Source organism: Rheinheimera metallidurans (assembly GCF_036983985.1).
Classification (GTDB): domain Bacteria; phylum Pseudomonadota; class Gammaproteobacteria; order Enterobacterales; family Alteromonadaceae; genus Alishewanella; species Alishewanella metallidurans.
Window position 1 is genome coordinate 57,672 of sequence record NZ_JALAHQ010000003.1, and the last position, 57,671, is coordinate 115,342.

At 45.5% G+C, this 57,671-nt stretch carries 46 protein-coding genes (1 of these 46 only partly in view); 25 read left to right on the plus strand and 21 right to left on the minus strand.

Annotated elements, in window-relative coordinates; translation table 11 throughout:
* Nucleotides 1–924, plus strand: partial view of an acyltransferase family protein gene (locus MN199_RS09400; RefSeq protein ID WP_335739233.1) — the 3' portion only. It extends 270 nt beyond the left edge of the window; the window shows 924 of its 1,194 coding nt (coding positions 271–1,194); its start codon lies off the left edge, out of view; its stop codon occupies nucleotides 922–924.
* A gap of 29 nt (nucleotides 925–953) precedes the next feature.
* On the opposite strand, the gene MN199_RS09405 is transcribed toward MN199_RS09400, so the two are convergent.
* From MN199_RS09405 to MN199_RS09430, 6 genes are all read right to left on the minus strand, one after another.
* Nucleotides 954–2,051: a transporter substrate-binding domain-containing protein gene (locus MN199_RS09405; protein WP_335739234.1), complete on the minus strand. Its 1,098-nt coding sequence runs from the start codon at nucleotides 2,049–2,051 to the stop codon at nucleotides 954–956.
* Between the two features lie 99 nt (nucleotides 2,052–2,150).
* Nucleotides 2,151–3,017 carry a D-amino acid aminotransferase gene (locus tag MN199_RS09410; protein WP_335739235.1) on the minus strand — a complete coding sequence of 289 codons (867 nt, stop codon included), beginning with the start codon at nucleotides 3,015–3,017 and terminating at the stop codon, nucleotides 2,151–2,153.
* A 143-nt stretch (nucleotides 3,018–3,160) separates the two neighbouring features.
* The gene (locus tag MN199_RS09415; protein WP_335739236.1) at nucleotides 3,161–4,006 is read right to left on the minus strand and encodes a DUF4392 domain-containing protein; all 846 of its coding nucleotides are present in this window, start codon (nucleotides 4,004–4,006) and stop codon (nucleotides 3,161–3,163) included.
* Nucleotides 4,007–4,948: a 5-oxoprolinase subunit C family protein gene (locus MN199_RS09420; protein WP_335739237.1), complete on the minus strand. Its 942-nt coding sequence runs from the start codon at nucleotides 4,946–4,948 to the stop codon at nucleotides 4,007–4,009.
* Nucleotides 4,945–5,637, minus strand: coding sequence for a 5-oxoprolinase subunit B family protein (locus MN199_RS09425; protein ID WP_335739238.1), 693 nt, complete (start codon nucleotides 5,635–5,637; stop codon nucleotides 4,945–4,947). Before MN199_RS09425 ends, MN199_RS09420 begins: the two co-directional genes overlap by 4 nt.
* Nucleotides 5,634–6,359 (minus strand): 5-oxoprolinase subunit PxpA, encoded by a 726-nt coding sequence (locus tag MN199_RS09430; protein WP_335739239.1) that lies wholly within the window; start codon nucleotides 6,357–6,359, stop codon nucleotides 5,634–5,636. The genes MN199_RS09425 and MN199_RS09430 overlap by 4 nt, the downstream gene beginning before the upstream one ends.
* Before the next feature lie 255 nt (nucleotides 6,360–6,614).
* On the opposite strand from MN199_RS09430, the gene MN199_RS09435 reads away from it, so the two are divergent.
* Together MN199_RS09435 and MN199_RS09440 are read left to right on the plus strand one after the other, a co-directional pair.
* A complete protein-coding gene (locus tag MN199_RS09435) occupies nucleotides 6,615–7,622 on the plus strand; it encodes an isopenicillin N synthase family dioxygenase (protein ID WP_335739240.1) in 1,008 nt (335 codons plus the stop codon).
* Between the two features lie 12 nt (nucleotides 7,623–7,634).
* Complete coding sequence (locus tag MN199_RS09440; protein ID WP_132585719.1) at nucleotides 7,635–8,795, plus strand: trans-sulfuration enzyme family protein; 1,161 nt, start codon at nucleotides 7,635–7,637, stop codon at nucleotides 8,793–8,795.
* Between the two features lie 5 nt (nucleotides 8,796–8,800).
* Here the strand turns inward: MN199_RS09440 and MN199_RS09445 are convergent, their stop codons facing one another.
* The 8 genes from MN199_RS09445 to MN199_RS09480 form a co-directional block, all read right to left on the minus strand.
* The gene (locus MN199_RS09445) at nucleotides 8,801–9,586 is read right to left on the minus strand and encodes a putative hydro-lyase (protein ID WP_335739241.1); all 786 of its coding nucleotides are present in this window, start codon (nucleotides 9,584–9,586) and stop codon (nucleotides 8,801–8,803) included.
* A gap of 61 nt (nucleotides 9,587–9,647) precedes the next feature.
* On the minus strand, nucleotides 9,648–11,732 hold the full coding sequence (gene recG / locus MN199_RS09450) for an ATP-dependent DNA helicase RecG (RefSeq protein ID WP_335739242.1): 2,085 nt from the start codon (nucleotides 11,730–11,732) through the stop codon (nucleotides 9,648–9,650).
* Nucleotides 11,732–12,568, minus strand: a complete 837-nt coding sequence (locus tag MN199_RS09455; protein WP_335739243.1) for a substrate-binding periplasmic protein — start codon at nucleotides 12,566–12,568, stop codon at nucleotides 11,732–11,734. Before MN199_RS09455 ends, recG begins: the two co-directional genes overlap by 1 nt.
* Before the next feature lie 6 nt (nucleotides 12,569–12,574).
* The gene (locus tag MN199_RS09460) at nucleotides 12,575–12,967 is read right to left on the minus strand and encodes a RidA family protein (RefSeq protein ID WP_132585707.1); all 393 of its coding nucleotides are present in this window, start codon (nucleotides 12,965–12,967) and stop codon (nucleotides 12,575–12,577) included.
* A gap of 5 nt (nucleotides 12,968–12,972) precedes the next feature.
* Nucleotides 12,973–15,093, minus strand: a complete 2,121-nt coding sequence (gene spoT, locus MN199_RS09465) for a bifunctional GTP diphosphokinase/guanosine-3',5'-bis pyrophosphate 3'-pyrophosphohydrolase (RefSeq protein ID WP_132585704.1) — start codon at nucleotides 15,091–15,093, stop codon at nucleotides 12,973–12,975.
* Nucleotides 15,094–15,218: 125 nt separating this feature from the next.
* Nucleotides 15,219–15,494 (minus strand): DNA-directed RNA polymerase subunit omega, encoded by a 276-nt coding sequence (gene rpoZ, locus MN199_RS09470; protein WP_132585701.1) that lies wholly within the window; start codon nucleotides 15,492–15,494, stop codon nucleotides 15,219–15,221.
* A gap of 45 nt (nucleotides 15,495–15,539) precedes the next feature.
* Entirely contained in the window at nucleotides 15,540–16,172 is a 633-nt protein-coding gene (gene gmk, locus MN199_RS09475; RefSeq protein ID WP_335739244.1) for a guanylate kinase, read from the minus strand.
* A gap of 62 nt (nucleotides 16,173–16,234) precedes the next feature.
* Entirely contained in the window at nucleotides 16,235–16,723 is a 489-nt protein-coding gene (locus MN199_RS09480; RefSeq protein ID WP_132585695.1) for a DUF4442 domain-containing protein, read from the minus strand.
* A gap of 172 nt (nucleotides 16,724–16,895) precedes the next feature.
* Here MN199_RS09480 and MN199_RS09485 point away from each other — a divergent pair, with 172 nt between their 5' ends.
* The 5 genes from MN199_RS09485 to MN199_RS09505 all read left to right on the plus strand — a co-directional run bounded on the left by MN199_RS09485 (nucleotide 16,896) and on the right by MN199_RS09505 (nucleotide 24,632).
* Nucleotides 16,896–19,847: a diguanylate cyclase domain-containing protein gene (locus MN199_RS09485; RefSeq protein WP_335739245.1), complete on the plus strand. Its 2,952-nt coding sequence runs from the start codon at nucleotides 16,896–16,898 to the stop codon at nucleotides 19,845–19,847.
* Nucleotides 19,848–19,946: 99 nt separating this feature from the next.
* Nucleotides 19,947–21,407 carry an aminoacyl-histidine dipeptidase gene (locus tag MN199_RS09490; protein ID WP_335739246.1) on the plus strand — a complete coding sequence of 487 codons (1,461 nt, stop codon included), beginning with the start codon at nucleotides 19,947–19,949 and terminating at the stop codon, nucleotides 21,405–21,407.
* 73 nt (nucleotides 21,408–21,480) lie between these two features.
* On the plus strand, nucleotides 21,481–23,046 hold the full coding sequence (locus MN199_RS09495; RefSeq protein WP_335739247.1) for a serine hydrolase: 1,566 nt from the start codon (nucleotides 21,481–21,483) through the stop codon (nucleotides 23,044–23,046).
* Between the two features lie 86 nt (nucleotides 23,047–23,132).
* Nucleotides 23,133–23,849, plus strand: coding sequence for a helix-turn-helix transcriptional regulator (locus MN199_RS09500; RefSeq protein WP_335739248.1), 717 nt, complete (start codon nucleotides 23,133–23,135; stop codon nucleotides 23,847–23,849).
* A gap of 63 nt (nucleotides 23,850–23,912) precedes the next feature.
* A complete protein-coding gene (locus tag MN199_RS09505; RefSeq protein WP_132585675.1) occupies nucleotides 23,913–24,632 on the plus strand; it encodes a transglutaminase-like domain-containing protein in 720 nt (239 codons plus the stop codon).
* A gap of 72 nt (nucleotides 24,633–24,704) precedes the next feature.
* Here the strand turns inward: MN199_RS09505 and MN199_RS09510 are convergent, their stop codons facing one another.
* Together MN199_RS09510 and MN199_RS09515 are read right to left on the minus strand one after the other, a co-directional pair.
* Nucleotides 24,705–25,628, minus strand: coding sequence for a M14 family metallopeptidase (locus tag MN199_RS09510; protein ID WP_335739249.1), 924 nt, complete (start codon nucleotides 25,626–25,628; stop codon nucleotides 24,705–24,707).
* A gap of 86 nt (nucleotides 25,629–25,714) precedes the next feature.
* Nucleotides 25,715–26,620, minus strand: a complete 906-nt coding sequence (locus MN199_RS09515; protein WP_132585669.1) for a LysR substrate-binding domain-containing protein — start codon at nucleotides 26,618–26,620, stop codon at nucleotides 25,715–25,717.
* A 132-nt stretch (nucleotides 26,621–26,752) separates the two neighbouring features.
* Here MN199_RS09515 and MN199_RS09520 point away from each other — a divergent pair, with 132 nt between their 5' ends.
* The 3 genes from MN199_RS09520 to MN199_RS09530 are packed head-to-tail and all read left to right on the plus strand — an operon-like array spanning nucleotide 26,753 to nucleotide 31,834.
* Nucleotides 26,753–29,488, plus strand: coding sequence for a TonB-dependent receptor (locus MN199_RS09520; RefSeq protein ID WP_335739250.1), 2,736 nt, complete (start codon nucleotides 26,753–26,755; stop codon nucleotides 29,486–29,488).
* Nucleotides 29,489–29,537: 49 nt separating this feature from the next.
* On the plus strand, nucleotides 29,538–30,437 hold the full coding sequence (locus MN199_RS09525; protein ID WP_335739251.1) for an N-formylglutamate amidohydrolase: 900 nt from the start codon (nucleotides 29,538–29,540) through the stop codon (nucleotides 30,435–30,437).
* Entirely contained in the window at nucleotides 30,437–31,834 is a 1,398-nt protein-coding gene (locus MN199_RS09530) for a YfcC family protein (protein WP_335739252.1), read from the plus strand. The genes MN199_RS09525 and MN199_RS09530 overlap by 1 nt, the downstream gene beginning before the upstream one ends.
* Nucleotides 31,835–31,929: 95 nt before the next feature.
* Here MN199_RS09530 and MN199_RS09535 read toward each other — a convergent pair whose 3' ends face one another.
* A complete protein-coding gene (locus tag MN199_RS09535) occupies nucleotides 31,930–33,429 on the minus strand; it encodes a peptide MFS transporter (RefSeq protein WP_132585657.1) in 1,500 nt (499 codons plus the stop codon).
* A gap of 305 nt (nucleotides 33,430–33,734) precedes the next feature.
* Here MN199_RS09535 and recC point away from each other — a divergent pair, with 305 nt between their 5' ends.
* The 11 genes from recC (at nucleotide 33,735) to MN199_RS09590 (ending at nucleotide 53,107) form a co-directional block, all read left to right on the plus strand.
* The gene (recC, locus tag MN199_RS09540; RefSeq protein ID WP_335739253.1) at nucleotides 33,735–37,181 is read left to right on the plus strand and encodes an exodeoxyribonuclease V subunit gamma; all 3,447 of its coding nucleotides are present in this window, start codon (nucleotides 33,735–33,737) and stop codon (nucleotides 37,179–37,181) included.
* Nucleotides 37,178–40,876, plus strand: a complete 3,699-nt coding sequence (gene recB, locus MN199_RS09545) for an exodeoxyribonuclease V subunit beta (protein WP_335739254.1) — start codon at nucleotides 37,178–37,180, stop codon at nucleotides 40,874–40,876. The genes recC and recB overlap by 4 nt, the downstream gene beginning before the upstream one ends.
* The gene (gene recD / locus MN199_RS09550; protein ID WP_335739255.1) at nucleotides 40,866–42,806 is read left to right on the plus strand and encodes an exodeoxyribonuclease V subunit alpha; all 1,941 of its coding nucleotides are present in this window, start codon (nucleotides 40,866–40,868) and stop codon (nucleotides 42,804–42,806) included. Before recB ends, recD begins: the two co-directional genes overlap by 11 nt.
* Before the next feature lie 35 nt (nucleotides 42,807–42,841).
* On the plus strand, nucleotides 42,842–44,296 hold the full coding sequence (locus MN199_RS09555) for an NAD-dependent succinate-semialdehyde dehydrogenase (RefSeq protein WP_335739256.1): 1,455 nt from the start codon (nucleotides 42,842–42,844) through the stop codon (nucleotides 44,294–44,296).
* A gap of 403 nt (nucleotides 44,297–44,699) precedes the next feature.
* Entirely contained in the window at nucleotides 44,700–45,005 is a 306-nt protein-coding gene (locus tag MN199_RS09560) for a transcriptional regulator (RefSeq protein WP_335739257.1), read from the plus strand.
* The gene (locus tag MN199_RS09565; protein WP_335739258.1) at nucleotides 45,002–46,252 is read left to right on the plus strand and encodes a type II toxin-antitoxin system HipA family toxin; all 1,251 of its coding nucleotides are present in this window, start codon (nucleotides 45,002–45,004) and stop codon (nucleotides 46,250–46,252) included. Before MN199_RS09560 ends, MN199_RS09565 begins: the two co-directional genes overlap by 4 nt.
* A gap of 264 nt (nucleotides 46,253–46,516) precedes the next feature.
* On the plus strand, nucleotides 46,517–46,849 hold the full coding sequence (locus MN199_RS09570; protein ID WP_335739259.1) for an HVO_A0114 family putative DNA-binding protein: 333 nt from the start codon (nucleotides 46,517–46,519) through the stop codon (nucleotides 46,847–46,849).
* A gap of 10 nt (nucleotides 46,850–46,859) precedes the next feature.
* Nucleotides 46,860–50,000 (plus strand): DEAD/DEAH box helicase, encoded by a 3,141-nt coding sequence (locus MN199_RS09575; RefSeq protein ID WP_335739260.1) that lies wholly within the window; start codon nucleotides 46,860–46,862, stop codon nucleotides 49,998–50,000.
* Nucleotides 50,001–50,119: 119 nt separating this feature from the next.
* Nucleotides 50,120–51,076, plus strand: coding sequence for a nuclease domain-containing protein (locus MN199_RS09580; RefSeq protein ID WP_335739261.1), 957 nt, complete (start codon nucleotides 50,120–50,122; stop codon nucleotides 51,074–51,076).
* Nucleotides 51,077–51,129: 53 nt separating this feature from the next.
* Nucleotides 51,130–51,816 carry an amidohydrolase family protein gene (locus MN199_RS09585; RefSeq protein WP_335739262.1) on the plus strand — a complete coding sequence of 229 codons (687 nt, stop codon included), beginning with the start codon at nucleotides 51,130–51,132 and terminating at the stop codon, nucleotides 51,814–51,816.
* 139 nt (nucleotides 51,817–51,955) lie between these two features.
* Nucleotides 51,956–53,107, plus strand: a complete 1,152-nt coding sequence (locus MN199_RS09590; RefSeq protein ID WP_335739263.1) for a nuclease-related domain-containing protein — start codon at nucleotides 51,956–51,958, stop codon at nucleotides 53,105–53,107.
* Nucleotides 53,108–53,170: 63 nt separating this feature from the next.
* Here MN199_RS09590 and MN199_RS14790 read toward each other — a convergent pair whose 3' ends face one another.
* The 3 genes from MN199_RS14790 to MN199_RS09600 form a co-directional block, all read right to left on the minus strand.
* Nucleotides 53,171–53,533 carry a phage integrase central domain-containing protein gene (locus MN199_RS14790; RefSeq protein WP_418338086.1) on the minus strand — a complete coding sequence of 121 codons (363 nt, stop codon included), beginning with the start codon at nucleotides 53,531–53,533 and terminating at the stop codon, nucleotides 53,171–53,173.
* Nucleotides 53,475–53,702 carry an Arm DNA-binding domain-containing protein gene (locus MN199_RS09595; RefSeq protein WP_207903093.1) on the minus strand — a complete coding sequence of 76 codons (228 nt, stop codon included), beginning with the start codon at nucleotides 53,700–53,702 and terminating at the stop codon, nucleotides 53,475–53,477. Before MN199_RS09595 ends, MN199_RS14790 begins: the two co-directional genes overlap by 59 nt.
* Nucleotides 53,703–54,038: 336 nt before the next feature.
* Nucleotides 54,039–54,215 carry an acetyltransferase gene (locus tag MN199_RS09600; protein ID WP_335739264.1) on the minus strand — a complete coding sequence of 59 codons (177 nt, stop codon included), beginning with the start codon at nucleotides 54,213–54,215 and terminating at the stop codon, nucleotides 54,039–54,041.
* Between the two features lie 283 nt (nucleotides 54,216–54,498).
* Between MN199_RS09600 and MN199_RS09605 the strand changes: the two genes are divergently transcribed.
* From MN199_RS09605 to MN199_RS09615, 3 genes are all read left to right on the plus strand, one after another.
* The gene (locus tag MN199_RS09605; RefSeq protein ID WP_335739265.1) at nucleotides 54,499–54,786 is read left to right on the plus strand and encodes a hypothetical protein; all 288 of its coding nucleotides are present in this window, start codon (nucleotides 54,499–54,501) and stop codon (nucleotides 54,784–54,786) included.
* Nucleotides 54,787–54,788: 2 nt separating this feature from the next.
* Nucleotides 54,789–55,115 carry a hypothetical protein gene (locus MN199_RS09610; RefSeq protein WP_335739266.1) on the plus strand — a complete coding sequence of 109 codons (327 nt, stop codon included), beginning with the start codon at nucleotides 54,789–54,791 and terminating at the stop codon, nucleotides 55,113–55,115.
* Nucleotides 55,116–55,225: 110 nt separating this feature from the next.
* Nucleotides 55,226–56,344 (plus strand): Fic family protein, encoded by a 1,119-nt coding sequence (locus tag MN199_RS09615; protein ID WP_335739267.1) that lies wholly within the window; start codon nucleotides 55,226–55,228, stop codon nucleotides 56,342–56,344.
* 256 nt (nucleotides 56,345–56,600) lie between these two features.
* On the opposite strand, the gene MN199_RS09620 is transcribed toward MN199_RS09615, so the two are convergent.
* Nucleotides 56,601–57,551 (minus strand): hypothetical protein, encoded by a 951-nt coding sequence (locus MN199_RS09620; RefSeq protein WP_335739268.1) that lies wholly within the window; start codon nucleotides 57,549–57,551, stop codon nucleotides 56,601–56,603.
* Nucleotides 57,552–57,671 lie beyond the last annotated feature (120 nt).

The following is a 57,671-nucleotide window of genomic DNA, read 5'->3' on the forward strand; positions in this document are numbered from 1 at the left end:
GCCGCGATAAAGCAGGCGCTACTGCGCTCGGCAAAATTGTATTTGTTGGGGTTATTTTTAGTGCTGTTTTATTATAATTTTCGCGATGTTAATTACAGCTACATTGAGCAAAAGCTGACGGTGGTTAGGGCGCTTGGCGTATTGCAACGTATTGCGCTGGTTTACTTTTGCACCGTGCTTATTGCTTTATATTGCGCCACTCGTGGGCGTATCGCCGCTATTTTTGGTTTATGTGCAGTCTATCTTGGTGCTATGTATTGGTTGCCATATCAGGATGCACAAGGGCAGCAGTTTGTTGGCTTATTCGAATTTGGTAATAGCTTTGCTGCCTGGCTAGATAATGCCGTATTAGGTGCTAACCACGTTTATTATGCTAAAGCCACACCCTTTGCGTTTGATCCAGAAGGTTTATGGTCAACCTTGCCTGCTATCGCTAGCTGTATCAGCGGTTTGCTGATTGCCCAGTGGTTACAAGCAGATCGCTCGGTAGTGCAAAAACTACGAGGTCTGTTGCTGTTTGGTATTATTGCTGTATGGCTGGCTGAGTTGTGGCATTTTACCTTACCCATTAACAAAGCTTTATGGACGCCCAGCTTTGTATTGCTGAGTAGCGGCTATTGCGCGATCGCATTAGCGGCCTGTTTATATTTATGTGACGTAAAAAAGTATCGGCTATGGGCCGCGCCCTTTATTGTATTTGGCGCGAATGCCATTTTGTTTTATATGTTTTCCGGTATTGTTGCTAGGTTACTGGGTATGATTTCGGTAGGGTCAGTTTCACTACAAAGCTGGCTATTTAATACTATTTACCAACCAATGCTGGGCGATTTTAATGGTTCACTTGGCTTTGCACTGAGCTTTTTAGCCTTATCTTATCTAGTAATGTATGGCTGCTATAAGCGCGGCTATATTTTTAAGGTGTAAGTTAAAATATAGCCACAACTTAGGTTTATTTATTGCTCGCCATCAAAATAACTGGCTACGCGCTGCGGCCAGTTGGGTGCATTAATCCTATTTAATAAGCTGGCGTTAATTTTTTCTCGTAACGGGCTGTTGTTAGGTAACACAAACACATAATCTTGTCGGGCTAAGGTTAATGGCAGTACTTGCAGCTTGCCAGAAAACTGCTGATTAATCGTCCAACGTAATAGTGGCTCATCATAAATAACCGCATCTACCTTACCGTCTTTTAACTGCTCTAATGCTTGAGTTAAATCAGTCGCTTTGTTGTAACTTAGTTTACGGCTATCTAACCATAGCGAGCTGGTGCTGCCGCTAAGGCTGGCAATATGCATACCTTTTAACCCATCAGCATGGCTTAGTCGGTTGCTTAACTGGCCTACCGTTAACGCACTGGTGATTGATGCGGTAAAAAATGACACAATAATTAACGCGGTTAGCATCCAGACTAGCCCTAGCAAGCGGCCACCTACGGTTTTAGGTGCAATATCGCCATAACCAACGGTAGTCATAGTAACCATGGCCCACCAAAAGCCAGAAAATAGGCCTTGCGCGGTACTGCCGCCAAACTGCTCTTGGTTGCGTTTGTGCTCTAACAGCCAAACAATAAAGCCGACGATTAATAATACGATGATTAATAACGTGATAATTTTTAAAAATGCCTCTGAGGCTAATGCAGATAAAACTGCCATCCAGCCTGATGACCATTCGCTACGTACAGCTACTGATAAGCCAGAGCTGCTAACGGTATGCGTAAAATCCATCTTCGCTGCGCGTTCTGCTGTGGCGGTAATGGCACCTAAACCAACATCAATAGTGCCGTTAGTAGCGGCGTTTAATAAATCAGTTAAACCGTGGGGTTGGTATTTAAACTGCCAACCATGTTCATCAGCAATTTCTTGCCATAAATCTATAGATAAGCCGCTATAGGTTTCGCCATCGTACATTACAAAGGGTGGTGCTTCTTTAACGCCAATGCGTAATACTTTGTTCTCAGTAGCGCTAGTTTTATCTTGGCTATAGCTCGGCGCACTGGTAGTGAAAAGTATCAATATGAAGAAAAAAAACAGCGGAAATAGCTTAGATGACATGAATGTCCTTAGTAGATTTAGAGCGAGAATTGACAAAAGAATACAATATTTCGCCAAGCTACGCACCAACTTGGCGAAAACATCTGGTGGGGTGGGGGGTTAATAATCGAACTTGTATGCGCTAAATAGCTGTTGTGCCTGAAGCCAAATATCGCCAACTTGGCCATTACCAACCGGTTGGTCGTTAACCCGTAATACTGGGGCAATTTCTTTGCTAGAACTGGTTAGCCATATTTCATCGGCGGCTAATACTTCAGCTTCGCTAATATCACGCTGTTCTACTTTAAGCTTGCTGTGTTGTTCGAGTATTGCCAGTAGCACTTGCCGGGTAATGCCGGGTAATAACCTGCTACTTAACGGCGGGGTAGCAATAATGCCGTTTTTCACTACAAATACGTTAACGGCGGCGCCTTCGGTTAAATTACCATCTTTATCAAACAATAATATTTCTTGTGCGCCCTGAGTTTGGCTTTGCTGATAATGCAGCACGTTACCTAATAATGAAGTTGATTTAATATTACAACGCTGCCAACGTAGGTCTTGCCCAGTTACCACGGTGTAGGTGGTGGCTTTAGCTTTATCAGCAATAGGTTCAGGCGGAATAGCAAAGGCAAAACCAAATACGGTAGGGGCAACATTTGTTGGAAAAGCATGACCACGTTTGGTGTCGGTGCCACGGCTTACCTGAAAATACACACCTAGGTTACTACCTAGCTCGGCGCTGTTATCGGCAATAAGTTTATTGGCAATTTGCTGCCAAGCGTCATGGTTAAGTTTTATATCTATAGATAACTGGGCAAGGCCGCTGTGCATGCGATCAATATGTGGGGTAAAACCAACAAAACGGCCGCCGTAGCTTGGGATCACTTCATAAATGCCGTCACCGAATAAAAAACCACGGTCCATAGGCGATATTTTTGCCTGTTCGGCTGGTAGAAAATCACCATTTAAATACACTGTTGTCATAGCTGTTCTCGTATTAAAGCCGTTTAGTTGCTGTTTATGTTCGTCGAACTGATTTGCCCACGCCAACACGCCGTAAATACGTCCATGTAGGCTCGTTTCCGCCCGTCCAGGGCTACAACGGTCGGCTTAGGGCAAACCGGTTCTCAGTAAGTCAGAGCACGTAAATCGTTAATTAGGTTTAAGCCTTCGGTATGCGCCAAGCCATCTTCAGTTAAGGTATTTAGCCGGGTTACGCCATCAACACTGCCTTTGCTTGATAAGTACTGCAAAATAGCCAAGGGGTTCGCATGTTTCAACAAATCTTGACCACGCAGTGCGCTAAGCATTGCAGCAATACCCCAAGCAGCCCAGTTTGAAACATCGGCGACAATTAACTCGTCACACTCTGTAACCGCTGGTGTAATATTTAGCTGACTAACCGCTTGTTGCAAGTTGCCCATACCAATTTCGTTACCGCCATCGCCTATCGCAATAGTGGGGCAGGTGGCGAGATTTAAAAAATAGTCGAAACTGGCGCAGCGCGCAGAAATATCCTCACCACGCATATTAAAATAACGCTGCTGGGCATTAAAACCCGGCCGCTCAATACAAATAACCAACTGTGGCTGTAATTCAGCTAGCGCTTTTTCGGCAATGGCAGATAACGCATGATACTGGTTTACCGTAATTTGATGGCAACGATACTCTTGCTTTAGTGCGCTGTACAGTGGGTTGCCACAAACAATAATTGGTGTTGCGCCTAAAGCTTCTAGCATTTGATATAAGGCAATAGCACCAACTGGGCCGTCGGTTTCAAAGGTATCAAGCACCGGAAAGCCAGTACCAATTAGCACATTACCACGACACTGATTTATTAAACGCGCAGCACGCATAATGTAGCCTGGTCGTAATAGTGGTTGTAACGTAGCCATGCCACGCGGATTTTGTCTTACTAGTAAGCGTTCTATTTTCTGGCTAAGTGCCAGATAGTCGGTACATTGTGCTGACATTTACTGGCTCACTAGTTGGTTGGTTAGCGCAGAAAAACGTATTTTAGCTAAGTGCAGCGCATGCTGTGCATGCTCTGCACTAATTGGCGTAAAGTATACTTTAGTGCCGGCAGTAGCTTGTGCTAATAACGCACAATCTAATGATAATACTGAGCCTATTTTGGGATAACCGCCCAGTGTTTGCCGATCATTGAGTAGCACTATAGGTTGGCCATCGGGTGGAATTTGTACTGCGCCATAGCAGATCCCCTCTGACAGCAATTGGCTTTGTTGGCAAGCAATAGCGGCACCGGATAGCTTGTAGCCCATGCGATCAGCTTGTGGCGTTACCGTATAGCTATCTGAATAAAAGCGTTGGCGTTCAGCACTGGTAAAACTACTTACCTGATAGCCTTCAATTAGTCGTAGCGTAAGCACACTATTAATTTGCGGGCGCAGCGCTTGCGGTAAACTTAAGCGTGGCAAGTTGCTTACCATTGCTGCTGGCAATATATCGTTGGCTTGTAACTTATTACCATTTAAACCGCCAATGCTTTCGCGTAATACAGTAGAGCTACTATTAAACTGCAGCTTAATATTAAAACCACCGGCTACGGCGACATAGACTCTTAAACCTTTAGTAACCATGCCCAACTTGATAATGTCGCCTGACTTAACTTGGTGTACAGTCCATAATTGTAGCGGGCTATCATTAATACTCAGTGCTAGCTCGGCGCCAGTAACAACAATGTAGCTAGTGCAATTAGCCTGTAGCTGTAAACCACCAACACTGCATTCAATTAATGTGGCGTTTGTCGGATTACCGAGTAAATAATTAGCCCAAGCCGCGGATGTGGTATCCATTGAGCCACCGCTAGTTAAACCTAGCGCGCCTTGGCCAAAACGTCCTTGATCTTGCAGTAAGCTAAGTATGCCCGGCGCAATAACACTAAAACTACTCATAATTCACCGCCAAGGCGCAAAAATTCACTTTTATCAATGGCAACAAAGCGTACCTCATCGCCTACTGTAACTGGCATTATGGGGGTAGCGTCGGGGTTAAACATTCTCGTTGGGCACAAGCCAATTAAATTCCAACCACCCGGCGATGCTGCCGGATAGATGGCTGTTTGACGATCGGCAATAGCAACTGCACCGCGAGGTACCTTTGCGCGAGGCGTGGCTAGGCGTGGCATTTGTAATAGTGGGTCTACTTCGCCTAAATACGCAAAACCTGGGGCAAAACCTATGGCATATACGCGATAACTAATCGCCTGATGGCGCCGTATTACTTCGGCAATGCTGATGTTTTTACTGCTAGCAATAAGTGCTAAATCTGGCCCGCTTTCCGTGCTGTAATAAACCGGTAGTTCAACCAGTTTGCCGGTTTGCTGTTGCTGAGTAGACAGCTGTGTTAAGCATTGCTTTAGCTGAATTTTTACTTGGTTTAAATCAGTTTTAAACGGGTTAAATACAATAAGTACAGACGCATAAGATGGTAGTAAGTCGACTAATGATTCGCCAAGCTCCGCGCGTATTAGTGCACAGGCGTGCTGCACCGTGGCCGAAATAACCGGGTCGATACGCTGCGCAAAATACAGCATTAACGCATTTTCACCGGCTGGCGTTAGGCTGTATTGCAGTTGATTCATGCTAATAGCGTCCGAATTTTTTCTATCTGTGCGACAGCGATCTTATTATCGCCATGCACGCATAAGGTATCAGCGCTAAGCGCAAGTGTGTTGCCAGACTCTGTGGTTACTGTGCCGTGTTGTATCAATTGGCGAACCTGTGCCAGCATCTCTTCTTCGTGTAATACCGCACCGGCTTGGCTGCGGAGGGCTAGTGTGCCGGCATCGGTATAGCGGCGATCGGCAAAGGCTTCAAACAATAAAGTTACGCCTTTTGCTGCGGCCAGTTCGCGGTAATGTTGCTGCTGCGTAGTGGCTAATATCATTAGTTTAAGTGGCTGGTAGTAGCCAGTAACGGCGTCAAGCACTGCAGCAAATACTGCTGGTTTGCTCATCATATCGTTATATAACGCGCCATGGGGTTTAACATAACTTAAGCTTAAACCGTTGCTGCGTGCCATACCGTCTAAAGCGGCAATTTGGTAGTGTATACAGTTAACAATTTCTTGGTGAGACAACGCCATACTGCGGCGGCCAAAGCCCTGTAAATCTGGGTAAGATGGATGTGCACCAATGGCAACGCCATATTGCTTCGCCAAATTAAGCGTATGCGCCATTACATCGGCATCACCAGCATGAAAGCCGCAGGCGATATTGGCCATATCAATATGCGGCATTACCGCAACATCCAACCCCATTTGCCAGCTACCAAAGCTTTCGCCCAAATCACAATTGAGTTTCATGGTTTATCCCGAACCGTACCGCTGAGTGTTAACAGTGTGCGATAGCCTAGAAATGAAGTCTAGTCAGATGTGGCGCACCGTCATTGTATTTTATCGCAAAGCTTAGCAAGCTAACAATAACACCCAAATTAAAGATGTCTAGATATTAAGATGGCTTGTTATTTCCGTTTGGTATATCAAATGGTTATTTGGTCGTTTTCTAATATGTGTAACAGCCTAAAATAGCCGCAAATACGCTTTATTGTTAGGTGAATAATGACTTCGTTACAGCTTCCGGTGTTGGACATCAGCCTATTGCATGGCAATGCGGTGTCACGGCAACATTTTTTACAGCAGCTGGCAGTGGCTGCGCGCGATATTGGCTTTTTCTATTTGACTGGCCATGGTATTTCTACTGGGCAACAACAGCAAATTTTGCAATTGGCGCGCCAGTTTTTTGCCTTGCCAGAGCCTGAAAAGCAGGCCGTGAGCATGGTTAATTCTGCGCACTTTCGTGGTTACACTCAGGTGGGCGGCGAGCTAACGCAGGGGCGAGTTGATCAACGAGAACAGTTTGATATTATGCGTGAACAAACCGCGCTTGCACTAAACTCAGCTATGCCAGCATGGCAGGGCTTAGTTGGGCCAAACCAATGGCCCGCCGCGCTACCTTTAATGCAAACGGCTTTATTGCAGTGGCAGCAACAGCTTTCTGAGCTTAGCGTAACTTTACTCAGTGCTTTTGCTCAAGTGTTACAGCAACCAGCAACAGCGTTTGCTAACACACTTCAAGATGGCGCTTATACGCATATGAAGCTGATCCGTTACCCGGGGACTAGTGCGGTGGCGCAGCAAGGTGTTGGAGCGCATAAAGACCCAGGCTATTTAACCTTGGTCTTGCAAGATCAGCATTCAGGGCTGGAGGTATTAACCGATAATGGTTGGGTTGATGCGGCGCCGTTAGCGGGTGCTTTTGTTGTAAATATAGGTGAACTATTAGAGTTGGCATCTAACGGTTATTTAAAGGCGACACTACATCGTGTTGTTAGCCCGCCGAAAGGCATTGAGCGTTTTTCTTGTGCGTTTTTTATGGCGGCACAGCTTGATGCCACAGTACCATTATTAAATTTACCGGCCGAGCTTGCGGCACAAGCAAAGGGCCCTGCTAGTGATCCAAACAATCCGTTATTTTATCAAGTAGGTGAAAATGTGTTAAAAGGACGCTTACGCTCACACCCTGATGTGGCACGGAAGCATTATGCAGCGTTAACCCAGGTAGTATAAAGGAGCCAACCAATGAAATTTAAAACCCAGCTATTACATAGTAATGGCGGTGCAGACGCGCAAACTGGCGCCCTAACCACACCTATTTATCAAAGCAGCACCTTTACTTATGGCACTGCCGCAGAAGGAAAAGCCCGCTTTGCCGGTGAGCAACCGGGCTTTATTTATAGCCGAATGGGTAATCCAACGGTGCAGGCCTTAGAGCAACAATTAGCGAGATTAGAAGGTGCTGATGAAGCACTGGTTGTCGCCAGTGGCATGGCCGCGGTAAGTAGCATATTTTACGCTTTAGTGAGCCAAGGCGATGAAGTTGCCTTTATTGATCCGGTGTACGGCGGCACAGCGGCATTTTTAGTTAATACGCTAACTCGTGCAGGTATTAAGGTAACGCGCTATCAAAGTGATGACGAATTAGTGGCAAATATCAGCCTCGCGACTAAATTGGTGTTATTTGAACCCATAACTAATCCTAATTTACGCGTTAGTGATTATCGTAAAATTAAAATCGCTGCGGCAAAAGTGGGTGCTATTACGGTATGTGATAATACGTTTTTAACGCCGTATTTGTTTAAACCGCTTGAACATGGCATTGATATTGTAATGCACAGTGGTACTAAGTACTTAAGTGGCCATGGCGATATTATTGCCGGCGTAGTGGCGGGGCGGCGCGAGCTAATGCAACCTATTCGTACTATTGCGTTAAAGCATATTGGTGCACCTATTGGCCCTCAAGAGGCGTATTTGTTGCAGCGCGGCATGCGTACTTTAGCACTGCGTATGGATGCGCACTTAGCTGGAGCTACCGAAGTGGCCACGTACTTAGCACAGCACCCTAAGGTTAATAAGGTAATGTTTCCCGGTTTAACCAGTGATGTTGGTCATAAAATACTTGCTGAAACGGTTGGCGCTTTTGGTGGCATGATTAGCATTGAGCTGGCCGGCGGGTTTAGCCGCGCGGCGCAGTTTTTAGACAAATTGCAGTTATTTACCCAAGCGGTAAGTCTAGGTGATTTAGAAAGTTTGGCTTGTCATCCTGCGAGCACTACCCATGCGGCGATGGACCAAGCTAGCCGCCTTGCTGCTGGCGTTAGTGACGATTTAATTCGCTTTAGCATTGGCGTGGAAGACCCAGCAGATTTAATTGCTGATTTACAACAAGCCTTAGAGAATTAAGCGTATTAGAATACCGACAGTTTACTATTAGGTAAGTCGGTAACTAACATATACCCAGGGCTGTGGCTAATGCAGATGTCTAATTTTGCATTAGCTATCGCCACTTGTGGTGTTACGCCACAGGCCCAGAATACCGGCACTTCACCGGTTTTTATTGTTACTGCATCGCCAAAGTCGGGTTTATTAATATCGCTAATACCAATAGCAGCAGGATCGCCAAAATGCACCGGTGCACCGTGCACTTGCGGAAAGCGTGAGCAGATTTGAATAGCACGAATGGCGTCGGCTGGTCGCATCGGCCGCATACTTACCACCATACCGCCAGAAAATACGCCGGCAGGTTCACAAGCAATAGTTGTGCGATACATTGGCACGTTAACTTGCTCGGTAATATTACGAATTTCTAAGCCATCGGCAATTAATGCTTCTTCAAATGAAAACGAACAGCCAATTAAAAAGCTAACAAAATCATCCTGCCAATACGCTTTAATATCGTTAACCTCGGCAACCAGTTTGCCTTGTTTAAACACCTTATATTTAGGGATGTCGGTGCGAATATCCAGATCGGCGGCTAATTGTGGCATATCAACCGCACCGGGTGTGGCCGACATGGCTAACAGCGGGCAAGGCTTAGGGTTAAAATGACAAAACTGTAAAAAGTCAGCCGCATACTGTTTCGGCATTATGGCCAAATTGGCTTGCACGAAGCCCGGCGCTTGGCCCGAGGTATTACGATTAAAGCTGCCTGCACGTATTTGCTGGCGCAATTGAAAAGGGGTAAGCACTGACATAATAAGCTCCGAACAGACAATGAATAGGCAAAGCTATACTCGGGTATAGCTCAAGTAATTATTAGGCGTTGCTGTATATCTCTTTGTTCGCTAACCAACGTTTAATTAGCTGTAAGCTGGCAGCCTGGTCTTGTTGCCATAATTGCGTGGCAATTTGTTGCGCCGTAGGCAGTAGTTCAGCATCACGACTTAGATCGGCAATTTTAAACTGCAAAACGCCAGTCTGTCGGGTGCCAAGTAACTCGCCCGGGCCACGTATTTCTAAATCACGTTGCGCGATAACAAAACCATCATTGGAATCACGTAATACTGCTAACCTAGCTTGCGCCGTTTTTGATAATGGCGCGTGATATAGCAACACACAATGCGAAGCTGTGCTACCCCGACCTACGCGACCGCGTAGTTGATGTAATTGCGCCAACCCTAAGCGTTCGGGGTTTTCAATAATCATTAAACTGGCGTTGGGTACGTCGACACCCACTTCTATTACCGTGGTTGCAACTAATAGATCTAATTCTGCATTACTAAACTGCTGCATAATATTTTGTTTTTCAGCTGATTTTAGCCTGCCATGTACTAAACCAATTTTTAACTCGGGCAAGGCTAACTGCAAATTTTCTAGCGTATCTTCAGCGGCCTGACATTGCAGCGTTTCCGACTCTTCTATGAGCGTACATACCCAATAGGCTTGACGCTGCTCACTAATAACAGCTTGGCGTACACGCGCAATAATATCGTCACGGCGGGTGTCGGGTATCGCCACTGTGGTTACTGGTGTTCTACCGGGGGGTAATTCATCAATAATTGACGTATCTAAATCGGCGTAGGCGGTCATGGCGAGTGTGCGAGGAATAGGCGTTGCGGTCATAACGAGCTGATGCGGATACACACCGGGTATGCCGCCTTTTTCGCGCAATGCTAAACGTTGATGCACGCCAAAGCGGTGTTGCTCATCAATAATAATCAATGTTAATGCTTTAAATTCAACTTGTTGCTGAAACAAAGCATGAGTGCCAACTACCATTTGCGCGCTACCATCGGCAATAGCCGTTAGTGTGGTTTGCCGCGCTTTACCCTTAGTTTTACCGCCTAACCAAGCAACACTTATATTTAGTGGCACAAACCAGCGCGTAAAGTTTGCCGCATGCTGCTCTGCTAATAATTCAGTTGGTGCCATTAGTGCCACCTGATAACCATTACCAATGGCAGTTAATGCGGCAAGCGCGGCCACTAAGGTTTTACCTGAGCCAACATCGCCTTGCACCAAGCGCAGCATAGGTAAGCTTTGGCTTAAATCGTGGCGTATTTCCGCTGTTACTCTGCGCTGGGCATGAGTAGGAGCAAAAGGCAGTGCCGCTAAAAATTGCTGCTCTAACGCACTATCAGCCGATAGTGCGATACCGCGTTGTTGCTGGCTTTGGCTGCGTAATTTATACATACTCAACTGCTGGGCAACCAGTTCTTCAATAATTAAACGTTGCTGCGCTGGGTGCTTGCCCAGTTCTAGCAGCTGTAAGCTGGCATCTGGCGGCGGTCGGTGAATATAATTAAGCGCTTCACTTAGTGACCAAGGTTGTTGCAATAGCTGCGCTGGTAAATATTCATCGGGTGGGCTTTGGTGTAAACGCTGTAGTGCTGCGTCGGTTAAATTGCGCCATGTGGCTTGGCGTAAACCTTCGGTAGTGGGGTAAATAGGCGTCAGAGTTTCGCTAACTTCAGCGATAAGTTCATCATTGTGCAGCCGATATTCTGGATGTAACATTTCTAAGCCACGCATACCCCGTTTGGCTTCACCAAAACAGCGTAGTAGCACGCCCGGTGTAACGGCGTTTTTTTGCGCGGCGCTAAAATGAAAAAAACGTAATGTGAGATAACCACTGCCGTCTTTAATTTTTACTAGCCAACTACGACGTTTACCAAATTGTATTTCGCTACTTACTACTTCTCCCAACACCGTGCCGTGCATCAGTGGCATTAAATCGGCAATAGCATATATACGGGTGCGATCTTCGTAACGCAATGGTAGGTGAAACAGAATATCTTGAATACTAAAGATCCCAAGCTTTTCAAGCCGTTCTGCCGCCTTGGCGCCGACACCTTTTATGCTGGAAATAGACTGATTAGCTAACGAGTTATGCGCGCTCATTAGGGAGCTGGGCTTTCCGTTGAGGTTAGTAAAGGTTGTATGAGTTTGGTGTCGTATAACCGAGTTACTGTGCCGTCTTTAATCATCGCGTTTAGATGCTGGCGTAATTCATCTAACATAGCAACATGCTGGCTATTTCTTGACAAGCCAATATGAATGTAACCACTATTGCCACGGCTGAAATCTAACGGTGCTTTTTGAAAGCGGTAAGTGTAACCGGAAATGTTATTAATGGCGTCGGTGGTGCTAATTGTGGGTGAAATTATGGCATCAACCCGACCGCGTAATAATAGTTCTAACGCTGCTTCAATAGAGTCTACGTCGGTAACGTGTCTTGGATGTTGTTGTAAATAGGCCATGGTATCGGGGCTATATAAGTAGCTACGAATACGCACTAGGCTCATGTGGCGCAGTTGCTCAGTGGATTCAATAATGCGTTTATCGTCGTGACGCAAAAACAAGCTTTCAGGCACCGTTTGTCGGTAAGGCAACATATGTATGATGCGGTTACGTTCAGGGCTGTATCTTAGGTTAGACATTAAATCTACCTTACCCTCTGCCATTAAACGCAAACAGCGGGCACTGGCAGTGCGTGGTGTAAACGTGAGTTTAAAGCCAGCGCGGCTTGCTAGTTCGCGCATTAAATCAACGGAAAGCCCGTATGGTTCTGCAGTGTCTTCATAATTATGAAAACGCGAAAAGTGATCTAAGCACCATATTAGTTGCGGCTGTGCGGTATCTTCTCGTGGTAGCAATTCTTCAGCCCAAGCTGACGCGCCAGTTAACAAACTGGTTAGCAACAGCAGGCTGATGAAGAATTGCTTTAGCAAAGGCATGATAAATTAATGTGTTGACGGTACTTCCATTACACCATCAATTTCTATTTGGCTGGCGCGAGGTAAAGCGGATACTTGTACTGCAGCGCGGGCTGGATAAGGCTCAGCAAAATACTGGCTCATAATTTCATTAACTACAGCAAACTGACCTAAATCAATAAGAAAAATATTTAGCTTAACCATATCGTTTAAGCTGCCACCAGCGGCTTCACATACGGCCGATAAGTTTTTGAATACTTGGTGGGTTTGCTGAGAAAAATCGTCAGACACCATTTGCATTGTGGCAGGCACTAAAGGAATTTGGCCTGACAAATACACGGTAGTACCAATTTTAACAGCCTGGCTGTATGTGCCAATGGCGGCCGGAGCATCGCTGGTACGTATAATTACTTTAGACATCTTAGTTATTTCCTTCTGTAAACTTTTTGTACATCTGGCATAACGCGAATTTTTCGCATTACGTTAGCCAAATGTATTCGGTCGCGAACCGACAAGGTGATTTTTATTACGTATTCACCGTTGTCTCTGTCATCGGTGGCGAGATCTTGAATGTTTGAGTCTTGTAATGCAATAAGCGTGGTTAGTTTGGCGAGTAAACCTTGTTTATTGGTAATAAACACGCGTATATCGCATAAAAATTGTCTATCGCCAGTTTTATCCCAACGTACAGGAAAATACTTGCCAGGTTCTTTATCCCAGCCTTTGATATTGCGACATTCTGCACGGTGTACGTTTAACCCTTTACCTGGCGCGGCATTAGCAACAATCTCATCACCTGGTATTGGGCGGCAGCAACGAGCAAATGTAAGTAACATACCTTCAGAGCCAATAATAAAAGCCTTACTTTTCGGCATTGGCCCCGCATTATTTTTATTGCCTTCGCCAGACTCAAATTCGCCCAGCAAGCGCCTTGCAACAGCGATAGGTAATTGATTACCTAAACCAATTTCACTGCACAATTCGTCTAATGATTTTTGTTTGGTATTTTGTAATACCTGTTCAATCCGCTCTGGTGCGATATCTTCTAGTTTTACGTCGCCCAAGGCGGAGCTTAATAAGCGTCGGCCTAAACCAGTAGATTCATTTTGCTGCTGTTTTTTCAGATAGTTACGAATGCCTAATATGGCTCGGCTGGTAACAACATAATTTAGCCAGTTAGCATTGGGTTTACCGCCAGGGCTGGTGATAATTTCAACAGTTTGCCCGGTTTCCAAAGGTTTACTTAGTGGGTAAGGTTTGCGGTCAACTTTAGCACCAACACAGCGATTACCAATGTCGGTATGCACGGCGTAGGCAAAATCGACGGCAGTTGCGCTGATGGGTAGCTCAACAATCTTACCCTTGGGCGAAAACACGTATAACTCTTCTGGGTACAGCTCAGATTTTACGTTTTCAACAAATTCAGCACTGTTACCGGCGTTTTGTTGTAGTTCTAACAGGCTTTGCATCCAGTGCCGAGCGCGAATTTGCGCCGTGGTATCTTGATGCTCATCGTCGGCTTTATACATCCAGTGAGCGGCAATACCTTTGTCGGCCATTTCGTCCATTTCAAGGGTGCGCATCTGAATTTCTACCGGTATGCCGTGGGGGCCAATTAATGAGGTATGCAGAGACTGGTAGCCGTTTTGTTTTGGAATAGCGATGTAGTCTTTAAAGCGAATTTCAATCGGTTTATATAAATTGTGTACCACGCCAAGCGTGCGGTAACAGTTGTCTATGCTATCTACTACTACACGAAATGCATAGATATCCATAACATCATTGAACATCAGCTCTTTGTTTTTCATCTTACGATAAATGCTGTAAAGATGCTTTTCTCGGCCTAGTACATCAGCTTTGATGCCTGCTTGTGCTAGCCGAGTGGTAATTTCAAGCTGTATTTTTTCGAGTAATTCGCGTCGATTGCCACGTGCTTGTTTTACGGCAGTTGATAAAGCGCGGTAACGCATTGGATAAAGCGCTTGAAAACCCCAGTCTTCAAGCTCATTTTTAATATTATGAATACCTAAACGATTCGCTATCGGCGCATATAACTCTAAGGTTTCTTTAGCAATGCGGCGGCGTTTTTCTGGACGTAACGCACCTAGCGTGCGCATATTATGTGTGCGGTCGGCTAATTTAATTAAAATAACTCGAATATCCTGCGTCATGGCCATAAACATTTTTTGCAGGTTGGTTACTTCAAACTCATGATAATCTTTAAATTTTACTTTATCTAGCTTACTAACACCTTGCACTAACTCGGCCACGGTTTTGCCAAATAACCGGGTTAACTCTTCTTTATTAACCGGCGTATCCTCAATAACATCATGCAATAGCGCAGCCATTAAAGTTTCATGGTCCATGCACATATCGGCTAAAATGCTACTTACAGCAACAGGGTGGGTTATGTAGGGCTCACCACTAGAACGGGTTTGTGGCGCGTGCGCGTCTCTTGCCACAATATAAGCTTGTTGCACTAAGGCAACCTGCTCGGGTGGCAAATAAGCACTAATTTGGTTTTTTAGACCTTCAAATAAATACACCTGTGCTCCCAAACTGCGACAGCAAACAAAATACGCCATTAAGCGCGGGATTTATTATGAATATACGTCTATTTTTTACAGTTGCCAACGGCTAATGTGCCGCTGGCATGCATATGGAGAGGTTTTTAGTGGTCTGAACCAATAATGGCTGCCACAGCGGCCATTTCTGACGCTTCTTGCTGAATTTGATCACGGCGTTCTTGCTCATCCAATACGGTACTGGTGATCAGGCCTTTTTCAATTTCACGCAGCGCCACTACGGTAGGTTTGTCGTTTTCAATGTCGACCAGTGCTTCTTTACCTTCAACAGCCAACTGACGGGCACGGCGTGCAGCCACCAGAATTAAGTCAAAACGGTTACCAATTTTATCTACTGCATCTTGAACAGTTACGCGTGCCATTTACCACTCCAGTGTTCGGGCTTTCACAAGACCGCATAGTGTACGCTAATTTGCTGATTTCGCCAATAGTTGCTTTATTAGGCTAGTATGCTTACAAACTTGGCTATGATAGCCGTTGCGTTGCGCTAAAACGATGCACTCAAACTCGGTTAAAGCCGTGTCAAAGTTATCGTTAATAATTAAGTATTCGTATTCATTGGCATGGCTCATTTCGCTGTGAGCTTGTGCCATACGTTTAGCAATAACCTCGTTAGAATCTTGGCCGCGCTGGTTTAAACGCTGTTTTAATTCATCTAGGCTTGGCGGCAAAATAAAAATGCCTTTGGTGGTAGACGCTTGCTGGCGAATTTGCTGCGCACCTTGCCAGTCGATATCTAAAAACACATCGATACCCTTGGCTAAACTATCGCGAATGGTGCTTTTTGATGTGCCATAGTAGTTGCCAAATACTTCAGCCCACTCTAAAAATTCGTTTTGTGCAATTAGTGCTTTAAATTGCTCAACACTAATGAAATGGTAATGCACGCCGTCTTGCTCGCCAGGGCGAGGTGCGCGAGTGGTGTGTGACACACTAACGTGCATATCGCTATGACGCTTAAGCAAAGCTTGAATTAAACTAGATTTACCAGCGCCACTGGGCGCCGAAATAATAAACAGGTTGCCGGCAAGTTGTTGCATAGGATCCAAGCCTGAAATTAAAACAGAGCGAAAGTCTAATCGTTGTTGCGATTTGGCGCAAACTAGCCTTTATGTTTAGCTTTGGCTTTTATCGATAAGGTTAGCGTAAAGGTTGCCATGGGTTCATCACCATGTAGCGTTGGGCAAGTTACTACGACTGATACCGGTTTATTAATGCGTTCACCGCTGACTAACGACTCGTCAATCATGGCATCAATAATATCACCATCATGGCTAGTAAAATGCACTAGTGCTTCTGGCCGCTTTAAAAAATGGCCTTGTACATCTTTAAAAGCAAAATTGGCATTTACACCGCGGGTTTTAGCTTTGCTAAACACTAAAAAAGCACCAGCTAAATCGGCACCTATCGCCAAAGCGCCAAAATAAATACTACCTAAATGGTTTTTAGTGCGCCAACCGTGCGGCATGGTCACCTCTAAAGTTTTACTGTCCATATGCACAATACGCGGTGAGCAAAAACCAATGAGTGGAATATAACGCCAAGCAAATAGTTTTAAGCCCCAGTTGGCTTTACGCAAAGAGATTGCCATTTGTTTGGCTCCTAGTTAAAAGTTGATTCAAAGCTTACACTGGTAAGACCATTGTCGCAACCTGACCGCTCAGACGCTTAAAAATACCGCTCGTCTAAGTTCGTTAACTGGCATTAATCAGGCTATAGTAATGTTACATTATATTTACGTTCAGTAAGAAGGCCTTTGCGTAGTGCGGCGCTATTTATATCTAGTATTAGTGTTACTTAGCAGTAACAGTTGGCTAAATGTGTCGGCAATGGTGTTAAGCCAAAATGACTATTTATACCGTATTTGGTCGGTAGAGTCGGGCTTGCCGCAAATATCAGTTACAGCATTAGCACAAGATGAGCAAGGGTTTCTTTGGGTTGGAACACAAAATGGCTTAGCCCGTTTTGATGGCTTAAATTTTCAGGTATTTAACACCGCGAATACAGCTGATTTTTCTTCTAATTTTATTACCGCGTTACATTTTGATAAGCAGCAGCGTTTATGGATCGGCACTGTTAATGGTTTAATGCGTTTCGAAAATAAAACATTTACTCGTTTAGACCGCCAACCACTAAAAGGTGGGGTAACAAGCATTGCTGAGCTGGCTGATGGCCGCATATTTATTGGTGCTGCGCATTTATATCAATGGCAAGAGCAACAACAGACGCTAGAGCGGGTTATGGCACATCATGGCCCCGTATTTCAATTGCATCAGCAACAAGATGCTTTGTGGCTTGGTGGGTTAAATGGTTATGCGCTATTAGAAAACGATCAATATCAATGGTTTGGCGCGCCAGAGCAGACAGCAGAATTACAGGTTACCCAGATAGTAAAGCAAGGTAAGGATCTGTATTTAGGTACTAACCAAGGTTTGTTTCGTTATCAGTATGAGCAATGGCAGCCGCTGCCGTTGCCAGGCTCTGTGGGTAATACCCGAATTGAACTGTTGTATTTAGACCCTCAGCAGCGGGTGTGGGTGGCCAGTTATGATAAGTTATATCAGCTAAAGCAAGGGCAGTTAACAGTAGAAGATGGTGTTTTAGGTAAACCCGGCGAGTTTTCTTGGGTTGAATCTATGCTGCAAGATAAATTTGGCAACTTATGGTTAGGCAGTCATTCGCACGGTTTAAAGCGGCTGCGCCGCCCGCCAACGCAGCGCTTTAGTAAAGAGCAAGGTATTAACGATCCCTATGTTTGGGCGGTGCAACCTTGGCAACACCATATACTTGCAGGCACCAATAGTGGCATATCATTGTTGCAGCATGGTCAGTTTCAGCCGCTAAGTGCTAACCAATATTTACCCAACCTCTTTGTTTACAGTATGTTAATTGACGGCCAGCAGCGGTTATGGGTAGGGACCAGAGCAGGTTTAAGTCGGCTTGATGGCAAAACCTTAGAATGGCGGCGTAATTACAATGAAATATCGCACGTACTAGTTACCTCGATAACGCAAGAAAATGACCGTATTTGGGTGGGAACGAACGGCGGCTTATTTTACGTTGATAACGACGAACTGCATCAACAGCAGGTGCCTGAAGTCTTGCGCAGTGCACAAATACGTATTGTGATGGTGGATAGCCAGCAGCGCTTATGGGTAGGCACAGAAAACGGCCTGTTTTTACGTGATGGCGATAGCTTTGCCAAGCTCGAGGGCATGCCATTATCCGATCGTTTTATTAGTGCCATAAAAGAGCTTGCCGACGGGAACATTTTTATTGGCAGCTTTGATCAAGGCTTTGTTTTAGGTAAACCTAAGCATTGGCAGTGGTTTACGCAACAAAAAGGCTTACCCAGCAGCGGTGTCTTGCATGTTGAGCAAATAGAAAATCAGTTACTGATTAGTAGCTTCCAGGGGTTTTATCGGATTAATTACCCTGAACTACGCCAAGGCCGGGTTGAGCAAGTGTATATGTTGGTTGATGACCGTCGGCCTGAAGCCGCCTCAGATTCTCATCGTTGTTGCAATGGTGCGGGTAGCAGCAAAGGTGCAGTGCATCAAGGCCGGTTGTGGTATCCAACATTAGATGGTGTATTAGCACTGCCGTTGCAACAGCTGATTCAATATGGGCCGATACCTCAACCCGTACTAGATAGCCTTACGGTAAGTGGTGAAAACTATAGCGCTAGTAGCGTTAATTTATCACCAAACAAACGTGATTGGCATTTTCGTTTTACCGCACCATTTTTTATGCATGCAGCATCGGTGCTGTTTCGTTATAAATTAGAAGGTTACGACATTAGCTGGGTTGATGCCGGCCGCCGTCGTGAAGCCTTCTATACTAACCTACCGCCTGGCCAGTATCGTTTTATTATTCAGGTGCGTCTTGCCTCCGATTATCGCTGGAGCGAGCCAATAGGTATGAATGTTTACCTAGCACCGCACTGGTACGAAACCGCAACTGCGCGGGCACTGGCATTAATTCTTTTATTGTTAATATTTTGGGCAGTGTATCGCTGGCGACTTATGGCTTTAGCTAAGGCGAAACAACAGTTGGAAATTATCGTTACGCAACGCACAGCTGAGTTATATCAGGTGAATAAAAAATTAGAATGCATGAGTATGCAAGATGCATTAACTGGTCTGAATAATCGTCATTATTTAGATACTAATATTAAACAAATTTTATCCAGATCCGATCGAAGCAATGAGCCGCTTGTTTGGGCGCTACTTGATTTAGATTTTTTTAAACGCATTAACGATACCTTTGGCCACCATACGGGTGATGAGATTTTAATTATTGTCGCAGAGTTATTGCGACAAAATAGCCGCGATACAGATCATCTTATTCGTTGGGGCGGCGAAGAGTTTTTGTTGGTATTAGAGCATAGTCAAGATGCATTACTGGTATTGCAGCGTATTCACCAGGCCGTTGCACAATATCCTTGGCAGCAAGATATGGGGCTAAAGCAATCGTTAACCTGTTCAATTGGTGCGGTTGCGCAACTGAGTGATTGGGATTGGCAACATAGCCTGCGCTTAGCTGATCACGCACTGTACTGGGTAAAACAACATGGTCGAAATGGTTATCTACTGCTTGATATTAGCTCACCAGCGCCTGCAGAATTATTGGACGAAAACGTTAATATTACGGAACTACTGGCGCAAGGAAAGCTGCAGGCAACAAGTAACAAAGACATTACAGAGGCGACCTGATGCGCCAAGCTTAAAAATTGTAATGTTGTGAACCCAGCATAGTGCTGTGGTAAAATAGCCTCCTTATCGCTATTTCGTTATACGTTACAGGAGCCTGCAGTGTCAGCATTAGCATCGTTATATCCGCAACCATTATGGCAATGGTTCGCACAAATTTGTGCCATTCCGCACCCATCTAAACACGAGCAAGCCCTAAGTCAGCATATTCAAGCTTGGGCGCGCAGCTTAGGCTTAAGTGTTATTGAAGACAGAGTAGGCAATTTAATTATTAAAAAGCCGGCTACTACGGGTATGGAAAACTGCAAAACAGTGGTTATTCAAGCGCATCTAGATATGGTGCCGCAAAAAAATGCTGACAAGGTGCATAACTTCACCACAGATCCCATCGATGCTTATGTTGACGGCGAGTGGGTTAAAGCGCGTGGCACGACCTTAGGTGCTGATAATGGCATAGGTATGTCATCGGCACTGGCTATTTTAGGCAGCAACGATATTAAGCATGGCCCACTAGAAGTGCTATTAACGGTAGACGAAGAAGCCGGTATGACCGGCGCCTTTGGTATTGAGCCAGGCATGTTGCAAGCTGAAATTTTAATTAACACCGACTCTGAGCAAGAGGGTGAAATTTACATGGGTTGCGCCGGCGGTGTTGACGCTGAGTTTAGCGTGCCAGTGCAGTGGCAGCCAGTTATCGCTGGGTCGCAAGCCTTTACCTTAAGTTTAAGCGGTTTAAAAGGCGGCCATTCAGGCGTCAATATTCATTTGGGCCGCGGTAATGCTAATAAATTATTAGCGCGCTTTTTAGCCAATTACGCCAAGGTGTTACAGCTTAACATTGCTGCATTTAATGGTGGCTCGTTGCGTAACGCTATTCCGCGCGAAGCGGAGGTAACCTTAACGCTACCAGAAGCACAACTGACTGAATTACAGCAAAAAGTAGCGGAGTTTGAAGCCATTATTAAGCAAGAACTTAGTGTAGTAGAGCCGGCCATTAAACTGAGCCTTACTAAGGTTAATGCGCCAACACAGGTTTTAACATCAGCGGCGGCACAACAGTTAATCAATATCTTAAATGTTTGCCCTAACGGCGTAATGCGCATGAGCGACGAAGTGGCAGGTGTAACTGAAACTTCACTTAATGTTGGTGTAGTAACCACTAAAGAAAACAGTATTCAAATACTGTGTTTAATTCGTTCGTTAATCGACTCTGGCCGCACGCAAATTGAAAGCATGCTTAGCTCACTAGCGCAGTTAGCGGGTGTTAAGGTGAAATTTAGCGGTGCCTACCCAGGTTGGAAACCCAACCCAGACTCGCCGGTAATGGCTATCGTAAACCAAACCTATCAAGATATTTATCATAAACAGCCGGTAATCATGGTTATTCACGCTGGTTTAGAATGTGGCTTATTTAAAAAGCCCTATCCAGACATGGACATGGTTTCAATTGGCCCAACTATTCGCTACCCACACGGGCCAGATGAAATGGTAAATATTAAAACGGTTGGCCAATACTGGGAACTGTTGTTAGCGGTGTTAGAGCGTATTCCAGAAAAAGCGTAAATCGCGAGTAACTTGTCCGAGTCAGGCTCAAGTGGTAATAATGGGTCTGACTCTCTTAGGCTAGCGGACCCTTATGCACGCAATCAGCAAAATTCTTAGCGTCTCTCTATTAAGCGCACTAATATCAGCCTGTAGCTCTACTACTAGCAGCATTGTTCACAGTGATATTACTTTAGACCAGAAAATTCGCGATACCGCGCAGGCAAGTCTGCAAGCGTTTAATATTCCTGGCCTTGCCGTAGTGGCAGTACAAGATGGCAAGGTGGTGTTAGCCGAAGGCTTTGGTATTCGTGACTTAGCAAACCAACAGCCAGTAACAGCAGATACCTTGTTTGGCATTGCCTCACATACTAAAGCTTTTACCGCAGCAGCTATCGCACAATTGGTTGAACAAAAAAAGCTAGATTGGGATGACAAGGTTATTCAGCATTTGCCCCAGTTTCGCTTAGTCGATACGCATTTAACCCAAACGGTAACCATCCGCGATTTGTTAAGCCATCGCACCGGCTTAGGCTTAGGTGCAGGTGATTTAATGATCTGGCCAAATACCGATAAAACCTCAGAGCAAATATTAGCTGGCGTAGCACAATTACCGATAGCCGCCGATCTGCGGCAGCGCTTTGCTTACAATAATCTTATGTTTGTTAGCGCAGGCCTGCTGATTGAGCGGGTATCAGGCATGCCTTATGCGCAATATATCGCTGAGAATTTCTTCCAACCGCTGCAAATGGACAATAGCGTAATCGGTTTTGATAACCTAACGCCGAATATTACCAATATTGCCATTGGTAATATTGAATACGCAGGCGAAGTGCAGCGCTTTGCGCTAGATTATCTGCAAGACTTTGCCGCAGCTGGTGCCACCTTATCTAGTGTCAATGATATGGGCAACTGGCTACTGACATTGCTGAATGAAGGCAAAACCGCTGATGGTAAACAAATTATTGCACCCGCGCAGTTAGCGCAAATGTGGCAACTAACAACGCCGCTGCCGGTGGCGGCCAAGCCGGGGCCGCAAGCTACCCACTTTAGGGGTTATGGCATGGGCTGGTTTGTTAAAGATTATCATGGTGTAAAACACGTTTCGCACAGCGGTGGTATCCTGGGCATGCTGTCATTAACCACTTTGATACCAGAGAAAAATTTCGCCATTACGGTGCTGTCTAACCAGCAAGCGTTTCAAGGCCTAACCACCATAACCGAAGAGGCGCTAGAAGACGTACTTAACCTACCAGACACCGACTGGCTGGCTTTGCAAACAAAACAGTACCAAGCATTTATGCAAGAAAAAACCAATTTTAAACTTAAACCTGTAGCGAATAAAACACCAGCCTTAACACAGGCGCATTATGCTGGAGAATATCAAGACAGCTGGTATGGCAACGTTACCATTAGCCAGCAAGCCGAACAGTTGCATATTAGTTTTGCTCACACCGAAATGCTAAAGGGTGTGTTAGAGCATTATGACGGCGATACCTTTATTGTGCGTTGGAACGAGCCGTTATTAGAAGCTGATGCTTATATCCGTTTTAGCCGTGATAACCAAGGCAATATTAATAGCGCCACGATGGAAGCTATTGCCGACTTTACCGACTTTAGTTTTGACTTTCATAATTTAAAACTGAACAAGCAGCCTTAAACAGGGTTACCGCCAGCGGTGTGAATTAAAGGGCTATATAAGCCAACGCGGGTAGCTGTTGATGAGTAAAGATAAGGACGTTTAGAGTGGTTAACGCAAGCGCAGCGCAAAGCGTGTCTTATTTTTCACCCGGAATGGTGATTGCGTATGGTCAGTCAATCGATGCACGCCCGCACCAACATAAGCTATGGCAGCTTTGTTTGCCAAGCCAAGACAGCTTGTTAAACGGGTTGCCACTGCTAACTGGTGTGGTTATTAAGCCAAATGATATGCATCAGCTTGTTATGCCCAGTGGTTGGATAATTTTGGCTGAGCCAGAAAGCCGCTTAGGTGAGGCCATCAGCGAGTTACCTAGTCAGTTACCAAGGGTAGCACCTGATGCGCAACTAGAAGCGCTGCAGCAACAGCTAAGCGGTTTTCAATCACTAATAACAGCCTTAAAATATAACCCTTATCAATGCCAAGATCGCCGTTTGTTGGCATTGTTAGCAAAGCTAGATAGTTGCCTTAACGGTGAATGTGTAAAGCCAGAGCAGTGGCGCGCAAAAGACATTGCAGCAACGTTAGGGTTGTCTGAAAGCCGATTTTTACATTTAGTTAAAGCCGAGTTAGGTATAGCGTGGCGGCCATATTTATTATGGCGCCGGCTTGTTTGTGCAGTACAAGCGATAAAACATGGCGCCAGTGCGACAGATGCTGCCTACAAGGCGGGTTTTAGCGATAGCGCACACTTAAGCCGCACCATTAAAACTACTTTTGGCATGACCAGTAAACAACTGTTAAACAGTTTTGTCGCACGATAGCCAGTTTATTCAATTTTTAAACCGCAGCACTAATTAAACTGCCTCTTTACTCAGGAGGTTAGTATGACCAAGCCACTTACCACAACAACGCTTATTCTTAATTACCAAGATGCCAGTATTCAGCAGCTTATTCAGCAAAAAGGTTGGCGTAAGCTAAACCAACAGCAAGCCGTGCAGCAGGTTTATTACTTTGTGCGAGATGAGATAAAGTTCGGCTATAACCATGATGACAATATTGCGGCCAGTGAAGTATTGGCAAACGGTTACGGCCAGTGTAATACTAAAAGTTCGTTATTTATGGCGTTATTACGTGCACTAGATATACCCTGTCGCTTACATGGGTTTACTATTTACAACGCATTGCAGCGTGGTGCTATTCCTCGGTTTTTAATGCTATTAGCACCAAAGCGTATTTTGCATAGCTGGGTTGAAGTGTTGCTTGATGACACCTGGCTTAATATTGAAGGCTTTATTATTGATCAGGCATTTTTAAGTCAGGTGCAAAGTGCTTTTGGTGACTGTAAAAACTTTAGTGGTTATGGCATTGCCGTACCTTGTTTACAAAAACCAAATAACGAATTTAATAATAACAGTACTTATATTCAGGCTGAGGGTATTGCTGATGACTTTGGCGTTTTTGCTAGCCCAGATCAGTTTTATGCCAAGCATGGTAGTAATTTGCGTGGTATAAAAAAGTGGCTGTATCGCTATGTGTTTCGGCACTTAATTAATTACAACGTTAAACGTATTCGGCAATATGGTTTAACTGCTAATAGTAAATAAAGCCTCATAATTAGCCTACACAAATCTAATACTAGTCAGTTAGCAGTGTGTCTGCTAACTGACTAGGGAATATTAATTTTGGCTTAACAAATAATCCAGCGCACCACACACTGCGGCTACTTGCGCTTGTATGCATTGCTCAGGGGTTGCTGTTGCGCTATCTGGATAAACCTCAGTAGTGCTTACTAAAGGCGCATCGGTAACGCTGCCGCATAAACCCAAGCTGGCTTTGGCATAGTTAATTACACCCAGCTGCTGAATGGGTTCGCCAATCAGTTTGCCGTTTTCGTCGGCCTCAGCAATATGGGTAATTTTGCTTACCGCATCAATAATGGCTTTTTGTAATGCTGGGCTTGGGTGTTCGCTGTCGTCTACGGTGTAATAGCCGTCAGGAATATTCCAGTTTTTATTTACGCTGCCATCTTGCGCGGCTTTGGCTGGGCGAAACTCACTGTTGTCACTATCGGTGGTTTCATGCAAATCGATATGTAGTGCAAAAGACTGTTTTAAGCCGGTTAAATAGGCTTTAGCTTGCAGTGCTTCGGTCGCTTTACCGTTTGCGCCAAAACTACGGTTTGGATCTATCGCTTCTGGGTTCCAACGGTTAATGGTTTCGTAACCCCAAGGGCTAATGCAAGGTAATACCAGAATATTAACTGTTGTGCTGTAAGCTTTAGCTTTAGTTTGTAAAAACCGAAGCGCGCCGTGCACACCACTGGTTTCATAGCCGTGCACGCCGCCGGAGACTAAAATAGTGGGTTTATTGCTTTGCCAGTTACGACTTTTTACCGCATACAAAGGGTAGGTTTTGCCGCTAATCTGTTGATAATTTAGCTCGCCATATTGCTCAATATCGAACTCGGCTTTTAGGGCATTAATGCTGGGTAATACTTCGTCAAAAAAGCTACGTTTAATCGTTTGCTCGTTTAGCCATTGCACTTTTTCAGCGTCGCCCCACGGCTGGCCCACGGTGCCAATATGATAAATTTTGTTCATCTGTGATCCTATATTACAGCTTGCTACGTGCGTCCACTATAACATTGTGTTTTTGCCCGCGGCTAGGTTGCTGCTATGAAATGCAGTTAACCTAAGTTCTCTGACGTGGGCCCGTTAAAAAACACCAAGCAATGCTGATAAAACGCTTTTACTAGCCGCGGCATGGGCGCGTGCGCTGAATGAATAAAGCCATATTGATGCGAAACCGTGTCGCTAAGGGGTACCAATTTTATCGAACTATCAAGATATTGAGTGGCTAATACCTGATTAATAATGGCAATGCCCAATTGACGTTTTACAAAGGCGCAGGCAGTTGCCACGTTATGCGTTTCAAGTTTTATTTGCATGCTAATGCCAGCATGACGAAATAACTGCTCTAAGTTCAGCCTAGACGGCCTACCTTGACCCAGCATAATTAATGGCTCGCTGGCCAACTGCGCAAGATCAATGCGGCTTTGCGTGGCTAGTTTATGTTGGGCTGGCACTGCGCATACCATAGGGCTGCTAAGTATAGGGTAGCTAATTAAGCCTGGGTGTTGTTCAGGTAACTGAATAAAGCCGCAGTCGATTGAGCGCTGGGCCACTAAGTCTCGTGCTTGCTGCGGGCTGTGTGAATCAATGCTAATAGAAATAGACGGATAATGAGTAATAAAACTGGCAATAGCATCTGCTAATGGGCCTGAGCTAAAGCTGGCGGGTGCCACTATGGTTAACGAGCCGCTGTCAATTCGACGCATGCTTTGTGCTAAGGCAAGAAAGCGGTCTGCGTTATTAAGTAATACGTCAATTTCAGTGCTTAAAAGCCGAGCTTCATCGGTAGGTAGCAAGCGGCTGTGTTCGCGATAAAATAACTGAAAGCCCACCAGCTCTTCTAGCGAAGCGAGTAAACGGCTAACACCGGGCTGAGTTAGGCCCATTTGCTTGGCGGCAGCAGTGGCTGAGCCGGTTTGCATTATCGCGCGAAAACTTTCTAGGCTTCTTAGGTTTAACATAGGCTGCGCTCTTGGCTATAGCAAAGTGTTATGCATGCATAACTATTAATCATAATATTGCATAGGTAAAACGGCTTTGCTAGCTTTCATTTAAACAGAATAACTATAACTTAATTGCAGCAGGGTGATTAAATGAAACGACAAGGCTACAACTTATCAGTGCTAATGCTTGCTATGTACGGTATGGCGGCATTGCCAGCGCAGGCGCAGCAAACGGACGCTAATAGCGAACAAGAAGCTAAAGTAGAGGTAATTTCGGTAACCGGGTCGCGCATTTCTCGCCGTGATGAAACCGAAGGCAGCCCAATACAAACCTTAACTAAAGCAGATATGGAAGTTAAGGGCGCGTTATCGTTAGGCGACGTGCTGCAAGATATGCCTGCAGTGGGTGGCAGTTTAAATGACAACGGCAGCGCGGGTACTAGCCATGGTACGGCCAGTGTTAATTTGCGTAATTTAGGCGAAAACCGCTCGTTAATTTTAGTGAATGGTAACCGCTGGGTTAATGGTGCGGGTAGCCGTGGCTTTCGTGACTTTGTCGACTTAAATACCATTCCTTATGCCATTATTGATAGCGTTGAAGTGTTGCAAGATGGTGCTACTGCTATTTATGGCGCTGACGCTATTGCCGGTGTGGTTAATATTCAAACCTTAAAAGATTACTCGGGCGCTAAAGTTAAAGCCTATGTTGGCCAGACCAGCAAAAGTGATCGCGAAACCATTAATCTTGATGGCGTAGTCGGCACCGATATTGGCGCACATAACCTGATGTTCTCGGCTAGCTATTCCAAGCAAAAGCCGATAATGACTCAAGATCGTGCACTAACTGCTTTACCACTAAACGGCTTGCCGCTCGGTAGCGCAGAAGGTTTGTTTCGTGAAAATAATTTAAGCAATGTGCTTGGCTTTACTATTCCAGCGCAGGGCATTACCCGTGATCCTAATGCTGATGGTAATAATATTGCTAACTGGCGTGCAGCTACCACCAACGATCGTTTTAATCGCTACTACGACAACTACGTGGTTGGACCTAGTGAGCGCTTAAGTTTGTACGGTCAGGGCGTATTTCAACTTGGTGATATGGGCGTGTTTACTGACACCGTAGTGCGGGTTGAAGCCTTACATAACGAGCGCACTTCAGATCAGCAGTTTTCTTCTGTTATTCCAACAGTAAACGGCAGTCGTGGTTTTATTATTGCCAATGACCCCAGAGTTAACCCGTTTGGTGTGGAATTTTCCGGCAACGATTTTGTATTAACTAACTTTTTTGTTGATAACGGCCTGCGTCGTAATGAACAAAAGGTGAAAACCGATCGCGTTGGTTTAGGTATTGAAGGCTATTTGCCCGGCGATTGGCGCTGGGATGCGTTTGCCTCTTGGGCGCAAAACAAAGGCAGCTTTACCTCTTATAACCAGATGCATTTTGACAAGTTAGCCCTAGGCCTGCGTGCCTGTGATGCAACCGGCATTACCGCTGATATTAGTGATTTACAAGCAGGTTGTGTACCGGTAAATATGTTTAACCCGTTAACCGCACAAATGGTCGATTACATTAACTTTACTGGCCATGATGAAAATAAAACTGAACAGTTGCATGGTCGTTTTAACCTAACCAACGCTATTGCCAGCTTACCTGCTGGTGATTTATTAATGGCCGCAGGTGGTGAATATCGAAAAGAGAAGGGCACTGATACGCCTGACCAAATTATTAACTCAGCCGCGCGGGTAACCAATTATAACACCACATCCTCATCACCACGCACCGGCACCGAAGGCCAGTACGATTTGTACGAAGCCTATGCTGAATTTAATATTCCGCTACTGGCTGATGTGGCATTCGCCGAATACTTAGAGCTAAATCTTGCCAGCCGCTATTCGGATTACAGCACCTTTGGCAGCACCACTAATAGCAAGGTTGGTCTGGTTTATCGACCCATAACCGACGTGATGTTGCGTGCTACTTGGGCACAAGGTTTCCGTGCGCCATCGTTGTTAGAATTATATGAAGGTGAGCGTGAATCATTCTCGCCAGTAACCGATCCCTGCTCGGCCAATAAAACCTTAGTAGGCTGTAGTGGTGTGCCAGCCGGCTATGTGCAAGACGAAGCTAACGTGCCTATTACCGTAGGAGGCAACTTACAGTTAACACCAGAAACCTCAGTAAATCGTTCAGCCGGTATTGTGTATACGCCAGCGCAGCTAGAAAACTTTAGCATTACGCTAGATTGGTACAATATTCAGATTGAAAACACTATCAGTACCTTTGGTACGCAAAACTTACTTGATTTATGTGCCTTTACCGGCCGTAACTGTAACGTTATTAGTCGCGAAGCTAACGGTAAAATTAGTAACGTAACCGATGGCCCAGTTAACTTAAACCGTACCGAAGTAACCGGTGTAGATGCGGTAGCGCGGTATCGGCTTAACAGCGAAATTGGCCGTTGGGATTTTACTGCCAGCGTTAGTAAGTTAAACGAACTGCTTGAAGTATCTACGTTAAATGACGGCAGCGAAGTGGTGCTAGATAAAGCAGGTAGCGCTGGCGTACGCGAGGCCTACCCAGAATGGCGTGGTACTTTATCGGCACAGTGGCAGTATGACGCTTGGTCGGCAGCCTATAACGTACGCTACATTGGCGACAGTACTGAAACCTTCGCTAATGCGCCACGCCATATTGGCTCCATCGCTTATCACGGTGTTTCAGCTGGCTATAAGTTTGAGCCGGGTTTGGCGCTGCGTGTCGGGGTGAATAACCTGTTTGATAAGCAGCCACCGGTGTCACTAGTTAACGTAAATATTAACTTTGACCAGCAAACTTACAATGCCGTGGGCCGCTTCTTATATCTGCAGCTAAGTTACGAGTTCTAATACTAACCCGTTCGAGCGGCTATTAGCCGCTCGGCGTTGGACCTACGCCATGACGTTACACACAACCATTAGCACTGCACCGGCAGAAAGCAGTGAAAGCTATCAGCTGTATTTGCCGCAGCAGCCATTACCACTGGTATTTGATTCACCGCACAGTGGTATGCAATTGCCAACAGACTTTAATACGCTAGCCAGTGTGGCGCAGTTACAAAGCGGCTGGGATGCGTTTATTGATGAACTGTGGCTACCTGCCGCCGAGCAGGGCGCTAGCCTATTAGCGGCGCAAGTATCAAGAATGTACATAGATTTGAACCGCGCCCCTGACGATATTAGCCCAGATATGCTAGAGGGTAGTTGGCCAAGCGCACTTAACCCTACTGCCTATAGTAGCCGTGGTATGGGCTTGCTGCGGCAATGGGCGTTACCTGGGCAAGCCATGTATAAAACCGCGTTAACCGTAACACAGGTACAGCAACGCCTTGCGCGATACTATCAACCTTATCATCAGCGGTTAAAGCAGCTGTTAGATCAGTATTACCAACAGTTTGGTGCCGTGTGGCATATTGATTGCCACTCAATGAAATCTTATGGCAATGCGATGAATATCGACGCTGGCACACCCCGAGCCGATATTGTTATTGGTAATCGTGATGGCCAGTCGGCAAGTGCTGAATTTACCGCGGTAATTGTCGAAGCTTTTAGCCAGCTGGGCTATAACGTCAGTTTAAATTATCCGTATAAAGGCGGTTATTTAACCCAGTGTTATGCTAACCCTGCCCAACAGCGGCATAGTTTACAAATTGAAATTAATCGTAAACTGTATATGGATGAAGCGGCATTTAGCCCGCATCAAGGCTTTACTGAGCTGCAGCAACACTTGCAGCATATTACTGCGCAGGCGACTGCGTATATTCAGTCTTATCTTGCCGTAAATACTAAGGACGAATAATGCCTTCTTTGCCAGCTGCTAACCAAGCTAAACCGCGCAACCCAATAGTGGTATTGTTGTTTATTCTGCTTATTGCCGCAGCCTTAACCTATGTGCTCGACTCAGGTAGTTATCAGCGTGCTAATGGCTTAGTGGTGCCAGATAGCTATCAAACTATCGATAAAGACCGCTCGGTGTTGCATATTTTAGGCAGCGTTAAAAACGCACCAGCACAACAAGCAAGGCCAGTAGGGGCGGTAGATATACTGATGGCTATTCCGCAAGGCTTGCAGCGTGGTGGCGGCCTTATTTTTATGGTGCTAGTTATTGGCGGCATGTTTGGCATTTTAAACGCCTCTGGCGCGGTAGATGCGGGGCTTGAGCGAGTGCTTAGCATGGTAAGAGGTAATGTATATGGCCTCGTCATTTTTTTGATGACCATTTTTGCCTTAGGTAGCACGTTTTTAGGTTTAGCCTCTGAATATCTATTAATTATTCCGTTAATGGTAGAGCTAGTTAGGCGGCTCGATATGCCGCCGTTAATTGGTTTGGCTATTGTTACCGTAGCGGTAAAGGTGGGTTATTTATCCTCAGTAACTAACCCACTGCCGTTAACTATTGCTCAGCCACTACTAGGCTTGCCGGTGTTTAGCGGCGCCGGTATGCGCGCGGTGTTTTTTGTCTGCTTTTTAGTCGTTGGTGTGCTCTTTGTACTCTATGCTATTCGTAAAACTGGGTTTAAACAGCAAGCGGATCTGGTTTTTAATAGCGCGAAACTTAGCCTACGTCATGTACTAATGTTACTCACCTTAAGTGTGGGTGTGGCGGGGTTAGTGTATGCATCAACAACATGGCAATGGCATAACCCGCAGTTAACCGCCTATTATTTAGGGCTAAGCATGTTACTTAGCCTGATCAGCGGCATGGGTGCTAGTGCTGCGGCCGATGCCTTTGTTTCCGGCATGAAAAAAATCTTGTTGGCAGCCATTTTAATTGGCTTAGCCATGGCTATTGCTATTACCTTAGAGAATGGCCAAGTACTGGATAGCGTAGTGCATGGTTTAGTGTCGTTAGTAGGTAAAGATAACCCCTATTTTGCGGCCATGGGCATGTTCTTTTCACAGTTGCTGCTAGACGTGATGATCCCATCAACCTCAGGTCAAGCTGCTGTTAGTATGCCTATTTTAGGGCCAATGGGGCAGCTAGCTGGTGTATCTGGGCAAAATACCGTGTTAGCGTTTTTATTCGGTAATGGTATTACCAATATGATTACACCAACCTCTGGTACCTTGCTGGCCTATTTAGCCACTGCACAAGTGGGTTGGACCCAATGGGCGCGCTTTGTTGCACCTTTGGTCGCCATCTTTGCATTAATGGCCTGCATAATGTTGATGTTTGCTGTGTACATTGGCTTTTAAGATAAAGCCTAAGTCTTGCAGCTTGTAAGTAGTAACATGGCACTGCTGTTCTTATAATTGAGCAGCAGTGCCAGCCATATCGCAGGTGTAGTGGGTTACTTAATACCGTGCATCAGTTTGTTAATTAATGGCGCAATAAGTAACAGTAAAATACCTGCGCCCACTAACAAATAAAAACTAAAGCTAAAGCCCGATAATGCTGACTCAACAGTCATACCCGTTTCACCCGATATTTCACCGGCTAATAAACCCGATAAGTTGTTACCTGTAGCAATACTTAAGAACCACGCGCCCATAGCTAAGCCAACATAACGCACTGGCGCTAGCTTAGTTACCATAGATAAACCAATTGGCGATAAACATAACTCACCTATGGTTTGAAACACGTAACAGGCAGCTAAAGGCCAAAATGGGATCATACCGTTGCTATCAACTAATGACGTTAACGCATACATTAATACTAAGAAACCCGCCGCATTACCTAATAAGCCAAAACCAAACTTACGTGGGATAGACGGCTCAATGCCTTTTTTCGCGGTTAGATACCAAATGTAACTAATAACAGGCGCAAAGGCTAAAATAGCCAATGAGTTAACCGACTGAAACCAACCGGTAGGAAAGACAAAGCCGCCCTCACCAAACAGATCTCGGTTTACCAAGTTTTGCGCTAAAAAGTTAAACGACGAACCGGCTTGTTCGAAAAACATCCAAAATGTTACGTTAAAACCAAATAAAATAAGTAACGCCAGTACGCGGTGCATTTGCACCTTGCCTTCGGTTTTACCTTCCATTAATAGCATTAGCGCCACAATAATAAACATGATGCCTAATAACCACGCCAATGCTTCGGCACCAACATAAGCCATTAATGCGTAAACAACTGGAATAGCCACTAAAATACCGGCAATAACATAGGCCATCATTTTAGTCGCTGGCTTATCCGCAGGTACTTTACCCAAACCCATTAGTTGTCTACGGCCTAAGAAAAACCAGAAGGTGCTTAACAACATACCAATACCGGCTGCAGCAAACACCACTTTGTAGTTTTGATATTGCGGTGTGCCGAACACTTCACTGGCTAACCAGCCGGTTAATAGTGGGGCTAAAAAACCGCCCATGTTAATACCCATATAAAATATGGTAAAACCACGGTCACGGCGTTCGTCTTGTGGCGCATAAAGTTGGCCCACTAACGATGATATGTTTGGCTTAAACAAGCCATTACCAACAATAATAACCGCTAAACCTAGCAAGAATAGTTGCTGGTTTGGCAGCATAATCATAAATAGGCCAGCCGACATCACCACCGCGCCAAGTAAAATAGAGCGCTGATAACCAATTATTCGGTCGGCAACATAGCCACCAAAAATGGCCGTGGCATAAACCAAGGCTAAATAAGCACCATAGGTTTTTGAGGCGTAGGCTTCACCTGAGGCGTCACCAGCAAAAAATTGTGCCACAATATAAAGCGTTAATGCCCAGCGAATACCATAAAAGGCGAAACGCTCCCAAAATTCTGCCATAAAAAGCATCCATAGTGGCTTGGGGTGCCCCCATAGATCAGTAAAACTTGTCGTTGTGGTGGTTGTACTCATAAAACCCTCCCTATTAAGTCGGCGCTGCTTATTGTTGTTGTCAGCTAACCGAAAAGAACGCACGTTTTCGTTATTGTGTCGTACTGAATTTATGACACAAAATACAGTTGTAATTAACACGGCTGGCGAAGAATAAACGCGTTTAACGCGCAATACCATAATTGTTAGCTAACAAAACAAGAAAAATATCCGCATAGTTGAGCGTTGCTGCGGGCTAGCTGGTTAGGTTGTTGCGCCATTTTCCCTAAGTAATCATAAGCCTAAGGTAGCTGATTTGTTGCTGGCTGTGCTAATCTGGCTGCATCATGTTTTACCCGAGAAATAGCATGCTAGAGCCCGGTTTTGTGGTGATCCATAGTAATCAACTTGAAACACTGCGCGAACTTTTAGTGCAGTGGATCAGCAGCCATCCGATATCGGTGTTAGGCACTGAAGAAATATTGGTGCAAAGTAATGGTATTGCACAGTGGCTAAAAATGGCCTTAGCCGAAACCGCCAATAACCATCCTGGCATAGCTGCCGGTTTGCAAGTAGAGCTGCCTAACCAGTTTGTCTGGCAGCTCTATCGCGCCGTGTTGGGTGATAGCATTCCAAAAAGCTTACCCTATGATAAAAACAACTTAAGTTGGCGTATTCTGGGCTTGTTACCCGAGCTTAGCGCTGAGGTTTTTGCGCCGCTGCAACGTTATTTGCAGGATGACAACGATGGCAGAAAAAGCTATCAGCTGGCACTGCGCTTAGCCGATTTACTCGATCAATATCAGGTGTATCGTGCCGACTGGCTGCAAAGCTGGCGCGACGGCCACGATTTACTGCCAAACAGCAAGCAACAACACGTACCGGTCGATCAGTTATGGCAACCGGCATTATGGCGGCTGTTGCAGCAACAACTCGCCAGCCATAGCGCGGACAATGCCTATTCTAGCCGTGCCGACATTCATAGTACCGCGCTTAGTGCGCTACGCTTAGGCCAATTAGCTAGGCCAGATTTACTGCCAGAGCGCATTATTGTGTTTGGTGTGTCGTCATTACCACAGCAAACAGTAGAGCTACTGGCCGCATTAGGTGCGCAGCGTCAGGTGTTATTAACCGTACTTAACCCATGCCGGCATTTTTGGGGCGACATTAGCAACGTTAAAGATGAAATGCGTGGTGCGCAAAAACGCCATCAACGTAAACCAGGTTTACCGGCACAGCTCGATGCCGATGCGTTATATTTACATGCCCCAGTGTTACTGGCTAGCTTAGGTAAGCAAGGCCGAGATTATGTAAGCTTGCTTGACCAATTTGATCAACCCGAGCAATACCAGCATTGGTTTAATGGCCGTATCGACTTATTTTCTGAGCCTAGTGCTAACGTTGCCAGCCTGGGGTTACTAGCTCAGCTGCAACAAGGTATGTTAGAGCTAGAAGCCATGCCTAACCCAGCGAGACTGTTAGCGGCGTCAGATCAGAGTATTAGCTTTCATATTGCCCATAGTCGCCAGCGCGAAGTGGAAATTTTACAAGATAATTTGATTGCCGCCTTTGCTGCTAACCCCAGCTTGCAACCGCGCGATATTATTATTATGACGCCTGATATTAGCCAGTACCAAAGCCATGTGCATGCCGTGTTTGGCCGTTTAGCGCAAGACGACCCACGCTTTTTACCCTATACCTTAGCTGATCAAAGTCTGCGCGGCAGCCAACCTTTGTTAGTCGCACTGGAATATCTGCTTGATTTGCCCACACAGCGCTTTGCGTTAAGTGAAATGAGCGATCTACTCGATGTGCCAGCCATACAACGGCGTTTTAATATTAACCCCGAAGCCTTGCCGCAGTTACGGCTATGGCTTAGTGAAGCGGGCGTGCGCTGGGGGCTAGATGCAGAGCAACGCGCCGGTTTAGCGCTGGGCGAGCTAGATAGCAGTTATAGCTGGATGTTTGGTATTGAACGTATGTTGTTAGGTTTTGCAATGGGTGATGAAACCCCGTGGCAAAATTGTGCACCCTACGCAGAAGTGGCCGGTTTAGCGGCGGCTGAACTTGGCGCAGTGCTGCAATTTATTCAACAGCTAAAGCATTGGTTTAGCATTATTAGTCAGGCTAAAGCCCAAAGTTTACTCAGCTGGCAGCAGCTAATGTTATCAGAGCAGGGGCTGTTGCTAAGCCTGTTTGATTTTGCCGATGAACAAGACCAGCTAATTTATAGCCGCTTAAGTGACGCGCTAGCGCAGTTAGTTAGCGCGGCCGAAAGTGGTGACTTTAGCGGCGATATTAGTTTGCCGGTACTGCGCGAAGCGTGGTTAGAGCAAGCTAGCCAAAGCGGCTTAAGCCAGCGCTTTTTAGCGGGCAGCTTAACGTTTTCTACGCTGATGCCAATGCGGGCCATTCCGTTTAAACGTATTTATTTATTGGGTTTAAATGATGGTGACTACCCTCGTACCCGCATGCGCGACGACTTTGATTTAATGGCCTATGATTATCGGCCTGGCGATCGTTCACGGCGCGATGATGACCGCTATTTGTTTTTAGAAGCACTACTAAGCGCCCGCGAAGCGGTTTATATCAGCTGGGTAGGGCGCAATATACGCAATAACAGCGAGCTGCCGCCCAGTGTATTAGTGAACCAGCTGCGCGATCTACTTAACAGCGGCTGGCATACCGGCACTGAGCAAAGCGTCGCCGATAGCCTAAGCCATACTTATCCATTACAGCCGTTTTCGGCGCAGTACTTTAATGGCAGCTATGCAACCTATGCCCATGAATGGCAGGCGGCGCATCAAGGTAGCGTGCTACAAAGCAGCTTGTCAGAAGGTGTGTTTGCAGAAGGCAGCGAACCCTTACCGTTACTCAGTGTGCGCTTACTCGATGATTTTTTAGCTAACCCCTGTCGGCACTATTTAAGCCAACGTTTTAAAACACGGTTTTATCGCTCAGAACTGAGCGGCGAAGATACCGAACCCTTTGTGCTTAATACCTTGCAGTTGTATCAATTAAAAATGCAGCTGCTCGATCAACTGCTAATACAACCTGAGTTTAACCTTGAACAGGCTATTGCCCAACTGGCCCGCCAAGCGCAGTTACCATTGGCATTGTTTGGTCAAATAGCTGGGGCACAAATTGTTCGTGAAGCACAAGTGGTTTTTGCCCGCTATCGTGCCAGCGGCATTACTTGGCAACGCCGCGAACAGGCATTAACACTGCAATTGCAACCCGCGGGCATAGCGCTAAACGATACGTTAGCTAACCTATATCAAGGTGATGCTGGCCAGCAGGCGCTTATTTTACTGCGGCCAACGGCAGTGCGCGATAACGGCGCTTTGCGTTGGCACACACTGCGTGGTGCCTGGTTGCAGCAGCTGGTGGCTAATGCTCAAGGCGAAGCCGTATCCATTTATCAGTATGGCTTAGACGACGCCGTACAACTATTACCGCAAACTACTGGCGCGGCGCAACAGCAACTTATTAACCTAGTACAAAGCTGGCAAAGCGGTTTGTTACAGCCCTTACCACTGATGCCAAAAACTGCGCTGTGTTATTTACAAACTCAAGATGAAAACAAAAGCCGTGAAGTATTTGAAGGCGGTTATAAGCGTGCAGGCGAACGTGACAATGCGCCAGAACTTACCCGCTATTACCCCGATTTTGCTAGCCTAATGGCCGCAGGTTTTACCGATTGGGCGCAGCAAGTTTATGGCCCACTATTGCAAAGCAATATTGCGGGTGAAGAGGCAACCGCCAGCAATACCAACCAAAGAGGTAAGCCATGAGTCGTGTGCAGCAGTTAGATGCGTTAACTTTTCCACTGCACGGCAACCGGCTAATTGAAGCCAGTGCCGGTACGGGTAAAACCTATACCTTGGCGGCACTCTATTTACGTTTAGTGCTTGGTCATGGTCAAGCTGCACCCGCCGATGCGGCAGAGCCAAACAATGCCACCGCGTTTAGCCATGCCTTAACGCCGCCAGATATTTTAGTGGTTACCTTTACCCGCGCTGCAACCGCAGAGCTACGTGATCGGATACGGGCGCGGTTAGTCGAAGCCGCTGACGCATTTCGTGTTGGCAGCAGCACCGACGTAATTCTTAATGGCTTATTGCAAAGCTATAACACAGCGCAATATCCGTCTTGCGCTGGTGTACTAGAGCGTGCCGCACAGTGGATGGACGAAGCCGCTATTTTTACCATTCATGGCTGGTGTCAGCGCATGTTGGCGGAACATGCCTTCGATTCCGGTATGGCCTTTGGCGAGCAGCTTAGCGACGACAACCAGCAGTTGTTGCACACACTAGCCTGTGACTATTGGCGGCGGTTTTTATATCCATTAACCGACGGCCAATTACTTGGTGAGTTAGGTAATATTGCCAAGTCGCCAGAAGCGCTACTAGCGGATATTCAGCCTTGGTTGCAGGCCGATGCGGTAAATATGCAGTTTAATGCTAACGGTAAACCTTTGCCTGCGCCGCTTAGCCCCGAACAAGTTGCCGCGCCACTAGCGCAGTGGCAACAGCAAATGCAGCAGCTATGCCAGCAGATACAACCGCTATTGCAAACCGATGTTTTGCAGTTACTCGACGATGCTTTTGCTAATAGTTGGCTCAATGGCAATAAATTTAAAGCGCCAAGCTGGCAAGCAGAGCGACAATGGTGGCAAGCGCAGTTAGCCGAGCCTGCGCAGTTTAATGATCATCAAGCCGAGTTTGCCAAAATGGTGCTTAAGTACAGCGCTACTAACTTAGCGGCGGCACAAAAAAAAGGTCAACCGCTAGTTAGCCATGCGTTATTTAACCAACTAGATGCGGTGCTTGAATTACTTAATGCCAAGCCACAGTTAGCGATTAATGTGCGCCAGCATGCGGCGCTGTGGTTAGCGGCTGAATTTAGACAGCGAAAAAAGCAGCGCGCCGAGCTCGATTTTAATGATCTGTTACTGCAGTTGCATCAAGCACTTAAAGGCGAAGGCGGTGCGGTATTGGCCGCCAGAATTCGTAGCCAGTATCCGGTGGCAATGGTAGATGAGTTTCAAGATACCGATCCGATACAGTTCGCGATTTTTCGCGCCATTTATCCAGATGTTAGTAGCCAAACCAATGCGTTAATTATGGTTGGCGATCCCAAACAAGCTATTTATAGCTTTCGTGGTGCCGATTTATATACTTATTTACAGGCGCGCAGCCTAACGGCAGGGCGGCATTACAGTTTAAGTAAAAACTTTCGCTCAACTAAACCGCTAGTCGATGCGGTTAATCAGCTATTTAACCAAGCCGAGCTAGCGCGCGGGGCCTTTGGTTTTGGTTTGGCCGACACCACCCCATTGCCGTTTATTAATGTTGCCGCACAGGGCAAAAACACGCAGTTACAACAAGCAGGGCAAAGTGTGCCTGCACTTAATTACTGGCGAATTGAAGCTAACGAGGGCGAGCTAAAAAAAGGCGGCTACCAAACGCTAATGGCCGAAGCTTGCGCCAACCAAATTACCTTATTACTGCAACAAGCTGCTGCCGGTAACACCGGCTTTGTTAACGAAAGCGGTAAGCTTAGTGCATTGCAACCGTCTGATATTGCCATCTTAGTGCGTGATCGCCACGAAGCCGCATTAGTGCGGCAACAGCTTAGCCTGCGCAATGTGCGTTCGGTATATTTATCAGATAACGAGTCTATTTTTCAAAGTGCTGAGGCCAGCGCTGTGCTGTATTGGTTACGAGCCTGTCATCAGTTAGAAGATGACAATTTACTGCGCGCGGCCTTAGCGCTGCCACTCTCTGCTAATACCGATGGTCAGCTGCAACACTGGCTTAATGACGAGTTAGCGTGGGAGCAACTTACCGAGCAAATTCGAGATTTTCGACAAATTTGGCGGCAAAAAGGCGTGCTAGCGATGGTCAGTGCTTGGCTGCATTATTTTGCCCTGCCAGCAAAATGGCTAGCGCAAGATTACGGCGAGCGCTGCCTAACTAACGTATTACATTTAGCCGAACTACTGCAAAGCGAAAGTGCGCAACGTGACGGTGAAACCGGTTTAATTCGTTGGCTAAACGAGCAGCTAGACAAAGGCTCGGCTAATGACGAGCAACAACTGCGACTAGAAAGCGATCAGCAATTAGTGCAGGTGGTGACCATTCATAAAAGTAAGGGTCTGCAATATAACCTGGTGTTTCTACCCTTTATTTGTGGTTTTAAGGCGGCGAAAAAAGATCGACCGCAGCGCTATTTTGATGGCGAAAAAATGATACTCGATCTCACGCCCGACGATGCGGCACTTGAACAAGCTGAGCGTGGCAGGTTACTAGAAGATATTCGTTTATTATACGTGGCACTAACTCGGCCGGTTTATGCCTGCTGGCTAGGCTTAGCGGTATTTAGCGAAGGTAATAGCAAAAAATCTAAACTGGCACAAAGCGCGTTGGGCTATTTATTAAATTTACCGCCAGAATGCACTAATGCCGATTTAACGGCCGCTTTGGCGGGCCTGCCTTGGCAACAACAAGTTATGCCAGCGGCACACGCTGGGCTAGTGAGCGCACCACTGCAGCAACTTACGCCAGCGCTGCGGCTAAGCACGCCGCTGCGACGTGAGCGTTGGTGGATAGCCAGTTATTCTGCACTGCGCACCGAAGGCGCCATGGCCAGCACTACTGATATGCCCTCGGCACTGGCCGCAGATACGGCGCTAGATAACCTATTACAGGAAGAATCTACCGAGCCATTACTGCATAGCGAGCAACAGCAAAGTATGCATGATTTCCCTCGCGGCGCTGTGCCGGGTACGTTTTTACACCAATTACTTGAAGATGCACAGCAGCAGGGTTTTGCGCATTGTGACGCGACCTTTATTAGCGGCTTATTGCAGCAGCACCTAACGCGCTACAACTGGCAACCATGGCAGCCGGTATTACAGCCTTGGTTAGTACAAATGCTGCAAGTACCATTAACCGGCATTAACCAAAGCCTAGCGCAGTTACAAACGGTGCGCGCGGAGCTAGAGTTTTGGTTGCAAACCGAGCAGGTTAATGTACGCAAGCTTGATCATTATATTAGCCAAGCTATTTTGCCCGGCGTGCCAAGGCCAGCGTTGTTACCCGATACCTTAAATGGCATGTTAAAAGGCTTTATTGACTTGACCTTACAAGCTAAAGACCAACGCTATTGGGTACTGGATTATAAATCAAATTGGTTAGGTACAAATAACAGCGACTATAACCTAGAGAACATGCAACAGGCGCTGCTAGCACGGCGCTATGACGTGCAAGCCGCGCTATATATGCTGGCGCTACATAGGTTATTAAAGTTGCGTCAACCTGGCTATTTAGCCGCGCCAGAACGTTATTTCGGTGGTGCTTTTTATTGGTTTGTGCGTGCGCCAGAGCAAGGCCAGCTGCAACTTACGGCGCCTTTTGCCCTGCTACAGCAATTAGATAAACTCTTTTCCGGCCAGCCGGTAACGGACGATGCCAATGCAAATTAATTTATTTAATGACGACGCGCCATTAGCCGCGCCTGCGGTTAGCCAGCCTAGTACTAGCACCTTAACGGAACTGAAACAGATGCAAGCCTTGTTGCAGCGCTGGGTAGACCGACGCTGGCTAAGAGCCTTAGATATGCAGCTGCCGCAAACGCTTAATCAACTGGCAACCGAGCCACAACCTTTAATCTGGTTGCTCACGGCATTACTCTGTCATCAGTATGGTCGAGGCCATAGCTGTATTTTACTCAGTGATCTTATCTCTGATCCTGATGCGTTATTGAGTTTACCGCCACAAAATCAGTTTTTGCAGCGTTTTACCGACCGGCCGTCTAATCTGTTAATGGGTTTAACACGGCAAGATTATCAGCAAGCGTTAGCTGCTAGCCCTTGGTTACAAGGTGAACCCGCTGCCCCCTTGGTTTGGCTGGACAATCGGCTATATTTAAACCGCTTGTATCAAGCCGAACAGCAAGTAAAACAAGGTATTGCCACAAGAGTAGAAGCCGTGTTGCCGATAGCGCCCAAGGTGGCGCAAAGCTTAGCAAGCTTATTTACCGCTGCGACACCTAGTGCTGCAACCGAACCTGACTGGCAAAAGCTAGCTTGTGCTATGGCATTGCAGCGGCGTTTTGCCATTATTACTGGTGGGCCTGGCACGGGTAAAACCACTACGGTAGTAAAACTACTAGCCTTATTACAGCAAGGGGCAGCGCAACCGTTAAACATAAAATTAGCCGCGCCAACGGGCAAGGCTGCGGTACGTTTAACGGAGTCTATCAGTGGTGCTTTAGCCAAATTACCCGAACATTTACGCCATGCTATTCCTACCGAAGTAAGCACCTTGCATCGTTTGCTTGGCGCTTTACCTAATCGACGCAGTTTTAAACATCATGCAGATGCACCGCTAAGTCTAGACGTGCTGGTGGTAGATGAAGCCTCAATGGTTGACTTAGAAATGATGGCGGCATTACTCAATGCATTACCGGCACAGGCTAGGTTGATATTACTTGGTGATAAAGATCAGCTATCTTCGGTAGAGGCCGGCTCAGTGCTGGGCGATTTATGCCGAGGTGCTGAGCTCGGCGGCTATCAAGCCAGCAGTTTAGCCTTATTACAACCTTACTCTGAGCAGCCATTAGCGGCGTGGGCCGGTGCGGGCTCAGTGCTTAATCAAGCTACGGTAATGCTACGGCATAGCCATAGGTTTGATGCAAAATCAGGTATCGGCCAACTGGCCTTCGCGGTTAATCGCGGCGATACCAATGCCATAGCGTTATTTGCGCAATTTACTGATATTCAGCTATTGGCTGAGACAAAATTAGCCGCGTTAAAAGATACGGTGGTAGCCGGTTATCGTCAGTATTTAAGCGTATTGGCTGCGGATAACAGCCAGCGAGATGTTTGGGCAAAAGCTCTTCTGGGCTGCTATAGTCAATTTCAGTTACTTAGCGCTTTACGCAGTGGTGACTGGGGTGTTGAAGGCTTAAATATCTTGATCAGCAAGTGGTTAACGGCCGCGGGGCTAATTAATGCTAATCAGCAATGGTACGCCGGACGCCCCGTTATGATGCAGCGCAATAACTATAGCTTAGGCTTAATGAATGGCGATATTGGTATCACCTTGTTCGATCCGCTAACTGGCAAATTACGTGTCGTATTTCAGCTTGCTGATGGCAGTATAAAGTGGGTGTTACCCAGCCGATTAACTGACATAGAAACCGCATTTGCGATGACAGTACATAAATCGCAAGGTTCTGAATTTACTCACTGTTGTTTAGTTTTGCCGCCTGAGCTTAGCCCAATTTTAACGCGCGAACTGCTGTACACCGGCATTACTCGCGCTAAACAGCAACTTACCTTGTTGTGTGCGAATACGCATATTTTTCAACAAACCATCGCTAAGCGAGTTACTCGCAGCAGCGGGCTTTAATCGCGCACGCATCTCACGTTTTAAGAGGACATTATATGCAACAGCTAAAAGTAGGCGTATTGGTAAAAAATGCCAGTTTTATTAATGGAAACTGGCTCACTAATAACACGCAGTTTAGTGTGCATAACCCGTCTAATCAGCAGCTATTAGCTAACATTGCTGATGCCGGTGCAGCAGAAGCCGAGCAAGCTGTGCTAGCCGCTGATCAGGCTTTTGCTAGCTGGTCAGCACAACCGGCCAGTAAACGTGCTGAAATTTTGCAGCGCTGGTATCAATTAGTTATGCAACATCAAGATGATTTAGCTCGGCTATTAACCCTAGAGCAAGGCAAGCCATTGGCCGAAGCTAAAGGCGAAATTGCCTATGGTGCATCTTATATGCAGTGGTTTGCTGAAGAAGCCAAGCGGTTATATGGCGATACTATTCCAGCGCCTTCGGCCGACAAACGTATTATTGTGCAGCGCCAACCGGTTGGCGTAGTGGCGGCAATAACACCATGGAATTTCCCTAATGCGATGTTGGCACGCAAGGCCGCCGCAGCCTTAGCCGCAGGCTGTACTTTTGTGGTTAAACCGGCGCAGCAAACGCCGTTATCAGCACTGGCGTTAGCCGAACTTGCCCAGCAAGCCGGTGTGCCCGCTGGCGTGTTTAACGTGGTGGTTGGCACTGATGCAAAAGCCATCGGTGAGGTGTTGACACAGCACCCTAAAGTAGCCAAATTCAGCTTTACCGGCTCTACCGCTGTGGGCAAACAATTATTAAAACAATGCGCAAATGGCGTAAAACGGGTATCAATGGAGCTAGGCGGTAACGCCCCCTTTATTGTATTTGACGACGCCGATTTAGACGCCGCTGTGCAAGGTTTATTAGCGTCTAAATTTCGCAATGCGGGCCAAACCTGCGTTTGCGCCAATCGTATTTTAGTGCAAAGCAGTGTGTATCAAGCCTTTATCGATAAGTTGCTGCCCGCCGTCGCTAAGTTAACGGTTGCCAATGGCCTAAGCAGCAACAGCCAAATTGGCCCCTTAATTGATAAAAAAGCGATAGAAAAAGCCGAAACACTGCAGCAACAAGCACTAGATGCTGGCGCAACCTTATTACTTGGCGGCAAACGCGACAGCAGCGGCGAGCTATTTTACCAACCTACAGTGCTGGGCAATATCAACGCCGATATGGCCATAACCCAGCAAGAAATATTTGGCCCTATTGCCGCCATTCAACAATTTGATACTGAGCAACAGGCTATAACGCAAGCCAATAACACCGAATACGGTTTAGCCGCTTATTTTTATAGCCGCGACATCGGCCGCGTATTTCGCGTAGCACAAGCACTACAATACGGTATGGTTGGCATTAACGAAGGCATAATATCTAACGCCGCCGCCCCTTTTGGCGGGGTAAAGCAATCAGGCTACGGTCGCGAAGGCTCTAAATACGGCCTAGACGATTATACCGATATTAAATACCTGTGTTTAGGTGGATTGGCCTGAAACTTTTCTTTTAGTTACCACTTTGTTGGCAAATACTGAGTGAAATATAAAGGCATCACTATATTGGTTTGCTCTAACGCGGTAGAGCCCTGCGTGCCAGAGGGTACAGAAGTTGAGGCCGTTGTTGACCAATGGTTGCATGCACTTGCTACTGGTAGTAATTTTTTTGTAACCCCTCGTTAAATGAACCTGCTGAGTTACCGCTTTATCGAGCGCGATTTCTGCCAACATAGCTTGGCCAACGCGCAAACTAAACCTAAAAGTAGGATATAAATCCAATTATAATGAGTAAAATGGGAATATAGTCCCACATTTAACTTGTTGGAGTTGCTTGGGCTTCAAAGTTGGACTATATTCCCATTAACGGTTTAATAATGGGAATATAGTCCCTTAGGTTGGTGATATGGCTAAGCGTGATTTGCACAATGTACTGTTTCCAAAGCAGCGCAGAATCCTGACTCATTTTGGTGAAGACTTGCTGTTGGCTATGAAACGACGTGGTTTTACAAAAAAGCTGCTGTGTGAACGTACTGGCTTTGACCATAAAACCGTGAACAAAGTCTTCGCAGGTGATCCGGGCGTTGCCATAGGCACTTACTTAAAGGTGATGGCCGTTCTTGGCATGGAAAGCAACTTTGCAGAAATGGCCGCCCATGATGAAGTGGGTATCAAGCTGCAAAATATAAAATTACTGGAAGGTTCAAGATGAGCCGTGAAATCGTTGAAGTCTATGCCGACTGGCAGCCAATTGAAGCGCCTTTGCTAATAGGACAGCTTGCTTACAGCGATTCAAGCCGAGGTGGCGTGTTTAGTTTTGCCTACGATAAAGCATTTTTAACCTCAGCCTATCGCTTGCAAATTGATCCAATGCTGACGCTTCACTCCGGTGAACTTTACAACGATGAAGCCGATAAAAACTTTCGCGCATTTCTTGATTCATCGCCTGATAGATGGGGGCGTATTTTAATGCAGCGGCGTGCGGCGATTGAGGCGCGCAAGGGTATTCGAGCAACAAGTCGATTAAACGAATTGGATTACCTGCTGGGCGTACATGACTCTTATCGGATGGGGGGGATTCGATTTAAGCGAGTAGGCTCGGATGCTTTTTTGGACGACAATTCTGAATTTGCTGCGCCGCCAATGACTTCTCTGCGAGAGCTAGAGCACGCAGCAATGCAGATTGAACAAGACGATAACATCGACAGTGACGAGTATTACCGCTGGTTGAAAATGCTGATTTCTCCAGGCTCATCATTAGGTGGTGCAAGGCCCAAGGCTTGTGTGACAGATGAGCAAGGCCACTTGTGGATTGCCAAGTTTCCCAACTTAAATGATACCCATGACGTGGGGGCGTGGGAGATGGTTTGTTATGAATTGGCGTTGGCGGCAGGTGTTGACATGTTTCCAAGTGAGATTAAACGATTTTCCTCTGGGCATCATACATTTTTAACAAAACGGTTTGACCGCGACGGTGAAAAGCGGCTGCATTTTTCATCGGCTATGGCACAGCTTCAATACTATGACGGTGAACAATCTCAAGGTGCCAGTTACTTAGAGATTGCTGAATTTATTTCCAATTGTGGTGCACAAACCGAAGCTGATTTAGCACAGCTATGGCGTCGTATCGTGTTTAATATTGCGGTGTCCAACACCGATGATCACCTGCGTAACCATGGATTTTTATTAACAAAGAAGGGTTGGAAGTTATCACCCGCTTATGATTTAAACCCGATAGTGGGTAAGCATGGCCTGCATCTGAATATTACCGATGCAGACAACGCTTTAGACTACCAATTAGCGTTTGACGTAAAAGACTTCTTCCGACTTTCGCAAACCCAAGCCACGCAAATTTACGATGAAGTATTAATTGCGGTTAAGCAATGGCAAACCGTTGCTAAGCAGCTAGGGATCAGCCGAGCCGAGCAAACCATGAAACAATCGGCGTTTAACGTTTAATGAGTCAGTGAAACACTATTTTCATTTTTTAGCAGACATAGAATTTCCGGAATCCATTTGTACTGGGGCACGTGCCGTGGGATGAATACATGCGATCAGCCTGACGCATCAAAGACGGAAAATATCCTTGCGCTATTATCAGCAGTTGATAAGATGTGCAGCTTATGTATAAGCGTACAGTCTTTTTATTGGCCAACCGCTGTTTTATCTACTTGCTGGGAACCTAGTGAGCAAACGATTCGAGTAAGCTATGCAAGTAAAGCAATGAAAAACGCAAAACAATCGCGCTGCGTGATTGGCATTAAAGGGCAAAGCCAAGACCCCGATTACCCCGTTGATATCTGGTTCGACTCGCTGAAATCGGTGGCCAATGTGCTGTCGAAAGAAAACCAGCAGTTGTTAAAAGTAATCGCTGAACAACAGCCGCAATCGATCACTGAGCTGGCCATGCTGACAGGCCGAGCGGTCAGTAATGTGTCGAGAACATTGAAAACATTGGGCAAGTACAACTTGGTTGAAATGACAAAATCACAAAATGGATTGGCGGTAAAACTGCGATATCAATCGATGTTGTTATTGATCCAGCCATTAGAATAAAAGGAATATCATGCAACAAGTCGGAATTTATGAGCAGCTTATAACGCAGCTTATCGAGAGTCGTATTGACCGAGAGCGATTCTATGTCGGCGAACGTGAGCTTAATAGCAGTGAAGCATCAACATGGTTATCTCGTTTCCTATCGCACATACTTGAGTACGCGATTGAGTCCGTCCCCTCAAGTGATGATCGTCTGCAACAGCAAATTGCTTTATCCAATCAATTGTTACTCTGGCTAAAAACACAAATTCAAGATAACGATTTTATCGAAGACAATTTGCTTGCCAGTCAAGGTAAAATTCTGACCGCGCTCTATGAGCTCGAAAATCCTGTCTCAGCCGATTTAAAAAATTATATTAACGACATTTTTCCGTTAACAGGCTTAAGCCAAAGCGAGTTGTTTTGTGGCAGTAATGCGGGATTGTCGCTTGAATCTGAATTGAAGCGAGAGATTCTGTCTGCGGATAAAATTTACTGGTTAGTGTCATTTATTAAGTGGGCAGGGATCCGCATTTTTCGCAAAGAGCTAGAAGAATTTACCTCAAGTGGTCGCGAGCTAAAAATCATCACCACCTCATACATGGGAGCAACGGATGCCAAAGCGGTTGAGTATCTGGCGAGTTTACCGAATACCGAGGTGAAGCTGAGTTACAACACTGAGCGTGAACGTTTACATGCCAAGAGCTACTTATTTTTACGCAACACGGGTTATCACACTGGTTATATCGGCTCTTCCAATCTTTCCCATTCAGCGCTAACCAATGGCTTAGAGTGGAATTTAAAAATCACTTCACAAGAAATCCCACACATTATCAATAAATCATTGAGCACCTTTGAAACCTATTGGGTTTCTAATGATTTTGAACACTTTAGTGGCGATGCAACAAGCAGTGAAAAACTCAAAAAAGCCTTGAGTCAGCAGCGCGGAGATTTTGAGACCAGCCCGACGCACTTCTTTGATATCTCTCCGTTTCCTCATCAAAGTGACATTTTGGAACAACTGGCCGTTGAGCGTAGTGTTCACCAGCGCTTTCGTAATTTAGTCGTTGCGGCTACCGGCACGGGGAAAACCCTGATTTCAGCCTTTGATTTTGCACGCTTTATCAAAGAGAAACCGACAGCAACGTTCCTGTTTGTTGCACACCGAGAAGAAATATTAAAACAAGCTAGATCTGCGTATCGTGGGGTATTGCGTAATGGTATGTTTGGTGAACTTTGGGTTGGCGGACATACGCCGGAGCACTATCGGCAACTGTTTGTTTCTATTCAAACTCTGAACAATCAACTGGAACAGCTTAATCTAACTGCTGACTATTATGACTTCATTGTCATTGATGAAGTGCACCATATTGCAGCGACTAGTTATCGCGCGCTACTGGAACACTTTTCTCCAACTATTTTACTCGGCCTGACTGCAACACCTGAGAGGCATGATGGCGGTGATATTTTAGCGGATTTTGGTGGCGTGATTGCGGCAGAGATCCGTTTACCGGAAGCGATTAATCGTCGCCACCTTTGTCCATTTCAGTATTTTGCTATTGATGATGATACCGACCTTCGCAACATTGCATGGAGTCGTGGACGTTACGATATCGCTCAACTGACCAATCTGTATACCCACAACCAAGTCCGCTTTGACAAGATTTTGCTGAGTATGCGGGAAATCATCACTGATATAGGCAAAATGAAAGCATTGGCCTTTTGTGTGAGCAAAGAACATGCACTGTACATGACAGAGCAATTCTTATTAAAAGGCGTTAAAGCGGATGTGTTGACCAGTGATAACAGCCACGAGCGGCAACAAAAGCAGCAAGCGATTCGTTCTGGCAGCATTAACGTGCTTTGCGTGGTCGATATCTTTAATGAAGGTGTCGATATCCCCGAAGTCGATACGTTATTGTTTTTACGACCGACAGAAAGCCTCACCATTTTCTTGCAACAGCTTGGCCGAGGTTTGCGTTTATCGGACGGTAAAGAGTGCTGCACAGTACTCGATTTTGTTGGTAATTCCCGCCCAGAGTATGACTTTGCCAATAAATTTAGAGCCTTAGTAGGTAAAAGTCATCGAGCGATCAGCGAAGAAATAAAGCAAGGGTTCCCCCACGCACCGCTAGGTTGTCGCATTGAATTGAGTAAGCGCACTCAAGAAATGGTGCTCAGCAACATTCGTCAAGCTTCATTAACGTTGAAGCGCCTAGTCGCAATGATTCGCCAATATCCTCAGCACTCCATACTGCCGTTAACATTGTCGAATTTCTTAACCTTAAATCCTCACATCGACTTGAATGAGCTTTATAAGCGAGGGAGTTGGTCGCAGCTGGTTCAGCAAGCTAAGGATGAAATCAACGAAAATTCAGTTGATGAAGATCTGCTAAAAATGCTTAGAAAGGCCATTTATAACCGAATTTTGACCTGTGATGATCATGCCTATTTGAGTTTCTTAAAACAGCTTTGCCAAAGTAACTTTGTTATTAAAGATGCTGACCATCGTTATGCCTTAATGTGTCATTTCGATTTTTGGCAGAAAACGGGGCCTGAATGTGGATTCGATTCCATTGCTCAAAGCCTAGCAAAACTGAATGCTTGCGAGTTAAAAGCAGAGTTAATGGATGTTGTGAATTGGCAACTCGCACAAACCAAGCATGAGCAACCAACAATGCACGCTTTACCTGAGGTCGCATTGAGGCTGCATGCACGTTATGCGCGTGAGCAAATATTGGTGGCATTTGGTGCGACCACTTTTGAGCGCCAACCGCCAGCACGCGAAGGTGTGTTTGTGTTGAAAGATCAAAATATTGAACTGATGTTTGTCACCTTGGACAAAAACGAAAAGCAATTTTCACCTACTACTATGTATCACGATTACGCGATCAACGAACACCTGTTTCACTGGCAGTCGCAAAACAGCGCAAGACCTGATAAAGGCCGAGGTTTGGAGTACATCCAACACCAAAAAATAGGTAAGCGTCTGTTTTTATTTGTGCGTGAGCAAAGCAAAGATGAATACGGCCGAACCATGGGTTTTGTGAATTATGGTGAAGTAGACTACGTATCGCATACAGGTTCACAACCGATAAGCATTACTTGGCAGTTAAAAGAGCCAATGCCACACTTTATGTGGCAACAAGCGGCGAAGTTAGCTGTAGGTTAAATATCATGATAACTCTAGCCACCGACAGAGTTTACCCCCTTTGGCGCTTTATTCTGGTAGAAAAAACCGAGCAAGAGGCAAAGACCAATCAGCAACGTGGACATTTCCCACTGTTGTGATTGGCTAACTTTGCTGCGTTGAGGAACCGCTTTGATGACAGTAATGAAGATATTGAAAATACCGATTACGTACCTGACGATGCCATTAACCAAATGCACCGTTATCGTGATGCGTTAATTCGCCTTTCAGGATCAGACATAGCCCTATCGAGCAATAACTCGACTAGCCAGAAAACTAAGAAAAGTCGACCTGTATTTGGCGCATTTGCGTTATACCCAGGCTATTTTGATCAAACACAAGAGCAAAACCCGTACGCTAAAGCGATTGAAGAAGTTGGGATTGGTGCATTTGCGTTATTACCAAGCCAAACCGAAAGCAATTATTGCGGGCATCAATGGTTGTTGGAATTTTTACAGGCGCAAATTGGCATCGTTTCAAGTGCGCAAGCAGAGCAAACAGATGATGTCATGTACGCTGTGGCTGGCATGGCAGAAAGGCTCTATGTGCAGGAGGCGGCGCGCATCCCTTATTATGGTATGCGTCAAGTGTTGTACCCGGATCTTACGATGACGGTGGCGCTGGGTGGCCAACGCGGACGAGACAAAAGCTACTTTGCAGCGTTTGAGCAAGGCACAGCACGTTGGTATCACTTGCCACAAAGCACCTTTTTGCAAAAATTTAAACAGCATATTGCGGAGGAAATTCGTTACTTGGCTTTGGCGTCTACTTCGGATACGCAAAGTGCCACTAAGAAAATAGATAAACTTTGGCCAGTTAAACGTGTAGTAGTGTTACCTCGTTATGCAATTAGTGACGAGCAATCGGGGAAAAAATCAAGCGCTAATGCGCTTTATTACTTGTTCGAATTAGGTAGGCCGTTAACGCTGCAAAGTGCTGTGACCAACGTTCCGCATCAACCTATAAGAAACTCGATGAAACTCACAACTTTAACTCGGCTAGAGAGCGTAACTAAGTTTGCTGAGGTCGAAAAAGTGTATGAAGAGGCAATGGTGTGAGTAAGTGCGTTCTATCAATTATGAAGAAGATTAAATAATCAAAGGATGGCGATATGGACATTGAAATTAAAAACTGTAACAACATCACGATGGCCAAAGTGGCTATCGTGCCAAGTAAGTTGAATATTAAGTTTGCCCCGAATGGAACCGGTAAAAGCACAATTTCTAAAGCCATCCAATACGCTGTAACAGGTGACGAAAAAGCGCTTTTTGAACTTTTACCTTTCAAATTTCGCAACGAAAATTTGGGCAACACCAAGTGGCGCATTGGCAGAATGGCCGGTGAAACGGCAGCACAAACCGCAGAGCGCAAACAACAATATCAATTAATAGCTAAGCAGTTACCTTACTTAGCGCAATCAGGTGTTTTATTGCTGGCGGGTAGCGATTCTGCGGCACTAAATACCTATGTTTATCCAGCGCAAGCGCTACATGATGAATTAGCTTTATTTCAGCAAGCAGGTTTAACACCCGCGCAAATACTGCGTACCGCCACCATTAATGGCGCGACCTTTATGGGAGTTCAGGCCGACTATGGCAGCATAGCGACAACAAAACAGGCCGATTTACTATTACTGCCAGCAAACCCATTACAAGATATTAATGCGGTAAAAAATATTGATACGCTGATCTATGGCGGCAAAGTGTATAACCGCAAGGCGTTAGATGAAATGTTAAACCAGGCCGCAGCACGAAAAATAGAGCTAACTGAGCAACGGAAAAGTAATCAACTGAATTAAAAAACTTAAGTTGCCGACAGTATAAAATTGAGGGTAATTTCAACGGTAAATATAATAACTACTAAGTAGTCGCAGATTAAAAGATGTTAATTGTTTTTGTTACTGCTAGCATAAGTATCGACTTATTCAGAGATGATTTATGCGTTATTTGTTACTTGCCTTATCGCTGCTAATTTTTGTCTCGCCACAGGTGTATAGCCAACAGCAATATACCGAAGGCGCCTGCATTATGCTGCAACAGCAAATAGACCGTTTTAGTCATCAGAAACAAAATAGTAATTTTGTTAGCGCGACGCGCGAATACGAAAAGTTTTGTCGCAAGCCGGTGCGGTACATACCGCGTCAGATAAAAAGCAGCGATGATACTGCGGTGGCTAAAGACGATTCCTCTAAAGCTACAGAAGTTGCAAGCGTTAGTGATATTCCTGAGAAAAGTGAACTAAACCAGCCTGAAACATCGTCGTTGTCGCAGAAAGACACAGCGACGGTTGCTACCGAGGTTGATAAAAAGCCGCCAGATAATACTGCCACAGTAATACCTATCGCCCCAGCAATAAGCTCTGGGCCTAAAGTTATCGACCAAGTTGTGTTGGTTGAAGCAGTTAAAGCCGAACCGTTAGTTGCCGTGCTGCCTGATAGCGCGGTTGTGCATCAGGAAGCCGAATTTTCTTCAGACCTGCTTATGCCGTTATTGAATAATATACCGATAATAGCGGCTCTCTTGTTTGCGGTATTGCTAACCGTGTTTCTAGTAACATCTTGGCTTGGGCTTAATTTGCCAGGTTTTAAAGGTGTATTTGCAGAATATAAATTAAATAGACTACTGCGCTGGCGTTTGTCGGATGAGTATCAGCATTTTCGCAAATTAAAATTATTTACAGCCAATGACGAACCCGTCATTGTCGATCACTTAGTGCTGAGCCCTTATGGTATTTTTGTTATAACCGTAAAGGGTGAGCGCGGGCACATTTCAGGCACTGAAACCCAAGCCAACTGGACGCGAAGCTACCTTGGTAGCACAAAACACTTAATGAACCCATTACATCAAAACTTTAAAAATGTTGCCGCGGTAAAACATTTTTTGCACCTAAAAGAGGTTGATGGCACTAAGTTAGTCCACTCAATAGCTGCATTTAGCCGAGTAGCAAAATTTGAAACCGCAATCTCAGCTAATATTACTTATGTTGATACGGTTTCAAATTATATTAAACAGTTTAGCCAGTCTTGTTTGACCAATGAGCAGCAAAACCGCTTTGCTGCGCTGCTTAGCCAAGCAAGTACGGATCTCTAAAAACACGCAAGTGACTGCGGCGTCTAGCAGGGAAAACGTACTCAGAGCCAATAGATCTTACTTTTAACTCATTGAGCCACTAAAGCTATTCAGATGACTACGAAATACTCTAAAAACATTGTCTAGTTCACTCAGTTCCAATGCACGTTTACGGGACTTTTCTAACCCGCCGGCATCATTTATTGTAAAAGGAGCAGCAGGATTATTTGCGGTTAACTCTAGCTTTAGCGCGTGCTTGAATAACTGCTTCATATAACCAAGCGTGTCATTCGCTATGGTTGGACGGCCACTATCCCTAGCCCTTTGGATGATCTCTCTAACATCCAAAGCTGTTACATCTTGAATTTTTAGCTCTCCAATGACGGGTTTAATATCTCTCCGATATATTCGAGCTGGAATGTTTGGATGTTTTAGCCTTGGAGCCAAATCGTTCTTGAGTCATTTGCTTACGCTTGCTGTTACCACTATATCGAAGTGCCCAGTACGGAGCACCAGAGTCTGGTACAACAAAGTAGAGTCCTTTTCCGTCGGATTTTCTTGTCGGCTCTCCTAATTTTGCAAGTGACGCCACCTGCTTTGCGGTCATTGATGCCATTGGGCCTCCTAATACTCACCATTTGACTTGAGTATACAGAGCTATTACTCACCAGTTAACTCACCAGAAAGATGAAACAATGTGAAACGAAGTAGAACACTGTGAAATTTAAAAGCCCTTTGAAAACAGGGCTTTGATGAAGAATGGAAAGAAGGGAAACTAAGAATAAATCATTCGACGTTCTGGATCTACTTGTAGAGTATAAATTTATTTTTGTTTTAAATCAGTAATTTGAGTTTTATGTTGTTGGTGTTTTTGCTATTTTACCCGCCAGTTTACCCACCGTTTTTATTATGCTTGGGTTGTCCCTTAAATAACAGGAAACATCTATTGCCACTATAGATATGCTAAACGTTTAAAGGTGTTTTTATGTATCTGCATCATTCGTTTTGCTTCGCTCAAAACGATTAGCTTCCCCTCAGGAGTATCCAAATTGAGCTTCTTAACCGGCTTGATCTTCGGTCGTTTAACAGGTTCGGTAACACCATATTTTGCAAGTGGGTTTTCTTTCATCTTAAGGCTCTAGCTGATTCTTTCGCTGCTTAGCGACTTGATTTTATACTACAAACTGCAGCGTTTACTATCTGCGAAGGGCTTAGTTTATGAAGTACTAAGCAAAGTGTCGTATTTTTGCTAAGCTGATACCAAGAAATGTCGGAGGTGTCTTATTCCAAAGTTAAGTTTAAAGCAACAGGTTGAGCAGCAAATTAGTCGCACTAACCAAGATGTTTTTCTGCGTGCTGATTTTGAGCAATTGGGTGGCTATGATCAGGTAGGGCGGGCACTTCGAGAGTTAGTGGCTGAGGGTAAGCTACTGAAAATTGGTTATGGCTTATATGCTAAAGCCCGGATCAGCAGCATCACAGGTAAACCTATGCTGGCATCTAACGGCGGTTTTAAGGCCGTATCAGAGCAAGCCCTAGAGCGGTTAGGTGTTGCCTGGCAGCCATCAGATGAACTTGTGCGCTACAACAAAGGTGAAACCACTCAGGTTCCTGTAAATACCACAGTTATTATAACAAGACGTTTTAACCGCAAAATTTCGTTACGTGAGATGCAGTTGCGGGTTGAGCGCGGCTCTTAGTATTGGAAGCCGCTGAGCGCAAAAGCGCCATTGAGCGACTTTCTACAGCGACGTTTGTAGTGGCAATCGGCATATATGTTGGTGAGGGCTTTGATTTACTAAGGCTAGAGACCTTGTTTCTTGCTATGCCAATCGCCTGGAAGGGAGCCCTGGCGCAGTACGCCGGCAGGATCCACCGTGAAGTTGATGGTAAAACTCTGGTGACAACTCATGATTACGTTGATACTTATATTCCAATGCTGCAGCGTATGTTTGCCAAGCGAGAGAAAAGTTATAAAGCAATAGGGTATAAAGTGGCTTCTGATGCAGTCACTGGTAAGGAAAAATGAATTTATATCCAAGCTTATTCCTATTTGCTGAGGTGATTAATCTTGCTATTCGCCTCACTATGTGAGTAGATTGTGCAACGTATTCACCTCAATCAGTAGGAGCCTTGCCTATGTGGATCTGGCAACAACCCGATTGGCCTGGCCGTCAGCAAAATGCATCGCCAGCCTTTCGTTATGATCATGCGACACTGACGCCTAAGTTACGTGAACTGCACTTTTTGCAGGGCGTACTGCTGGGCAAAATGGGTGTACAGGATAACCAGCAGGCCGCACTGGATACTATGCTTGCCAATATCCTTACCTCTAGCGCCATTGAGGGAGAGCGTTTGAATCATAGTGTAGTGCGCTCATCATTAGCCCGAAAGCTAGGTATTGCTGAGCAACAAAGCGTAGCAACGACAGCCCAATCGGATGGCCTTGCTGCGATGGTGACAGATGCTATTGGTAATTGGGAACAGCCACTAACGTTAGAGCGCTTGTTACAATGGCACTCCTGGCTATTTCCGTCTGACAGTTCATTGATGCAGAGAGTACAGGGCGGGCAGCTTCGCGGTAACGAGCCGATGCAGGTAGTCTCCGGCCGGATAGATCGGCCCAAAGTACATTTCGAAGCACCACCGCGTCAGGTGTTAGAAAGCGAGCTTGATTGCTTTATCGATTGGTTTAACCGCTCGCAAAAAGATGCCAATTTAGACCCGCTACTACGTGCTGGCATTGCGCATTTCTGGTTTATCACTATCCATCCGCTGGAGGATGGCAATGGCCGCTTGGCCAGGCTCCTGACCGATCTGGCGCTGGCGCAGGCCGAGCATCAGTCTATCCGCTTTTATGCCATGTCTGTTGCCATTTTGGAGCGACGCAGTAGCTATTACGACATCCTGGAACAAAGCCAAAAAGGCGATACCGACATCACTGCTTGGTTGGTTTGGTTTCTTGACACCCTGGCCGCTAGCCTAAAGCAGGTGCTGACTGATATTGAGCAAACGCTGCAAAAAACGCGATTTTGGCAACGGGTAGACCAAACGCAACTGAGCAAAGAGCAAGTCAAAGTACTAAACCGGTTGCTTGATGGCGACTTCAGCGAAGGCATCAGCAACAGCCAGTACGGCAAAGTAGCCAAGGTAAGCCCGGCGACAGCCAGTCGGCATTTAACGCAGTTGGTTGAAATGGGGTGTTTGGTGAAAACTGCAGCGGGGGGCAGAAGTACCAGGTATGTACTTACACAGTAGTGGGTGTTTTAGATTCGTTTTATAGCCGCTATCGGAATACCCACCAATTTACCCACCGCGGATGTTTGGTTTTTTGGTGGGTAGAAAGATGTTTTTGTTAGCTAAAAATAATTATAAGTTATTAATATTCATTGTTAATTTCGGTTATTCGATGTTTTGAATTTTCTTGTAGAATATATAATTATTTTATTCTAAAATCAATAAGATATATCTAATTTTGCTGGTGATTTTGTGCCTTTACCCACCGTTTAAATTTTTATTTGCTCAGTTTGTCAAATTCCGCACTGATCAGTCTTTTCAAAGCGAGTTTAGTGGTATAACCCTTCTTGCGTGCAATCTCATTTAACTGATTGAGGTAATCTGCATTCAGCCAGATGTTAGCTCCTCTCTCATTATTTGGCTTCAGCTTGGGACCGTTATTATAAAAGTTACTATAAGCCTTGTTCAGCATTAGCGTTTTTTCAGCTACTCCTGTTTGCCAAACATCTAAAATGGCAAATGCGCATCCAAAATACTCAGTGTCTGTAATGGGCGATAGAAACCAATGAGGCACTTTAGCATTATCAACTAGATATTCCCAAAACCATTTTCCATGCTCAATATGGTCATGTTTTAAGTGTTTGAATAGCCTGTGTTTGAATTCATTTTTCTTGTTCCAGTGACTTTTCAAACAATCAATAAACTCACTTTTAAAAGTTTGGTTTGGATGCCAGCGACTAATGAATTTAACAATGTTCTCTTTGCATTGAACTGAGTTACTGGGCATTTTCGATAAACATAGATAATCGTAGTCTCTTCTAGTTAGCATCTTTATTTCAGCGTTATAGATGTTGAGTAGATCTTCTGGATGCTTAATTTCTCTATCCAAGCCTGATATAAGTCTTATCAAGCACCACAGGTAATAGCATTGCCGTTGATTTTTTTCATCTATCCAATCTAACAACTCTTGCGGAATTCTAGAGCTTGAGTACAACTCATCAATATGGTTAGCCTCCGCCAATCTGGACTTTTCGTCTGGGTAATGTTGGTTAAATAGGTTTTCAACACTAAGAACCATCTGAGCGTAATCAGGAAATACAGAACCAACTGGGTAAGTTATTAACTTATTGTGAAGTAGATAGTTGTATGTAAATGACAGTTTTTCCCTATCTTTTAAATCTAGCTTTTTGAGCCAAGCGCTCCTATATCCGTCATTTACCAGAGACATCTACACACCTATTTTTGACAAAATTTTCAATGGTTTTTTGTTGAGTATTTATTAATTTATTGATGATTATTTACTGATTTTCTAATCTGTTTTTTCTGGTTTTCTAGCGTCATTACTGAG

What these genes read in the sequence shown, in the direction of transcription:
- MN199_RS09570 (WP_335739259.1), top strand. Translation starts at nt 46,517, where the DNA reads ATGAAAAACGCAAAACAATCGCGCTGCGTGATTGGCATTAAAGGGCAA.
- MN199_RS09445 (WP_335739241.1), bottom strand. Translation starts at nt 9,586, where the DNA reads ATGTCAGTGCTTACCCCTTTTCAATTGCGCCAGCAAATACGTGCAGGC.
- MN199_RS09440 (WP_132585719.1), top strand. Translation starts at nt 7,635, where the DNA reads ATGAAATTTAAAACCCAGCTATTACATAGTAATGGCGGTGCAGACGCG.
- MN199_RS09415 (WP_335739236.1), bottom strand. Translation starts at nt 4,006, where the DNA reads ATGTCAGCACAATGTACCGACTATCTGGCACTTAGCCAGAAAATAGAA.
- MN199_RS09530 (WP_335739252.1), top strand. Translation starts at nt 30,437, where the DNA reads ATGCCTTCTTTGCCAGCTGCTAACCAAGCTAAACCGCGCAACCCAATA.
- MN199_RS09455 (WP_335739243.1), bottom strand. Translation starts at nt 12,568, where the DNA reads ATGCCTTTGCTAAAGCAATTCTTCATCAGCCTGCTGTTGCTAACCAGT.
- recC (WP_335739253.1), top strand. Translation starts at nt 33,735, where the DNA reads ATGTTTTACCCGAGAAATAGCATGCTAGAGCCCGGTTTTGTGGTGATC.
- MN199_RS09600 (WP_335739264.1), bottom strand. Translation starts at nt 54,215, where the DNA reads ATGAAAGAAAACCCACTTGCAAAATATGGTGTTACCGAACCTGTTAAA.
- MN199_RS09555 (WP_335739256.1), top strand. Translation starts at nt 42,842, where the DNA reads ATGCAACAGCTAAAAGTAGGCGTATTGGTAAAAAATGCCAGTTTTATT.
- MN199_RS09525 (WP_335739251.1), top strand. Translation starts at nt 29,538, where the DNA reads ATGACGTTACACACAACCATTAGCACTGCACCGGCAGAAAGCAGTGAA.
- MN199_RS09405 (WP_335739234.1), bottom strand. Translation starts at nt 2,051, where the DNA reads ATGTCATCTAAGCTATTTCCGCTGTTTTTTTTCTTCATATTGATACTT.
- MN199_RS09565 (WP_335739258.1), top strand. Translation starts at nt 45,002, where the DNA reads ATGAGCCGTGAAATCGTTGAAGTCTATGCCGACTGGCAGCCAATTGAA.
- MN199_RS09615 (WP_335739267.1), top strand. Translation starts at nt 55,226, where the DNA reads ATGTGGATCTGGCAACAACCCGATTGGCCTGGCCGTCAGCAAAATGCA.
- recB (WP_335739254.1), top strand. Translation starts at nt 37,178, where the DNA reads ATGAGTCGTGTGCAGCAGTTAGATGCGTTAACTTTTCCACTGCACGGC.
- MN199_RS09620 (WP_335739268.1), bottom strand. Translation starts at nt 57,551, where the DNA reads ATGTCTCTGGTAAATGACGGATATAGGAGCGCTTGGCTCAAAAAGCTA.
- MN199_RS09410 (WP_335739235.1), bottom strand. Translation starts at nt 3,017, where the DNA reads ATGACAACAGTGTATTTAAATGGTGATTTTCTACCAGCCGAACAGGCA.
- MN199_RS09505 (WP_132585675.1), top strand. Translation starts at nt 23,913, where the DNA reads ATGACCAAGCCACTTACCACAACAACGCTTATTCTTAATTACCAAGAT.
- MN199_RS09430 (WP_335739239.1), bottom strand. Translation starts at nt 6,359, where the DNA reads ATGAAACTCAATTGTGATTTGGGCGAAAGCTTTGGTAGCTGGCAAATG.
- MN199_RS09575 (WP_335739260.1), top strand. Translation starts at nt 46,860, where the DNA reads ATGCAACAAGTCGGAATTTATGAGCAGCTTATAACGCAGCTTATCGAG.
- MN199_RS09480 (WP_132585695.1), bottom strand. Translation starts at nt 16,723, where the DNA reads ATGGCAATCTCTTTGCGTAAAGCCAACTGGGGCTTAAAACTATTTGCT.
- recG (WP_335739242.1), bottom strand. Translation starts at nt 11,732, where the DNA reads ATGAGCGCGCATAACTCGTTAGCTAATCAGTCTATTTCCAGCATAAAA.
- gmk (WP_335739244.1), bottom strand. Translation starts at nt 16,172, where the DNA reads ATGCAACAACTTGCCGGCAACCTGTTTATTATTTCGGCGCCCAGTGGC.
- MN199_RS09560 (WP_335739257.1), top strand. Translation starts at nt 44,700, where the DNA reads ATGGCTAAGCGTGATTTGCACAATGTACTGTTTCCAAAGCAGCGCAGA.
- MN199_RS09520 (WP_335739250.1), top strand. Translation starts at nt 26,753, where the DNA reads ATGAAACGACAAGGCTACAACTTATCAGTGCTAATGCTTGCTATGTAC.
- MN199_RS09515 (WP_132585669.1), bottom strand. Translation starts at nt 26,620, where the DNA reads ATGTTAAACCTAAGAAGCCTAGAAAGTTTTCGCGCGATAATGCAAACC.
- MN199_RS09585 (WP_335739262.1), top strand. Translation starts at nt 51,130, where the DNA reads ATGGACATTGAAATTAAAAACTGTAACAACATCACGATGGCCAAAGTG.
- MN199_RS09420 (WP_335739237.1), bottom strand. Translation starts at nt 4,948, where the DNA reads ATGAGTAGTTTTAGTGTTATTGCGCCGGGCATACTTAGCTTACTGCAA.
- MN199_RS09535 (WP_132585657.1), bottom strand. Translation starts at nt 33,429, where the DNA reads ATGAGTACAACCACCACAACGACAAGTTTTACTGATCTATGGGGGCAC.
- MN199_RS09460 (WP_132585707.1), bottom strand. Translation starts at nt 12,967, where the DNA reads ATGTCTAAAGTAATTATACGTACCAGCGATGCTCCGGCCGCCATTGGC.
- MN199_RS09425 (WP_335739238.1), bottom strand. Translation starts at nt 5,637, where the DNA reads ATGAATCAACTGCAATACAGCCTAACGCCAGCCGGTGAAAATGCGTTA.
- MN199_RS09590 (WP_335739263.1), top strand. Translation starts at nt 51,956, where the DNA reads ATGCGTTATTTGTTACTTGCCTTATCGCTGCTAATTTTTGTCTCGCCA.
- MN199_RS09595 (WP_207903093.1), bottom strand. Translation starts at nt 53,702, where the DNA reads ATGGCATCAATGACCGCAAAGCAGGTGGCGTCACTTGCAAAATTAGGA.
- recD (WP_335739255.1), top strand. Translation starts at nt 40,866, where the DNA reads ATGCAAATTAATTTATTTAATGACGACGCGCCATTAGCCGCGCCTGCG.
- MN199_RS09510 (WP_335739249.1), bottom strand. Translation starts at nt 25,628, where the DNA reads ATGAACAAAATTTATCATATTGGCACCGTGGGCCAGCCGTGGGGCGAC.
- MN199_RS09495 (WP_335739247.1), top strand. Translation starts at nt 21,481, where the DNA reads ATGCACGCAATCAGCAAAATTCTTAGCGTCTCTCTATTAAGCGCACTA.
- MN199_RS09435 (WP_335739240.1), top strand. Translation starts at nt 6,615, where the DNA reads ATGACTTCGTTACAGCTTCCGGTGTTGGACATCAGCCTATTGCATGGC.
- rpoZ (WP_132585701.1), bottom strand. Translation starts at nt 15,494, where the DNA reads ATGGCACGCGTAACTGTTCAAGATGCAGTAGATAAAATTGGTAACCGT.